Raw genomic sequence first — 56,201 nt, forward strand, 5'->3', positions numbered from 1 at the left:
CCGATGTTATCGACGCCACCGAGGTTATCGGCGCTGTAGAAACCAGCAAAGCCTCCCGAGGTAGCGCTCGACAGCAACTTCCAAGGGCCGAAGCCGGTGCTGTCATTCTGTCCGTCGAACCAGCCGCTGGCGACATAGGAGGGGTTGCCCGCGTTATCCGAGGCCGTTGTCTGGCCCAGAGATGCTGGCGCACAAGCGAGTGTCAGCAGTAGGCTTGCGGTGGTGTAGGTCATATTTCTCTTAGTCATGGTCTTTCTCCAACCATCAGGTCTATTCGCTTACAGATTTCTACCAGTAGCCGAGTGAAGGGTCTGCAGTGCCGAAGAAGGTAGATGCGAATCTGTCCTCATAAGCCTGTCCGAACATGAAGAGTCCGGCGTGACCATCGGCATAAATCATATTGTGAGCACGCTCTCCCGAGCTGTGCCACTGAACCTTGGGCGTGGCCTCATACGCTTCGTCTGGTAGCCAGTTCCAGTCGCCTGCCACGATCTTGGTGCTGAGGTTCCGGTCATACTCGTCGATGCGGCGTGGCAGTGCAGGTAGACTCGTGCCTTGGCCGTTGGGGTTCCAACCGATGTAGTCGACGCCGTAGAGCGATACTGGCTCACGACCCGGTAGGACTCGCTGCTGGGGTGAAACCTCGATGATGGCTCGGTAGCTGGTTCCGTAGGCCTCGAAGGTATTCTCAACAGGCTCAGCTGTGACATCAAACTCAGGGTCACCAACGTCAGCCGGACATTCCGAGCCCGCATTATCGCCAAGATAGCCGCTGTCGAGTAGCGGGCGCGGCGCAGTGATGGGATCAATCGACCCACCAACGTCCTGAAAATGCGGGGTCTGGCCGACTCCCCCGAAGAGAAGCGCCCAGTCGCGGACCGGCGGGAAATAGCCTTTATGGTCGACTGTGTAGGCGACGAGTGCTATGCCGAGTTGTCGTTGGTTGGATAGACAGGCGGCTGAACGAGCAGTGTTACGTGCCGCGCCGAGAGCGGGTAGAAGGATGCCAATAAGCAAGGCAATGATCGAGATCACCACGAGAAGTTCAATCAGTGTGAATCCAGAACGCTTAATCATGAGATCACCAGCTTCTTGTCTGATCGCTCGGAAACCGGTCCGGTGGACCATCCTCGGTGCAGTTTTCCACCTTCAACGGTTTGCCTGATCGGTGTGTGTTCAGGGTCATCAATGAGAGCCATGAGGCACTTAGCTGCAGCTCGTCCTTCTTCGATGACCGGAGCTGTCACGGTGGTGAGCGTCATGCCGGGGCCGATGCTCCGTGGTTGGCCGCCCATGGTCACGATTGAAATGTCTTTGGGGGCATCGATACCGTGGCTCGCAAAAGTACTATGCAGGCTGACGGCAAGATCGTCATACTCGGCAAAGAATGCTGTTGGGGCATCTGGGCTTTGCAGGAGCCTGAGCGGGCGGTCATCGACAGTTTCAGACGTGGGGCTCAAGATGATGTTTTGCCGGGAGCGAGGCAGGTCCGCCTGCTTCAGGAGGTCCCAGAAAGTCTGTCGACGCGCTTCCGAGATGACACGGTTGTCGCGGTTACCGACATAAGCGATCCGGCGGTGACCGAGTTCGATCAGGTGTCGCACGGCCAGCTCAATGGCAGCGGGATCCCAGGAGGAACATGAGATCTCATCGAGACCCTTGGGTGCGTCACCGAGAAAAACAAGAGGAACACCTCGCCTCACGACATCTCGGTAGCGATCCATACCGCCTCTTAGCGGATTGCAGAGAATGCCATCCACCCTACGTTCGACGAGCGAGCGGAGAAGGCGCGCCTCTAATTCGGCGTCGCCGTGGTGGCAGACGATCATGGGAACGGTCTCTGTCTGGCCCAGCTGCTCGGCGACTCCCTGCATGATGCGGTGTGCCCAGTCGTTGCGTAGGTGAGGAAAGACGACGCCGATCGCGTGAGTGCGTTTCTGGCGGAGTCCCCTGGCCAGAGCGTTGGGCGTGTAGTTCACATCGCGTGCAGCGGCGAGAACGCGCTCGACAGTCTCGACGGAAATCTTGCGCTCAGCAGCCTTGCCGTTGAGGACGAACGAGACCGTGGTCGGCGAGACACCGATGTGCTTTGCAAGAGCCGACAAAGTGCGGACAGGTCTGCGAGCGAGGTCAGGCGCAACGCGTTGACCAGGCGTGTTGGTGTTCTTGACGCGACTCACGGGATCAAGATCCTGAGAAACTGAACGAGAATGCCATGTTGTAACTAAAAGCATTTACTTGACATCTCTAATTTATATGCTAAATGCATTTAGTCAAGTGCTTCTTAATTTTGTTTTCTTCATCACGTATGTGTTCAAACGTAACAAGACCCGATAGGGCAATCCCATGAAAAATTCATTAAGTGTATTATCATCAATAATTTACACATTTCTTTTCCTATCCACAGTAGTGGGAGCTGACTCCTTGCCACTCGCTGTGACGGGTCATGGGCTGAGAATCAGCCTGTCAGAAGTGTCGCGAGAGCTCCCCGGTCATGTCCGGATCAGCATCGATCCCACGCGAAAGCAGCCAACACGGGTTGGTGAGGATGCCCGTGTCCGTCTCGGCGATGTCACTGTGGAGTATGACCCTGCTACGGGAATGCTGGCCCTCCGCCATGACCAGGGGCGCACGTGGAGCGGGAGTTTTGCCCCTCTGGAGCGGTATGGCCGTGCGGGTGTGGCAGGCGTGGAGATCGTCTGGAACGCCACGCCGAAGGAGGCGATATATGGTCTCGGCGAGCGTTTTGACTCCTTCAATCTCGCGGGGCGCAAGGTCGAGATGTGGCTCGTTGATGCACCTGGACAGGGCGGCGAGGGGAGTGAGACCTACTACGTCACACCTGTCGCTTACTCTTCGGCTGGTTACAGCCTGGTCGCGGATGACAACCCTGAGGGGGAGTTTGATCTGAACTCAGCTGGCGATGGGTTTCATCGCTATCGCCGAGCAGGCGAACGCGTTTCCTTCGTCATCGGATTCGGACCGGATATCCCGAGGCTGATCGCTGACCGTACTCGTCAAATCGGCGGACTCGAGCCGGTACCCGACTGGGCCTTTCAGCCTTGGATCAGCAAGAACAGTTACGAGACACAGGCCGAGGCGGAGGACGCAATGGAGGGGATGCGCGAGCGAGATCTACCTTTTGGTGTCATCGTCCTCGAAGCTTGGAAGGGACCGAGCGAGACAGGTGAATTTAACCGCTTCTCTCAAGAGCGCTGGCCTGATCCTGAGGGATTTCTTGAGCGATGCGTGCAAGATGGGGTGCGTGTGATCCTCTGGCAGGTGCCGATTCTTCATCCCTCCTCGCCCTGGTTCGCCGAGGCGGCTAAACGAAGTCTGCTGGTACGCGATCCAGCAGGCGATGTGAGTTTGCGCGAAGAATGGCTGGCTGGCTTCGGAAACATTGACTTTTACAAGCCGGAAGCCATCGCATTCTGGAAAGACATGCTAAGGCCGGTTGTTCGCATGGGGATCGCGGGCTTCAAGGCCGACGATGGGGAGGCCATCAAGCCGACCGACCTGCTCGGTCACGACGATATCCCGGGATGGCAAGCGCACAACGAGTGGGCCGCTCTGTACAACATCGCAACCTATGAGTTGTTCAAGGAAGAGGGCATTGATGGCATGCTCTGGGCCCGTAGCGGTAGCCTTGGCATTGAGAAAGCACCTGCGCTCTGGGCCGGCGATCAAGGCGCTGAGTGGAGTCAGATGCAAAGGCTCGTCACCGCCGGGCTATCCTCCTCGATCTCCGGTATGCCTTTCTGGGGACACGACATCGGCGGCTACTATGGTACAGCGACACCCGAGCTCTACATCCGCTGGCTGCAGTTTGGTGCGCTCAGCCCGTTTATGCAGTTCCATGGCATCGAGCCGCGCGAGCCTTGGCACTTTGGAGAGCATGCAGTTGAAGCCTATCGCCAGTTAGCGCATCTCCGTCTCAATCTACTGCCAAGTCTTCTTGATCTGGCCGATGAAGCAGCCCGCACTGGCGCACCATTGATGCGTCCGATGTTCTTCGCAGGCCTCGACGACCCGTCACCCGGTTTAGCAACCCAGTACCTACTGGGTGATGACATGCTGGTGGCACCGGTGATGCAGCCGGGCGCTACCAAGAGGTTCGTGGATTTCCCCCCTGGCAGATGGCTACACGCGAGTCAGCCACTTGTTTACACAGGCCCTGGTCGATTTAGTGTGCCCCTGCCTCTTGATCAACCGCCTCTATTCCTGCGCGACGGGGCCACGCTTCGTGTCCAACTGCGTGAAGATGCATTGCTGGGCGAGTGGGATGCTCAGGCACCCCAGCGTCACTGGCATGTGACGCCAGGAACGCTCTGGCGCAAGGCATCTTCATTGACTGACTTGCGTGTGCCAGCTGTAGGCAACATCACCGGACATCCTGTCACTCTCTCCTTCAAGACCGATACTGAGCTTGAGTCATTCCAAGTGCACTGGTCTCTCGCTGGCGAGAAAGGGCTCAGGCGTGAAGCATCAGTTCAGCGGACGGGTCAAGTCCTCACTGCTGACCTTACGCCTGATGATCTCAATGAGGTCATCGGTCGTCGGCAGGCGTACACCATCCACCAGCAGGGGCGTCTCTTGATATCGGGTGAGATTGACTGGCGGGAACTGGTGACCATCGAGGTCCGTGATCCTTATGGTGACGTTGTTACAGCGAGCCCTGCCACGGTCGAAGCGAATGTGACCAACCGTACACCCCATCCCGTAACCATAGAGTTGGGTCTGAACGGAGCTCCTGAGATCAAGATCCCGAATCCAAATCGCTTACTTCGGCTTGAGCCAGAAGAGGGCATAGAGCTCTCTTGGACCGTAGACGTTGCAGAGAAGGGGCAAGTCGTAGGCGACTCACGTGTGGAAATAACAGCGGCTATTGATGGTGTACAGGCTGCGCGAGCTGAGGCTGCCTTGGTCCGTGCCCCGAAATGGGTTGTGGCCGGTCCGTTCCCCGCTACCTCCAAGGAGTCAGCTTTCGCCGCTCCTTACCCACCGGAGTGGGTTAGCAGCCCTGATGCCAGGTTCACGGCCTTAGATCAGAGTGTTCGTTGGGAGGCATTCGACACCGAAGTACTCGCTAGAGACAACGCTATCGACTTCAATCAGCTGTTTGGTGAACAACATAATGCTGCTGCCTACGTCATGACCATGCTCGAAAGCAATACAGATCAACCCGCCGAGGTTCGTGTCGGCAGTGACGACACGCTGACACTATGGGTCAACGGTGAACTGCAGCACGCAGGAATCTATGACCGCCCAGCATTACCGGATCAGAACATCATCCCGATACAGCTCAAGCGTGGTAGCAATCATATTCTTGCCAAGGTTGCTCAGGGTCAGGGTGGCTGGGGTTTTGTGGCCCGCTTCACTGGCCCAGACGGTGGGGTGCTCACCGGAGTCGTTGATAGTCTGCACGAGCAGTCTTGGTACGCTGCTGACCGGCCAGCGTCTAGAGCAACAGCTATCTCAAGCCCTCGTTTGTCGTGGAGCGTTCTTGGACCCTTCCCGATTAACAGTATCCAAGATGTTCAAGGCGTACCTGAGATCGAAGCGCACATCCGGCGCGAAGGCAAGCTGCCAACAAGCCATCAGAGCAGACGACTCAGGCCAGCCCGAAGCGGTGACGAAGTCGGATACATAGACCTGACTGGTTTGAATCCAAACAGAGATCAACTCGCCTATGCCTCGACCTCGCTCGAAGTGGACAGTGATCAGACAATTGAAATCCGTGCCGGATCAGATGATGGTCTGGTGCTTTGGGTGAATGGCCGGGAGATATTACAGGCCGAGAGGCCACGCGCCCTCACTCCGGCAGAGGATCGAATCCGATTGGAACTCCCGGCGGGTGCTCATCACATCGTTGCCAGAATCAGTCAGGGCGGAGGCGACTGGGGTTTCTTAATCGAGGCTTGGGCAGTCGATGAACTGCCATTGATACCTCTGGGAAGCCATAGCGAATGATCCGCAAGTAACAAGCTAACTGGTCTTAACGCGTTCGATCTTCTTACCAGGACAAGAGGCAGTGCGACGACTACACCTCATTTCAATTTTTTTGCTGTCAGACGTCCCGATAGGGGTAGTTGGATCTTCTATGTCTGGTCTTGAAGATTCATGAGTACTAGCCAGTTATGACTTTGTCATAAAAGCTATTAGTAGATTCGACCTGCCCGCTATGCTTGGCGTTATATCCAACCATATCCTGCAGTCTGATGGTTGATTCGATTCGTTTTAGTCCACGTATAGACTTGTGTATTCCCCGCATGTGATCTCCATGCCTCACGACAGCTGATTTCTCCACATCGTGTAAGCCCTCCGGCCGGGCGGGTCGTGTGACCCGGCCGCAGGACTGGCCTGCTCGGGCCTCTTCTTCACACGGATTGCATTCACTAAACTGATAGGGGTAAGCATGACCTACTCGAACCAACTAACCGGGACGCCGATTGATCACCTGCTCTGCAGCTTGCTGAAAGACAGAGCACGCAGGGCTTTGGGCAAGAAGAAGCTGGGCCCAATTCAGGGAGGCGTGGAGAACGCTCCCCCCGACGTACTGCCCTCACACCCACGGGCAGGGGACACCCATGAACCTGACGGACGGTTCGCGGTCGAAGAGCTGCGAGGCTGGGTGCCCCTGGGCGAGCACATGGCCTGCGCGGTGTACAAGAGGGTCTGGCGCGGTGAGCACTACGTCCGCTGGCGCGTGTGGCATCGGCACCGGGGCTACGGGGAGTGGTACCCGGATAAGCGCAGGTTTGGAGTCTTCCGAAGCGAGTCAGTTGAAGCTTTAGCTGACACTTTAAGATCGGCGATTTAAGCATATGACAAAGGGCAATCCAATCGGTAGTAACCCGTCTGACCCAGATGAAGAATCATGGGAGAGGCACTACGAGAAACTGTACAAAGAGGAAGAGAAGAGGTGGAGGTTTTACGAAGCGATCGGAAAGATGAGAGAAGAGGGTTCTTCCTCAAAGGTTCCTCGTACCACAAGGTTATTCGGCAATAACTTCCTTGATCTAGCTGTGTACCTCGACAACTGGATTACAGACCCGTATTCAATGTCAATGGATGCATCAGCAGCACTTAACTACATCTTGCAAGATCTGGCGTGGCAAATTGCTATCGAGCTCAAGATTGTGGTTGGCGAAGGTGCAGCCGATGGTTTTAACCAACTCATATCTAGTCTCAAGCGACTGGCAGAGCGTCTAGATGAAAGTTGTATCAAACAGGATCACGATGGTATGCAGCGAGCTGAGTTTGTCTGGAGAGCTGAACAAGTTAATCAGCAGCTATACTACTTCGCCGAGCACTACGGTCATGACAATTCACCTAGTCCACTTCCTGATCTAGAGTGGCGATCCATGTCGTGGCTGAAGGAAAAGTGCCCCAATCTGAAGGAAGACACCCTTCGCAAAGCGACGTCAGCCGACCGAAAGAAGAAGCGAGTGAGAACCACCGTAACCGGTGGTGTCAAGCAATACCTTTTCAACGACATCTGTACCCATTACCGCGAACTGATCCCCGATGACCTTTTAGTTCCCGGAATCTCAGGGAGCCCGCTGGGAAGTGCCTCGGATTCTGCGGGATCCGAAGAAGATAATGACCATCTGCTGGCCTTTTAGCCCGTAGATTCGGGGCATGGAACCACACACGCCCGCACCTGACGGACCTTCCCCTTCCCTCCTCCTCAACGACCGCGAAGCCGCGAAATCTCTCTCGATCAGCACCCGCTACCTGTGGGAGTTGGCCAACCGCGGTGAGATCCCTTCAGTCAAGCTCGGCCGCCGCAGGCTGTACCCACGCGATGAGCTGAAAGCCTGGGTAGACAGGCGCTCCTCCGGCCCTAACAGCAGCTAGCCCTCTGCTCACAGGCAGATGGGGCTTACCGGCTGCGTCTGCCCTTGTCCCCTGAGTTCGGGGTTTAACCGGGATCCGAAGAGCGGCCGTGTGGCCTGCGCGGTGTCCTGCGGGAACTCTTGCAGGGGCATTAGGACTCGCATCATGAAGATTGATTTTAAGCCCTCATCCCATGGTAAACACCTGGTCACTGTCACAGTCGGTAACGATCTGATCCACGCCCACGCTCTCAAGCTGGCCGACGAGAAACAGCGTCAGCAGTTCGCCAAGCTGGCCCATCACGCAGACGAACGTATCGATCCCGATGACTTGTGCAGGCAGCTGATGAACGCCGCGGTCAATCCGCCCACCACGGATCCAGCGCCCGAGCAGGTCGAAGCGTCCTCTACAGAGGATGCTGAGAAGAGGCGCCTGCAACTGCTTGACGAGACACCGCAGCACATCAGGCTTGAAGCGGAGCAGATGCTGGCCTCTGCGAGCCTGCTGGATGAGGTCTGCGACGATGTGGAGCGGCTGGGTGTTGCGGGCGAGCGTGAGCTGATCCAGACGCTCTACCTCGTTGGCACAAGCCGTGTCCTAGAGCGTCCGATCAATGCCATCGTTCAGGGTCACAGTTCTGGGGGTAAGAGCCATGTGATTGCACACGTGACGAGGCTCATGCCGCCAGAAGAGACGATCCTTGCCACCTCAATGACGCCCCAGGCCTTGACCTACATGCCGCAGGGCTCACTCTGCCACCAGTTGATCGTTGCTGGAGAACGCAGCCGCGTTGAGAACGACGATACTGCTGAGGCGACCCGTGCGTTGCGGGAGATGCTCTCAGGCGGCTCCCTGAGCAAGCTGGTGACTATGAAAGGCCAGGACGGTCGTCTGCAGACTTCCCGGGTCGAGCAGGAAGGCCCCATCGCCTTTGTTGAGAGCACGACGCTTCAAGACGTCTTCGAGGAGGACGCCAATCGATGCTTGCTTCTTAGCATCGACGAGCGATCCGAGCAGACCCGCCGTGTGCTGATGGCTACAGCCAAAGGCGGCAATGTGGACCCCCGTCTCCTGGAAGCGATCACAGCTAAGCACCACACTGCCCAGCGGATGCTGCCGCGTGTCAGGGTCACCGTGCCCTACGCTCGGCGACTGGCTGAACTCTTCCCGGACAACCGCGTCGAGGCTCGACGGGCATTCCCGCACCTTCTGGGAGCCATCAAGGCCTGTGCACTGCTGCATCATCTTCAGAGGGAACAGAACGGAGGGGAGCTCATCGCGGCTCCTGAGGACTACGCCTTGGTTTACCGGCTGCTTCGCAAGCCGCTGACCCGGCTGATCGGCCAAGACCTCAGCGAAGGCGCGATCCGGTGCTTTGATCAGCTGTTCAACAAGTATGGCAACGATGCCTCATGGACCGTTCAGGATGGCATCAATCTGCTCGAACAGGGCGAGACCACAGTACGGGGCTATGTAAAAAGTCTCTCTCGGTCGGGTCTGGCGAGGATTGATCAGGCTGGCTACGGCAGCAGCCCGACGTACTACCGGCTGACCGGCAAAGGTGTGGACCTCAACGGCATCGACCTGCCGCCAGAGCTCTAGTTTTTTTCTCAAGCGGTCTGTCCCGCGGACGCGCGGGCTAGGTCTTATGCCATGCCTGTCAGACACTTACGCCCACACCCAGAGATCCGTGGACGAGCGCGGACAAACCTTCTCCGCAGCCGTCCGCGGATCCGGGAAGTGCGGACTCAAGGATTGAAACATGAACGACTTACGGCTTGTCCGCGTCTCCGCGCGGCAATCACACACGAATAAAAAAACCGCCATACACCTTGGCTGGTTAGTCCGAGCCCACGGGTTGCTTGAGGGTGTCGAGGAGGAGCCTAGGCGTGTGGCTCTTCGAGATGCCTTCGAGGAGAGGGCGGCCATCGCCTGCTTCGAGGGAGGGCTGAGCAGGGCGGAGGCCGAGAAGTTGGCCTTCGATGAGCTGGTGATGGAGCTTATGAAAAATGTTTGATCTTATTCATACAACAAGTATACTTGAAGCATGGCTAAGCAACTAAGTTTTTACGAACAGCTAAGGCGCGCTGTCGATGCCGATACCCGAAGCCGATATGCCCTTTGCAAAGCGACTGGTATTGCAGAGGCCAGTATGAGCAAGATGATGGCTGGGACCGGTGGACTGTCACGCGAAAACCTCGATCGACTTATCAATGAACTCGGCTTGGTGCTGGTGAAGCGCTCGGCCCTGAGAAAGAAAAGAGACTGACTATGGCAACGCTTTACACCGTGAAGAGGACAGGGGCCCGGAGCATCCAGTTCGCTGATGCCGAAGGGGTACGCAGGACGATCACGCTGGGGACTATCTCTGAAAAGCAGGCCTTAGGCCTCAAGCTGCTCGTCGAAGATCTGATCAACGCCAAGGCCAGCGGCGGCTCTCCTAAGCCTCTCACGCAGCGTCGGCTGGGGGAGTTGTCTCTCAAGCTCCGCAACCGCATCGCTGCCGTGGGGCTCTGTGAGCCGGTAGACACGGCCAAGCTGGGCGAGTTCATCCAGAACTACCGAGACGGTCGTGAAGATGTCTCGAAGGCGACACAGAACACTTACAAGCGGGCTGAGAAGCACCTGCTCGCCTTCTTCGGCTCCCAGCGTTCGCTGAGATCCATTACGCCTGCTGAGGCGGAGGCTTTCTCTATCGCCTTGCGGGTCAAGCAGAGGCTCGCTGAGAACACTGCGCGGCGGACGTGCGGAAGGGCCAAGCAGTTCTTTGCTGCGGCCAGGAAGCGCCGTCTGATCGATGACAACCCTTTCGAGGACCTGAAGTCCACGGTGCAGGGCAACCCTGAGCGGCAGTATTACATCAGCCGCGAGGTCGCCCAGAAGGTCCTGAATACGTGCCCAAGTGCTGAGTGGCGTCTGCTGTTCGCCCTGGGACGTTACGGGGGACTGAGAATCCCTTCAGAGATCCAGAGTCTTCGCTGGAGCGATGTTGACTGGGATCGTATGCGGATGCGGATCACCAGCCCCAAGACCCGCAATCAGGGTAAGGGAGCACGTGAGTTGCCGATCTTCCCCGAGCTTGAGGCGTGCCTGCGCGAGGCCTTTGAGGCGGCTTCTGAGGGATCTGAATTCCTCATCCCCACTTATGTTGGGACAAACAAGAACCCCGGCGTCCATCTGCGCCGGATCGTCCGCAAGGCTGGCTTAGCGCCCTGGCAAAAGCTGTGGCACAACCTGCGGAGTACTCGCCAGACCGAGCTCATGCAGGTTCACCCCGCACACGTTGTTGCCCACTGGCTGGGCAACACGGTGGCGGTGGCCGCCAAGCACTACGCTCAGGTCACAGATGAGCACTATGCCTCAGCAGTAAAGCGATGCAGCGCGCTGCAAAATCCCATGCAGCAGGTCACCGCAGAGTCTTGCAACACGTTGAACGCGGAGAGCCAAAACCGCTCTCACGATCCCCAAAACAAGGTTGTGCAAGCTGGTGCGGTCCAGTGCAGGAACCAAACAACCAGGCAAATGGGCCCGACAGGACTTGAACCTGTGACCTCACCGTTATCAGCGGTGTGCTCTACCAACTGAGCTACGAGCCCCCAACGCCTCCCGGCGTCGAACCGCAAATCATAACCACTCCCACAAAGCCCGGCAAGATGCTCACACGCCAGTCCGCCGTCTCAAAATACGCCTCAATCCGGAAAAACCCTCACCCAGTCCTCCGCCATATCCACCACCAGCCAGCCCGCCTGATCCGCCCGCTCCAGAGCCTTATCCAGACGCCCAACCGCCGATTCCCGATCGTATGCCCACTCACGCTCCGCATCCGTGTGATGAATGAGAACCCCCAGCCTCGGACCATCTCCCGCCGTCGTGTAGTCGAGCATCTGCAGGTCACCATCCGAGTTACCGAACGCCGCGACCGGTCGCCGCCCGATATGCCGGTGAATCCCCACCGGTTTGCCCGCCTTGTCATCAATGAAATCAATCTCCGCCTCACGACGAAGCACCGGCCCGCGATCCGTCATCTCATACACCGTCTTCACACTCGACCCCACCACCTGCTCAGGCGGGATCCCATACACCTCCTCGCTGAACACCCGAATCATGTCGATCCCACCACCCGACACAATGAAGGTCTTGTAGCCGCTCGCACGCAGATACGAAAGCAACTCGAGCATCGGCTGATAAACCATCTCCGTGTACCGCCGACCCGTCGTCGGATGTCGCGCCGTCTCGAGCCAGGCTCGCACCGTCGCCTCAAAAGCCTCGGTCGTCATCCCCGCATGGGTTGCCAGCACCACCTCCAGAATCGCATGCTCGCCCTGCTCCGCCAATGCATGCATATCGCCCGCAAGCACAGAACGATAGGGCTCCGTCGTACGCCATTCGGGATGCTCATCCGCCATCGCTCTAATCCGATCCACCGCAAACAGCAACTGGAAGTAGACCGGCTTCTCCGCCCACAAACACCCATCATTATCAAAGGTCGCGACCCGCTCGGCCACAGGCACAAAGTCAGGGCTCGATGGATCCGTTGTCCGCTCGACAAAATCAAGCAACGCATCCCGTGTCGCGCCATCACGCCACGAAGGCAAAGGCGAAGACGTCTCAATCGCCGTGCACCCCGACAACCCCAACAGCAAAACAACAGCAACCACCAGATTCCGCATAGCAAGCCCTTCCGACGCTAAACGCCGCCGTCACCATCCAATCCCGCGGCAGAGAATGCCACAACAGCAAACGCAAAAAACCCTCTGGGCGCCTCTCAGCGCGCAAAGGGTCATGAAATAGCTAAGACTCAGCGCCCGCGGGCAGCATTCTCAATCTGCTCCTGCACCTTCTCAAGGTTGAAGGACCCAGGCGTCTGGCTAGGCGGGTATGCCTGCAGCGTCTTGAAGAACTGGCCCGCAATCTGCTGCATCGGCACGATCACATAGGGCCGGTCCAGGAACCAATCGTGGTAGACGTTCGCATCGATCTGGGCCTTCTCGAACGGATCGCGCCGCAGATGGAACAGCAAGGGAACCCGCAACTCGGTAAACGGCTCCCGCCAGATCTGGAAAGCATCAGCCCGGTTCTCCAGAAATACACCCTTCCAGTCACCCAGCCGCATCGCGACGACCTGGGCATCGTCGTTAACGTAGAAAAACTCCTTGCGGGGCGATGCGCTGATGTTCTCGTGGAAAGTCTCGAAAGTACCGGCCGCTGCAAAGTACGCGTTCATGTCATAGCCATCGAGGTGCTGCCGGTATTCACGACCTATCGCCTCGTAGCCGTCCAGCAGGTCCTCCTTCAGGTCCGTCTTGCCCGCCGCCGCGGCAAACGTCACCATCCAGTCCTCATGGGCAACGATGCCATTGAGTGTCTCGCCCGCAGGCCAGACACCCGGCCAGCGAGCGAACGCCGGCACCCGGTAAGCACCCTCCCAGTTGCTGTTCTTCTCCTTCCGGAACGGCGTATAGCCGGCATCCGGCCAGGTGTTGAAGTGAGGACCATTGTCCGTCGAGTACATCACGATCGTGTTATCCGCGATACCCAGCTCGTCCAATAGATCAAGCAGCTGCCCAACGTGCCCGTCATGCTCGATCATGCCGTCGTGATACTCATCGCCATGCGGCGCAGACAGACCAATGGTCGCTTCCTTCAGATGCGTGCGAAAGTGCATCCGCGTGCCATTCCACCAGACAAAAAACGGCTCGCCGGACGCGACCGTCCGCTTGATGAAATCGATCGCCTCGGCCACGGTTTCGTCATCAATCACCTTCATCCGCTCGATCGTGAGTTGGCCCGTGTCCTCCACGGTGTGCCGACCGTTCGCCATCGTCGATCGGATCACGCCCCGGGGCCCGTAGGTCTCGAAGAAAGTCTTGCCGCTGGGCAGCACCATGTCCCCGGGGTAGTCACGGTTCTCCGGCTCTTCCGAAGCGTTCAGGTGGTAAAGCGGGCCAAAAAACACATCAAACCCATGATTCGTCGGCAGATGCTCATCGCGATCACCAAAGTGATTCTTGCCGAATTGCCCCGTCGTGTACCCCTGCTCCTTGAGAACAGCCGCGATCGTGATGTCCTGCTCCTGCCAACCCTCGGCCGCACCAGGAAGACCCACCTTCGTCATGCCCGTCCGCACAGGCACCGTCCCACCCAGAAACGCCGCACGCCCCGCCGTGCAACTCTGCTGAGCGTAATAGTCGGTGAACGACAAACCCTCCCGCGCGATCCGATCGATGTTGGGCGTGTGATAACCCATCATCCCCCGGTTGTTGTGGCTGATGTTCCACGTCCCGATGTCATCACCCCAGATCACCAGAATGTTCGGCTTCGCCGCAGAAGCAGCCGGCCTCGCGCCTCCATCCGAACCCTGCGGCTGCGCATGCGCACAACCCGTCACCAGACCAACCGCCATCAACATCATCACAAGCGCACGAGGGGCTCGCCACATATCAACCATCTCCTGATGAAAGAAAACCGACCCAAACAGCCCGCACAGCCTAAACCCCGCCAACAGCCCCAACAACCGTGACAGCGTTACATCGAGAAAATGAACAGATAACCCTTACCGATCGCGCAAATCTAAGCCAGCCCCCGAAACCACACACCGAAAACCCAGGTGACTCATCCCCGTGTCAGGCGGCGACGCCATCTTCGCACTCGGACGATAACTCTCGCAGTAACTCGCGTGACACAAAAACGACCCGCCCTTCTGAACCCGCGAATCCTCCGAATGAGGGTTCCGGGGATCCATCGTCGTCTCCGGACCCGTCGGGTCCGCGCAACAACCACCCGCCTCTAACGCAGCCAGCCGACGCTGATAAGCATCCGGCCGAAACTGATCCGATGTCCACTCCCACACATTCCCCGCCATGTCATACAACCCCAATTCGTTCGCCGGAAAACGCCCCACCGGCGCCGCACCCACAAACCCATCCTCCCCCGTGTTCCGATGCGGAAACGTCCCCTGCCAGATGTTCGCCATCTGCTCGCCGCCAGGCGACAACTCGCTGCCCCACACAAACCGCTGGCCATCGCTACCGAAACGCGCCGCACGCTCCCACTCCGCCTCCGTCGGCAAACGCTTGCCCGCCCACGCCGCGTAAGCCACCGCGTCATCCCACGACACATGCACCACCGGATAATCCTCACGACCCTCGATCGTGCTCCCCGGACCCTCCGGATGACGCCAGCTCGCCCCATGCGTCCACGTCCACCACTGCCAGTACGCATTCAGATCCACCGAACGATCAGGCGGCGTAAACACCAGCGACCCCGGCTCCAGCACCTCGTCCGAAGGCTTAGGCGTCCCCTCTGGCAGCTGCTTCTTTATCTCCTCCCAGTCCACCGGACGCTCCGCCGTCGTCACATAACCCGTCGCCTCAACAAACGCCGCAAACTGCGCATTCGTCACCTCCGTCCGATCGATCCAGAACCCGCTCACCTCCACCTCATGAGCCGGCCGCTCGTCATAACGACCCTCAGGCCCATCCCAGCCCATCGTGAATCGACCCCCAGGCACCCAAACCATCCCCTCCGGCGCCTCGACCCCCGCACCTGTATCCCCTGTATCAGCCACCGACGGTCTAGTCCACGCACCAACCAGCACCAGGCAAACCAACAGCGCCGACATCCAAATCCCGTGCCGACGTAATCGAAACAGACCCATCAACAACCTCCGTCCGTCCACAGAGCCCGACTCCCGCGCAATCTACTACATGAGCCCGACCGCGACGCGGCCGAGGCCACCACCAGACCCCGCTCACTCACCCCCATAAACCTCAGCCGTGTAGTTCGGCGACTCCCGCGTAATCATGATGTCGTGCGGGTGACTCTCCACCAGCGACGCCGATGACACCCGCACAAACCGACCCCGCTCCCGCAGATCCTCAATCGTCTGCGCCCCGCAATAACCCATCCCCGCCCGCAAACCGCCCACCAGCTGATACACAAAATCAGCCAGCGAACCACGATACGCCACACGACCCTCCACACCCTCAGGCACCAGCTTGTCACGCTGCTTCTGCCCGCCCTGCGAATAACGATCCGCCGAGCCCGCCATCATCGCGCCCTGCGAACCCATCCCCCGATACGTCTTGAACCGACGACCCATATGGATCACCAGCTCGCCAGGCGACTCATCCAGCCCCGCAAACAACGACCCCAGCATCACCGTCGATGCGCCCGCCGCAATCGCCTTCGTGATATCGCCCGAATGACGGATACCCCCATCCGCCACCACCGGCACACCCGCCGGCTCCGCCGCCTTGAGCGCCGAGAAAATCGCCGTCAGCTGCGGCATCCCCACACCCGTCACCACCCGCGTCGTGCAGATCGAGCCCGGCCCGATCCCCACCTTCACCGCATCCGCACCCGCCTCAATCAGGTCCGCCGCCCCCTCCGTCGTCGCCACATTCCCCGCGATCACCTCCACGTCATGCTTGGCCTTCACCGCACGCACCGTCTCCAGCACATTCCGCGAGTGCCCGTGCGCCGAATCCACCACCAGAAAATCCACCTCCGCCTCCAGCAGCGCCGCCGCACGATCCAGTTGATTCACACCCACCGCCGCACCCACCCGCAACCGACCCCGATCATCCCGACAGGCCATTGGGAACTGCTCCATCTTCGCGATATCACGCATCGTGATCAGACCCGTCAGGTGCATCCCCTCATCCACCAGCAGCAGCTTCTCCACCTTGTTCTGATTCAGGATCGCCTCCGCCTGCCCAAGCGTCGTCGAAGGCGGCGCCGTCACCAAACGCTCCGACGTCATCACCTCACGGATCGGCTTGTCCAGATCTGCCAGGAACATCATGTCCCGACGCGTCAAAATCCCCACCACCTGCCCCGTCGGCGTCCCGTCCGCCGTGATCGGCACCCCAGAAATGTGCTGCTCGTCCATCAGCCGACGAACCTCCGACGCCGGAGCCTCAGGCGGCAGCGTCACCGGGTCCGTAATCACCCCGTTCGCCGAACGCTTGACCTTCGTCACCTCCCGAACCTGATCCTCAACCGACAGATTCTTATGAATCACCCCGATCCCACCCGCCTGCGCCAGACCAATCGCCAACGCCGCCTCCGTCACCGTGTCCATCGGCGCCGAAATCAGCGGCACATTCAGCCGGATCTTCCGCGTCAAACGCGTCGCCGTATCCGTCTGCGCTGGCGTCACATCACTCCGCTGCGGAATCAGCAACAGATCGTCAAAAGTCAGCCCGTCAAAGAGAATCTTGTCTTCCATCGCCCACAGATACCCCCACCCAACCCCCAAGTCAAGACCACCCCCCACCCAACCCCCAAGTCAAGACCACCCCCCACCCACGCCCCGGCAACCCCCAAAAAACAGCGGGCCCGCCGAAGCGAGCCCGCTGAATCAAGTCTCAGTCAACCAATCAGCAAAGATCAGTTGTTGCCGTGGTCAGTGTAGGTGAAGTGGTCGTCATACACCATCGCAGCTTGGCCGCTGGTACCGTCCGGACCGGTGCCAGCCGACTGGGTGCCTTCGTTACCCACATCCGTGCCAGCAGCGGTTGGAGTCGGGGTCGAGCCAGTCGCGCCACCCACTTCCGAATCGGAGAACAGGTTGTCGACAGGCGTCTGCGTGCCGCTTTCCTCGATCACCATCGTCGTACCGTTCGACCACTTGGTACGAAGCACATGGTTGGTCTCAAACTGCACGTTGTTGTCGTTGTAACCAACCGAGCCACGCCAGTCACCCTCTTCGGTCGTGTGGATCGACTGCACCTGGCCGCCAGTACCACTCACGCCGGGATCGCTGTCGCTGTAGTGATTAGCACCGGTGTTCCGGTCGGAGATCACCGGAGCCTCGGTGTTGTAGGTGTCACGCCACTCGTTCGGCACGCGGCCAAACTTCGGCAGGTTGGCTGCCGCAGCCGTCTCACCTTCTGCATCGTCATCGTCGCTCTGCAGACGCAGCATCGCGTACGAGTAGTTGGCGTCGGTGATGTCATCAACCGCAGCCGTGCCCGTACCCAGCGCCTCGGTCCAGACCTGCTTGGTGTCCGCAGGACTGATCGCGATCTCACCGGTGAAGAAAGCACCCTGGAGCAGCTTGATGACACGCGTGCCCGGGTGACCACCCGACTCCGCATCATCGTTGACCGTCCACTGGTCTTCATCAGCCGGCTCAATCCGACCCCGTGTGTCCAGACCGGGGTACCGCTCATTATTACCCTGAGCAAAGGTCACCATCGCTTGGTGGATCGAACGAACGTTCGCGTTCGACTGCATCTGACGGGCCGTACGACGGGCAGCACCCAACGCCGGCAGCAGAATGCCGATCAGCAAGGCGATGATCGAAATCACCACCAGAAGCTCGATGAGCGTAAAACCCATCACCTTACGTTCCATAGCCTGTGACGTAGACATTCGAGTCTCCTAACGAAACAAAACCGAAAAACACGCTGGTCCGTCCCGAGCCGCGACCCGACCTGTCAGAGCCGCTCGGCAATCACCGGCGACCCAGGATCAGAGGGCATGGATAATGACGGGTGTCTGAAGCCTCAGCAAAGAGACAGAGTCCAGCAAACCGGCGACGAACCACTCGCCACCGAACACTAAATTGAACCCCCACAACAGGGCACTGTCAACCCAACCCAAACCCACAACCCCCACAAACCCCCCAAAACCGCCCTTCAAGGGCTCCAGATGCTCTGAAAACAAAGTTCATTCTCGGCCCTCGCCACCACGCACCCCTATCGCGAGTCACTCACCGCCAGCAGATCCTCAAGCGACTGATCGGCACTCGCATGGATCTGCCGATCAATCACCCCCTGAATCGCAGGGTCCCGGTGATGAAGCGGGCTCGCCTCATGCGCCAACGCCACCAGTTGATCCAGCCGCACCGACCCGGGCGGCCTCGCCAGCGACCAACCCGTCGTCGCAGCCTTCTTCCCCTCCACATGCTGGATGATCTCGTGCGCCTCCAGCCGGTCCAGCAGCGCATCCGCCGCATCCATCGAAATCCCCAGCTTCTGACTCACCGTCCCCGTCGAAACCACCCCGCCCGCCGTGAACGCCCGCGCCACCGCCAACGCCGCCGCGATCAACGCCGACCCCGTTAGCAACATCGGCTTCTGGTCATCCTGGTCAGGCGACGCTGGCAAACCCTCCGCCGGCATCGTCTGCAACGTGTAAGCCACCTCCAACCCAAACAGCACGATCAGCCACAGAATCCACAGATAAAACAACGACAACGGCAGCAACGCCAACGCCCCATACAAGGACGTCGCCCCCGCCTGCTGCACATACAGCCCATACAACTCACCCGCCGCCACCACACCGATCGCCGCTACCAGACCACCCACCGCCGCCCGACGCGTCGACACCCGGGTGTTAGGCAGCAGAACAAAAGCAAAACTCATCACCAGCCACGTCGTGACCAAAGGCGACAACAACACCATCGGACCCGCCAGCCACTGCGTCCATGAACCCGCCCCCACCACCTCAATAAAACGCTGCTGCATCACCTGACCCGCAAGAATCACCGCCGGCGCCATCGTGATCGTGAAGTAATAGAACACCATCCGCAGATACCACGGCCGATTCTCCTGAGCCTTGTAAACCCGATTGAAAGACCCCTCGATCGTCGCCAGCAAACCCGTCGCCCCGTAAATGAACACCAGCAGACCGATCACACCAATCCCCGACAGATTCACCGATTCCAGCGTGTCCAGAATCGCCTGCAGATTCTCAGATAGCGCCTCCCGAGCCCGCTCAAACTCCGCCTGACGACCCGCCTCCAGCAGGGCACTCTCCTCGTTCACATCCGGCATAAGCGGCTCCGCCAGACCCTCCAGAACCGTCGGCTCCGCACCCTCGCCATGCTGCTGTACCGCCCCCGATGGCGCCGGCGCCTCCAGCCACTCCAACGCCCAACTCACCGCCTGATCCTTGAACCGCGCCCGATCCGCCTCTCCCACCAGCGCCGAACTCACCACCAGCATCAGCACCAGCGTCGGCAGCAAACTGAAAAGCGTGTGGTACGTCAACGCCGCCGCCATCGTCCCCGCACGGTCACGACGTAGCTCCCGAGCACAGAAAACCGCGAACAGCAACATAAACCGAAGCGAACGCTGCGAAGCCGTCAGATCATCCTGCGGCCGATCAATAAACCCGTGAACGCGGCCCGTGAGTCTCTGAATCCAACCTGCCATAGCCCTGCCTCACTTGCCCCGGGTGCTCGGTAACACGTCCGTCCTCAAGGCGGATCGTAGCCGGAACCACCAAAAGGATGGCAACGGGCCAGCCGACGAAGCCCCAGCAACACACCTCGAACCGGCCCATGCTTCTGCACCGCATCCAGCATGTACTGACTGCACGTCGGATGAAACCGACAATGACCCCCCATCACCGGGCCAAGCGTCACCCGATAAAGCATCACCAAACCCACGATCAGATGCTCCAACACCGAAGACACAACGCCCAGGCACCACCGCATCACGACACCCCATCCCCATCCGCCTTCCCCGCCGCGCGCCGCTCCCGCTTCTGCCACTCCAGGTCAAGAGCCCCCGTCGCCGCCACAAGCAGCCGCTGATAATCCGCAAGCGCCAGAAACCGATGCGGCCGAACAATCACCACCAGGTCATACCCCTGCGGCCCATCCTGCCGCGTCGTCCGAAACGCCTCCCGCAGCAACCGCTTGATCCGGTTCCGCGCCACCGCCCGACCAACCTTCCGGCTCACCGTCAGACCCAGCCGCGATTCCGCCAACCCGTTCGGCCGCGCCAGCACCGTCAGCGGGCCAGCGTTCTTCCGCACCCGAGCCGCATGCACCGCACGAAACGCACCCGCCCCATGCAACCGATGACGGTGCCGAAAAACGAGCCGGGGTGTAGAGGATGCTGCAGCCGCCATCATGACAACCCACATCCTACGCCCCTCCCCGCCCCGCGAGCACGCCTCAGCCCCGCTCCGCCAGCGCCCGGTGGTACGTCCGCATCAGACGGGCCCGCGTGATCACCCCGATCACCTCCCCGTGATCGATCACCGCCAGCGACGCCACCTCGTGATCCGAAAACTTGTCCATCACCGAGTCCAGCGTCTCATCAAGCGTCGCCGTCGGCAGATCCGTACGCATCAGCTCCGCCACGATCATCAGCGGAATCGCCTCCCGCTCGATCAGCGACGTCCGCAGGTCATCGCCCACCACCATCCCCGCATAAGCCCCCTGAGACGTCCGCACCACAAAGTCCGATGCCTGATGCTCATTCGTCAGATCGACCAGCCGCTGAGCCGGATCGGCAGGCAGAATGTGCGCACAAGGCACCAGCGGAACATCACGCGCCGTCAGCCGCCGCAAAAGGGTCATGTCCGACCGCGTCCCCATCCGAACCCCACGCTTACGCAGCCAGGCGATGTAAATCGAGTCCGGCTGCAACAGCTGCGAACACGCCAGCGACAGAATCGACACAATCATGATCGGCAGAATCACCCGATAGTCCCGCGTCACCTCAAACACCAGCAGCGTCGCCGTCAGCGGTGCATGAATCACCGCCGCAATCATCCCCGCCATCCCCGCCAACGCATACGTCGCAGGCGTTGACCCCGGCAGCAAACCCACCAGATCCAGCACCAACGCAAAACCACCACCCAGCATCGCCCCCATGAACAGCGACGGCGCGATGATCCCCCCCGATCCGCCCGAACCGATCGTCAGCGCCGTACCAACCACCTTGAAAACAATCGCAACCAGCAAAGCCCACCACACCGCATGAATGACAGGACCCGACCCCTCCACACCACCCGTACCGTAAGACGCCGGATTCAGCAACGCCTCAATCACCGGATAGCCATTCCCGAAAAACACCGGATAGTCATAACCCACCACCGGATAACCAAACAGCTCCACATACACAATGCCCAGCACGCCAAGACTCAAACCCCCAAGCGCCGGCCGCAGCCACCGCGGTCCCGGGGCGCGTTGCCACACCAGGTCCGAACGACGCATCGTCATCGCAAATCCCACACCCAGCAGACCGCACACCACCCCCAGAACAATGTACGCCGGCAACTCCGTGATCAGAAAACGATACTCCGTTAAAGCAAACGGCAGATTGAACACCGCCCCCGTTTCACCCAGCACCGCCTGCGCTACCGCCGTACCGAACACCGACGCGATCACGATCGGCGTAAACGTCTTGAACGAAAAATCCCGCAGCATCACCTCAAGCACAAACAAAACCCCCGCAATCGGCGCATTGAAAATGCCCGCCGTACCCGCCGCCGCGCCGCAGCCAACCAGCGTCGACATGTGCTCCCGACCCACCCGCAAAAACTGACCCACCTGAGAACCCAGCACCGAACCGATCTGAATGATCGGCCCCTCCACACCCGCCGAACCCCCCGACGAAAGCGTGCTCGCCGACGTAAACGCCTTAAAGATCCCCATCTTCGCCGGCATCTTCCCCTGCTTCCGAGCCAGCGCCTCCATCACCTCGGGAACACCATGGCTCTGACCGATCCGGCCAATCACCTCCTGAAGCAAACCCACAATCAGACCGCCCAAAGCCGGCAGCAACAGCAGCACCAGCCAACCCCGACCCCCCTCAACCGCATGCGCCAGCCGATCAAACAGATCGTGCTTCGCCGCATGAACCAGCCAGTCAAAACCCACCGCCACCAGACCACCCAGCGTCCCCACGATCGCCGCCAACGGAATCAACAGCCAGTCCCGGTCAAAGCCGGCCGCTGTCAGATAACGCGTCAGTCTCGCTCGAAGGTGTCCGTCACTCACGCAGCCGAGTGTAACGCGTCACACAAAAACGATGCGACAAGACAGAACGCTAGTCGTGCTTCGGCCGACCCAGCCCGTAACCCATCGCCGCGCCCGCAACCCCAGCCGATGCAAAGTAGATCGGCAGCATCAACGCCAGCCCCGTCATCCGACCCGAAAACCAAGAGCTCTGCAGCATCTCATCCGACGTGAAGTTAAACGACGCCATCAGATACACCCCCAGACCCACCACCAGCGGGCTGATCAGCAAACCCCACGCCCGCGTCGACGGCACCGAAGCCCGCGCCACCCAGCCCCCAACCGCAAACCCGATCACCAACGCACCCACCACCTGACCCGGATCGGTCGACTTCGCCAGCAGGTTCGCCACCACCGCCCCAAGAATCGCCGTGATACCCAACGCCGCAAACGTCGCCGGTACCGACGTATGCCCCCGAGCCTGCTTGTCACGCAACCCCGCATGCAGAATCCCCGCCACCAGCAGCATGATCGACCACAAAAACGCCCACCCGATCATCTCAATCGCCAGATCGAGATAGACATGACGAAGCGTCTCCGATCGGAACAACAACCCGTCGATCGGACCCGCGTACCACGCCAGAATCGTCAGCGAAGCCGCCAACGTGAAAGCCCCCGTCGCCACACCCGACCACGCCGCCATCCCAACCCCCGCCACCACCGCCGGCAACGCCGCAAACCCCAAAGCCAACGCCGCCACCAGAATCGACGACCGCGCATCCATCACCGTCAGCCCTGTCCACCCGCCAGGCGGCATCGCCGGCCCGGCACCCCAGATCAGAATCAGGCTCGAAGCCACGACCAGCACCAGCATCGCAGCACGTTGGGGAACAGTAGGTAACACGCAGGAATTCCGAGGAAGCCAAAGGATTGGCGATGAGCAAACAGGGTTTCCGAGGGAAGGAGTGTGGGTGGTCAACGGCTCTCAGTGGCCCGCCAGAGTAAGGGCCCAACCGCCATCCAGCCAGTCTGAGCCCGATCAGCCCACCCAGCCGGCCAGATCGGCCGCCGCATAGCTCACAATCAGGTCCGCCCCCGCACGACGGATCGCGAACGCCGTTTCCAGATGGGCCTCCCGCCGATCCAGCAGCCCCTCCCGCGCCGCCGCCTCGACCATCGCATACTCACCCGACGTGTGATACGCAGCCACCGGCAGATCCGTATGCCCACGCACCGCCGCAACGATGTCCAGATACGTCGCCGCCGGCTTCACCATCACCAGGTCAGCTCCCTGCTCCAGATCCAGATCCAGCTCCGTCCGCCACTCCCGCGACCGACGCGGATCCATCTGATACCCCTTCCGATCACCAAACGCCATGTGCCCACCCCCCGCATCACGGAACGGCCCGTAGAAAGCCGAGGCGTACTTGATCGCATAACTCAGGATCCCCGTCTGCTCGAAACCCTCAGCGTCCAGCGCCGCCCGGATCGCACCCACCTGACCATCCATCATCCCCGACGGTGCCACCAGGTCCGCCCCCGCCCGTGCCTGCGCCACCGCCACCGCCCCAAGCCGCGCCAGCGTCGCATCATTATCCACCGACCGATCCCCGGCCAGCGGCCCACAATGCCCATGATCCGTGTACTCGCACAAACACAGATCAGGTATCAGAACCCCTGAGACCCCAGCCTCCCGAGCTTCGCGAACCAGCCGCAGCACAGGACTCTCCGGGTCGTGCGCATGGCTGCCAACACCATCCTTCCTGCCCGGCTCGGTCACCCCGAACAGCAGAAACGCCCCGATCCCCACATCACCCAGCCGCCGAATCGCGGCCAGCGCCTCCCCAACCGGCAGCTGCTCCGCCCCCGGCAGCGTCGGAATCGCCCGCCGCTCAGCCAGATCCGCCACAAAAAGCGGCGCAATCAGGTTCGACGGCCGCAAACCCACGTCCGCCACCAGCTCCCGCAGGCCCGGAGTCCGACGCAGCCGCCTCGGTCGATGAAAAGGATGTGACATACCGCCAGTTTACGCCGGATCAGCCAACCGTCCCGACAACAAGACCCACATCACACCAGACGCCAGAGCCTAAGACACCCCCACCAGCGCACCCTGGGTCACCTTCCGCTCCGAAGCCGTCAGATAGCACTGCGGGTCCATCCCCATGAAGTCACCCGTCGCCACCTCGGCACGCGTCCGCAGATTCCCATTGCACACGCCCAGGAACCGGCACTCCCGGCAACGATCCGGCAGCCCCGCCGGCCGCTTCCGAAGCGCCCGCAGCCGAGGCGACATCGGATCACCCCAGATCTCACCAAACGTCGCCTGACGAACATTCCCGCAAGGATGATGCCACGAGAACTGATCGATAAACACATCACCCGTCGGACCGATCGACGCGATGTGCGAGCCACTCTGATTCCCACCATTGCCCCGAAGCTTCGCCCACAACTCCTTCGCTCGCTCCGGCTCTTCCTTCTCGAGACGAAGCATCGCATACGCCTGATCGCAGTGGTTCCCCACCGTCAACACTTCGATCTCCTGACCCCTCGCATGCGAAGCCCGCGTCCAGCGAAACACCCGATCCACCACCTCACGCGTCTGCTCAGGCGACAAATCACAGTCACGAAGCGCCTTCCCACGACCCGCATAAGCCAGGTGATACACGCAGATCCGATTGATGCCCCGACGAGCACACAGATCCAGCAACGGCTCCAGCTCCGCCTCATTCAATGCATGAACCGTAAACCGCGCCCCCACCTTCAGACCCGCATCCTGACAACGACGAATCGCCGCCAGAGCCTTGTCGAAGGCACCCACCTTGCCACGCAGACGATCATGCGTCTCTCGCAAACCGTCCACCGAAATACCCACATACTTCAGGCCGGCCCGCTTCAGCCGCTGCGCCACATAATCATCGATCAGCATCCCGTTGGTCGACAGCGTGCAGCTGATACCCAGCGCCACCGCATGATCCACCAGCGCCAGCAGGTCCGGCCGCATCAACGGCTCACCACCCGACAGCAACAACCCCGGAACCCCAAACGCCCGCAGATTCTCAATCAGCGTGAACGCCTCAAGCGTCGACAACTCATCCGGCATCGGCTTCAAACCCGCCGCCGCATAGCAATGCTTGCACGTCAGATTGCACGCCCCCGTCACCGCCCAGGCCACCACCGGACGAGGCGCATCCGGATACAACTCCGCCTTCAACGGCTTGAGCAGACCGTCCCGCTCCGCCGCCTCCGGACGATGACCGTAACGCAGACGCTCGTTCCCACTCGACTGCCCACACAACACATTCGTCACACTAAACATGGTCTGCATCCTTACTCAATGACCTGACCGCCAGCGGCGGGACATACGCGCAGTCCGGCTCCGACGCCAACACATCGTGTGTCACCGCGTAAGCCCTCGAACGACTACCGCCGCAGACCCGCCGATACGGACACACCCCGCACTTGCCACGCAAGCGATCGGGGTCCTGCAAAGCCTGGAAGAGCTCGTGGTGCCTGTACACATCCACCACCGATGAATCCGGGAACCGACCGCAGTCGATCGGCAAAAAGCCGGAGGGATTGATCTCCCCGACATGACTGATAAACACCACACCCCGACCATCATTCACCCCCATCTTCATCCGCGCCGCAGACAGCATCGGATCCCCACTCCGCTCGATCACATACCGCCGGTAGAACGGCGCCTCCGTCGTCTTGATCAGATAGGGCTGCTGCCGACTCTGAACCATCAGCCGCTCGAACACCCGCTCGTAATCAGCAGGCGAAATCCGCGCCAGCAACCCACCCCGACCCGTCGGCACCAGGAAGAACACCGACCACCGCTTGATCCCCAGCGTCCCCAGCAGCTCCGCCATCGCATCCACCTGATCCACGTTGTCCCGTGTGATCGTCGTGTTCACCTGCGTCGGCAACCCCAGCTCCCGTGCATCCGCCAGAATCCGAAGCGCCCGCTCAAACGTGCTCGGCACCTGACGCAAGCGCCGATGCGTCGCCTCATCCACCCCATCCAGACTCACCGCCAACGCCGTCAGCCCCTCCTCCTGCAAACGCTCGATCCGCTCCCGCGTCACCCGTGGCGTCGTCGACAAAGCCACCGCCGGCCGCAACCCCAGCTCCGACGCACGAGCCACCAGCTCCGGCAAATCAGGCCGCCGCACCGGATCGCCCCCCGTCAGCACCACCTGCGGGCGATCCTCAAACCCCGCCAGATCCTCCAGCAGCGCTACCCCCTGAGCCGTCGTCAGCTCCGCAGGATCCCGATGCACCTGTGCACACGCCCGGCAGTGCCGGCACGCCAGATCACACGCCCGCGTCACCTCGTAAAACGCCACAACCGGGCTTCGGCACACGTCGTGCCGGGGAGCTTGAGGATGGAATGGAAGCACGATGCGTCTCCAAGAGATGCCAGGTGAGCCTGGGATCATAAGACCCCTTATTCTTTTAATATAGGCTTATCCGACGCCCCAGCCAAGCCCGGAACCGGGCAAGCCCCCAAAAAAACCAAAAATCGCGGGTTTCCCCCAGCTTTCCAACCAACCCAGCCACGACCACAGCTACCCCGGCCGCTCGCCCTCTACACCTGATTCAGACCCCCACAACCGCCGCCAGACCTAAGCCAGCAGATCCAGATTCGCCCCCACCCCGTCACCGCCCGTCGCCGCCGCCACGGCCTGCGTGCTCACCTCCGCCGCCTGCTCCAAGAGCGAAATCGCCGCCGCCCCCGCCTGCTTCTGCTGATCCAACGCCGCCCCTAACGCCTTCATCCCCACCTCCGCCTTCAACTGCGATGACGCCGCCGCGTTGCTAACGATCCCACCAATCTCACTCATCACTGTCTCCGTGCGTGAAGTCTCACCGACAACATCGGCCACATCCTCGAATCACTCCTCTTCCCGTCGCACCGACCGAGACCACCAGCCAACGTCCCCATAAAAAAGGCGGCACGGCCTCAAGCCGTGCCGCCTTCTGTATTCAGTTGGTTAATCCAGCGTCGACTTACTTCCGACGACGCAGCCCCATCGCCGCCAGACCGGCCAGGCCCAGAGCCGCCGTGCCGGGCTCGGGCACCACCGTCAGCGAGACGTTGTCGAAGCTCACGCCGCCACCACCCGAGCTCAGGTCCGAAGGACCACCCAGACGGATGATGTCAAAACCACCGGCCGGGTTCATCGTGATGCTCTCAACACGCGTCGCGTTGATGTTGCCGTCACCGTTCAGGTCCAGCGTGAACACCGCCTGAGTGTCCGAAATGTCCACCGAGAAGGTGTGCCAGCCAACCACCGGAGCGTTGGTCAGCGGAGCACCCGCGTCATCAACCATGTTCTCGAAGGCAAACCAGTTCGAGCCGCCGGCACCAAATAGCACCGTACGAATCGCGTAGTGGCTCGGGCTGTTGTACATGCCCATCTCGATGATGTTCGCACCAGCAGCCGTACGAAGACCAGCCGTCGTCCGCTTGTTGGCGCTCGTGCCATCGTCATAGATATCGGCCGTGAAACGCAGGATGTCCGTCGCCGTCGGCGTCACCGGGGCAAAACTCAGGCTGTTGGTGTTGTCGCCACTGAAACTGCCGCCCGTACCGGGGTGCGACATCGACTGACCGGGATTGCCAAAGCCGTTGTCCAACGTGCCCAGGCTCAGCGACCAGACGCCGCCCATGGCCGCCGTATCCGCATAAGACTCAAAATCCTCGCTCACGATCACGCTGGCCGAAGCCACACCCGTCATCGCCATCGCCGCAAAAGCACCCATCAGCATCGTCTTCTTCATCTTGTCTCTCCTACTGGAAACAGGAAACCCAAAATGCCAAAGCAGCCCGCACGCGCAGACCCTTGGCCGTCTTCAACACTACAGCATGCACCACCCGAGCCAGCCGTCCATCCGAATCCCGCCTCAACGGTGAATTAAATCTCTCGCCCGTCCGCCACCCCCCACCACAGACCGCGCTACTTATCCAAACCCCCATCCGCTCCCGCCGCCCCATCCTCACCGCCGTCGCCCTCCTCGTCGTCTAACTCGTCCTCATCATCATCCCCACCCATCGAGAACTTGCCCGCCTGACGACGCTTCAGCCGACGCTCCGCCCGCACCCGCGACCGCTCGTCCGGCCACGCAAACGCATCCAGGTCCTCCACGTCAGGCGACGCCGCCACCGCCATGTCATCAGCCATCGCCCGATGATCCTCCGAGGCCGGCCGCAGCAGCAGATCCCTCAGATCCTCGCCCTGCTCCACCAGCAACTCGCGCTGCCGCACCAACTCGAGCACCGCCAGGAACAGCCCCACCTGCTCCATCCGGTCAGCCCGCTCCGCGAAGATCTGCCGCAACCGAATCCCGCCCACACCGCCACGCTGTACCAGGTCCCGCATGTCCTCCATATGCAGCGACAAAGGCGTCTCATCACCGCCCACATCGTGAACCGCCGGACCACCGATCGATTCCAGCACCCGCTCATACGTCGCCGCCAGTGTCAGCGCGTCCGCCTCCTCCAGATCGATCTCGATCGGCTCGGCCTCCGCCTCATCCCGCTCCACCCGACGCGGCCGCCGAATCTGAACCCCAAACCGCTTCGACCACGCCTCCGCCCGCTCACCCAGCGCCGTCGCCGCATCCCGATACCGCTTGTAAGCCAGCAGCGCCCGAATCAGATCGGCACGCGGGTCTGCCGCCTCGCCCTCACCCTCATCGCCACCCTCCGCTTCCTCACCCGCCGGCACCAGCGACCGGCTCTTGAGCTCAATCAGCGTCGCCGCCACCACCAGAAACTCACCCGCCCGATCCACATCAATCCGATCCAGCCCCTCCAGCTGATCCAGATACTGCTCCGCCAGCCGCGACATCGAGATGTCATGCAGGTCCACCTCCTGCCGCTTCACCAGATGCAGCAGCAGATCCAGCGGCCCATGAAACGCCGACAGATCCACCCGATACCCCGCATTGATGTCAGGCGTCGTCCGCGTCGTCATCCCCCCATCCTACTAGCACCCCATCGATCGGGCTCCCGGACACCACTTTCACGGTCAGTTAGCAGCGTAACGTCGTCGGAGGAGCCCTAGTAACCACCTAGCCCAAAAAACCCTTGGCACGCCACCCCCAATCAGTATGCTTAGGTTGGCATTTCAAAGACAAGGGAGAAACCCTATGCCACGCCTCTCCGGGTGTATGTCCGCATGGCTCGTCAGTCTCGCAGTCACCACCTCAGCACAAGCCGCCTTTACGTTCACGATCGACTCGGACGATTTTGTCACCAACCAGGTTTACGGTGACGTCCTCATCTACCGGGTCGATATTGTGATCGACGAAGTCCTGCTGCCCGGACGCAGCTACCTCAATCCCACGCTCCAACGCGTCAGGTACTTCCTGCAAGGACGTGTGCACTCCGCGGACGACGAACCCTCGACCATCGAGCAGGAACTCTCCGGATCAGAGTTCTACGACATAGCCGGCGGGATCAACTTCGCCGTCAAAGCCGATGCCGAGTTGGAAGATGGGCTGCAGCTCAGCGAACTCGCGTCTCTCGACGGAAATCCTGAGGGCGCCCTTTTTTTTATGAATTACAACCGCTTGGCAGGCATCCTTTACGCGCCAGTTTTCTTGTTACGAGGTGATGGAGTCGGAAGATTCGCAGGTCATGGTCAGGAAGATAGGCCCGGCAGCGTCTACCGTAACGATCTGGTCTACAACCTCGAAGAAATCACCGTGGTCGTTCCCGAACCCACCACCGCCACCCTCCTCGCCTTGACCAGCCTCACGCTCGTCCGCAGATCAAGCTGAGTGCCATCCAAGCGCAATCCCGAAAAAGTAGATGCGCGGGGTCGCTATGATCTGCCCCCATGGGCCTTTTCACCGCCGCCATCTCCAAGCTCAAGTCCGCCCTCACGCGCACCCGTGAGGCCTCGACCAGCACGATCCGGTCCATCCTCATCGGCCAGCAGCTCTCGCCCGAGCTCATCACCCGCATCGAGCGCCTGCTCATCGAGGCCGACGTCGGCGTCAAGACCGCCGTCGAACTCCGCAAGGACCTGCAGGCCGCTTACGAACGCTCCGAAATGACCACCGGCGACGAGGCGCTCGCCTTCCTCAAGGACCAACTCACCGCCTACTTCCCCGCCGAAGATCGCGAGCTCAACCTCCAGCCGCCCGGCACCACGACCGTCATCCTCGTCGCCGGCGTCAACGGCGCCGGCAAGACCACGTCCATCGCCAAGCTCTGCCACCGGCTCCGCGAAGACGGCAGGTCCGTCGTCCTCGGCGCCTGCGATACCTTCCGCGCCGCCGCCGTCGATCAGCTCGAAACCTGGGCCGGCCGCTTAGGCGTCCAGGTCGTCAAAGGCCAGCAGGGGGGCGATCCCGCCGCGGTCGCCTTCGACGCCGCCCAGGCCGCCACCGCCCGAAACGCCGATGTGTTGATCCTCGACACCGCCGGCCGGCTCCAGACCCAGGAGCCGCTGATGCGGCAGCTCACCAAGATCCAGTCGGTCGTCCGTAAGCATCTCCCGGATGCACCCCACGAAGTGCTGCTCGTGATCGACGCCACCACCGGGCAGAACGGCGTCAATCAGGCCAAGGTCTTCTCCGACGCCATCAGCACCACCGGCATTTTTCTGACCAAGCTCGACGGCACCGCCCGGGGCGGGATCGTGATCGCGATCCGCGAGCAGCTCGGCCTGCCGGTCAAGCTCATCGGCACCGGCGAGACACCGCAGGACGTGGCCCCCTTCGAGCCCGAGGCCTTCGTCGAAGCCATGTTCGCCGAGTAGCCCGGCTACCTTTTCAGGGTTTCTGCCGGACGAAAGCGCTTACGTCACGGCATGACCCGTGCAGGCCTGACGTAATTGCTGTTCATTGGGTGTGATTGGTTATGTCTATTTGTCCGGCCGTCACTTAGGGGTTTACGTCAGGTGGGTAGAATCTGACGCAAAATGGCTAACTAGCCCTTGTCAGGGCGTTGGATCGTGGTGCGTTATCGGAGCGCATCATGTCTTTCCCTTGGTTGGACGCAAGGGCCAGCGCTCCAGGGATGGTGATGCTTACAAAAGGGAGAATGGCAGCCACGCGAGGTGGCGGCCGCCTGCACCCATCGGAGGAGGGGGGCAGGCGACCCGCGGCTTCGGGCTCCGACGACCTGCTTTGGCGGGTTGCCGCACGGCCTGATCGTCGCCCCCGCCACAACGGACCCTTGACGGGGTCCAAGCGGCGCTGCCGTGTCAGGAATCCCCGCGAAACGGATCGCTCGGGCTTGCCCGAGCCTTCCCGAGGCGGAGAGAACGCAGGGATTCCCGGAAAGGCCATCGGAGAGGGTGGCCTTTCTTTTTTTTTTTGCACCCAGCGGGGCTGAGGGGCTGTGGTGGGCGTTTCTGATGTTGTGAGATGGGGGCCGATCGGTCTTCGGCGGGATTCTCAGGCAGCGCGCACAGAGCGACAGGGTGATCTCATCGGTCTGAGCGCCGTGATGTCCAAAATCGATCGAATTGGGGTAATAACGAGACGGTTCTGGCTCGAAACGGACCAGAATTGATCGTTTACGGGCCGGTAAGGCCCAACGCGTCAGAGTCGAGCCAGAGCGTGACCGGGCCGTCGTTTTCGATCAAAACCCGCATATCTGCGCCGAATCGGCCGTTTTCGACGCGTCGGACGCCCAGCTCGCTCAGCAGCTCGCCAAACCGTGCGCACAGCGGTTCGGCGATCTCGGGCGGGCCGGCCCCGATGAAGCTCGGCCGCCTGCCCTTGCGTGCATCCCCAAAGAGGGTGAACTGCGAGACCACGAGCGCGCCGCCCTGCACGTCGAGCACTGAGCGGTCGAACCGGCCGGCGTCGTCGGGGAAGAGCCGGAGGTGGACGATCTTCTCGGCGAGTTTGCGGGCGATGGTTTCGTTGTCGTCGGGGCCGACGCCGACGAGCAGGACGTAGCCGCGGCCGATCTCGCCGAGGGTCTGGCCGTCGACGGTGACGGATCCCCGGGTGACGCGTTGCAGGAGTATCCGCACAGAGTGCCTCGCTTCACAGTTGCTTTCGCTGTTCTAAGACGACAGCGGTCGTTCGTCTTCACGACTCGGCATTATCCGGTAAAGCGTTGATCTGGGGTGGACTTTGGCGGTTGCGCGGGTATGTTTTGACGTGGCAAGCGAACCTGCTTGTCGGGCGGTTCCTTGCCCATTTTTACTTTTTACCACTTGACCGTTTCGGGAGATAAACCATGCTTTCTACTCGTGCTTCCTTGTCTTGTGCTCTGTTGGTTGGGTTGGTTGCCGTGGGTTCGGCTCAAGCCGCCACGATCACGACGATCACCGATCCTGCGGCTTCGGCGGTTTTCGCTGGGAGTTCTTCGTTCACCAAGCTGGCGGAGTCGCGGGTGCGCGGCATCACCAGCGGGACATGGGCATTCGCGACGGGTATCGAGGTCGGTCAGACGCCGACGGCGTCGAACTTTGCCCACTCGGGTCGTGTGAACAGCCTGCCGGATCCGATCCGGTTTACCTGGACGCTGGACGCGGGCGTCTCGACGCTCACGGTTTTCAGTGACGATCAGGGCACGGTGTTCGGGAACGTCCCCAGCTTCAACGTGCCTTCGAGCGCGGAGGCGACCGATCTGATCATCAGCCTGCGTGCCACCGACCGCGGCGGCAGCAATCCTGTGGATGCCGGTGTGCTGAAGATCGATGATCTGGTGGTAAATGGGGTTGACCTTGTCGATTCTTCCGACAACTTCGAAGCTTCGGACGGGTTCTTTCATCTGCATGTGTCGGACCTGTCGGGACCGCTGACAGTGGATGGTGTTTTGACGGGCGGGAACTTCGCTACCAACCGGCTGTCAGAGCGTCTGCGTTTCAACGCGAAGGCTTACAACGTGTTGCCTGGTGGCCCGCCCGTTGTGCCGACGCCGGCTGGTTTTGCAGCGGGTCTGCTGGGGCTCGGCGCTCTCGCGCTTCGTCGGGCTCAGTAAGCTCGGCGGTTTAGATAACAGCTCAACCCAAGCCCGGCTTTGTGGCCGGGCTTTTTTGCGCGCGGGTTGCCTGGTTCTCGCAGTTTGCCAAGGCGTTACAGGGGGGTTCGTGTGGCGGCGAGTCGGTGATTTTTTGTGGTCGGGCGGTGGCTTTGGGGCATGCTGAATTGGAGGCTTCTGTTGTCGGCGTGTGATCGCGGCTGTGTGGCCGGGTCGCTCGCTGGGACGTGAACAGGAGCAAGATGATGCGTGGACTACTCGCTGGATGCCTGGTTGCCGGGACGCTTGGCCTTGGGGCCGGCGTGGCTCAGGCGGGTCCGATCAGCACGTCGTTTGTGTCGGGCACGGGTGGCGGCGACCAGGTGGCGCATAGCCGTGTTCGCGGTTGGAGCACGGGCTGGGAGGCGGCGACCGGCGAAGAGGTGGGTGTGCCGGGTCATCCGAACAGCAGTTGGAACTGGACGCCTGCCAATCGGACGCAGTCGTTCGTGTGGGACTTCTCGGGCGGCGTATCGACGCTGACGATCAATGGGCGTTCGATGATTGAGAGCGCTTTGTTTAACGGTGTGACGGATCTCTACCTGCAATTGCGAGCGACGGATTATCGCGGGACGGCTGGTTACCTGGATGCGACGGACCTGGAGCTGACGACGGATGGTGAGACGACGGTGTTGCCTGATCTGTCGGCGGCGAGTGGGTGGTCGGGCTTGTTGAAGATTTCCGGCCTTGATGGGCTCGGGACGAGCTTCCGGCTGGAGGGTGTGCTCAGCGGCAACTTTGATGAGATCAAGGAAGAGCGGATCAAGATCGAGATGAAGGCGTATTACGACCCATCGGTGGATTCATCGGTGCCGTCGCCTGGGACGGCGGTGCTTGGCGGGGCTGGTGTTGGCTTCTTGCTCCTGCGGCGCGGTGTGTAGCCGTGTCGGTGTGATGTGAGCCTCTGGCGGTCTAACGGCTGCCCGGGGCTTTTGACGGGACGTTTGAGAAAGGTGCACGGCGTGTGTCGTGTGGTGCGTGTCCCGGGTTTGTTACAGGAGCTGGAGATGAAGACCTGGATGATGCTTGGAGCGTTGGTTGTGGCGTGTTCGATGGGTTCGGCCGTGCAGGCCTCGCCGTTGGATGCGCTCAAGATTCAGGGGATTTCGATTCCCAAGCCCAAGATGGTGGTTCCCGAGCCGGGTACGGCTGCCGTTCTTGCGGCTGGGGTGGGTGGTTTGATGCTTCGTCGTCGGGCGTGAGTCTGGCGAGATGAAGGCATCCTGAGCCCCCGGCCCCCCCCCGCATTGATGCGATGGGTGCCGGGGGGCTTTTGCGTGCGCGGGGTGTGGTCCGCCTGCGGCGGATCTCACTTCGTTCGACGGGTTACGAAGAGGCTTGCGAAGGCCAGCAGAGCGGCGGTGGTGGGTTCGGGGATGGGGCCTGTGAAGCCGAAGTTCTTTGCGAACATCGAGAGGTCGATGAGGTCGACGCTGTTGTCGCCATTGAAATCGCCATGGGCGCGGCTGGCGTTGGTTCTGCCGAAGTTGGCAGAGAGTGTCGAGAGGTCCATCATGTTGACGGCGTTGTCGAAGTTGGTGTCGCCATCGATCACGTGGATCGCGCGGAGGAGGGCGTTGGGGTCGATGTAGTCGCTGCCTGAATTGAAATCGGGTACCAGATCGAGCGTCAATGGCGTTACGTCTGCCAGGATGGCCTCGAGGGTGACGTCTCGCTGGGTGATCGTGAAGGCTTCACCGGGTAACAGGGTGATTTCTGTACCATCGACAGTGAGGTTAGTGAGAAAGAGGGTGTTGGTGCTGCCTGCGAAGGCGCGGAAGGCTCCGAGGAATTCTCCCCCAGCGAGTGTGAGGTTGCTGGATGAGAGTGAGTCGAAGTCGGGTTCGAAGGTTCCGCCCGCGAGGGTGACGTTGCTTCGGGCCTGGAAGCGTGTGCCGAAGTTGCCGCCTGTCACGAAGACTGTGCTATCACCTTCTGCGTTGAAGCCGCGGCCGAAGGTTCCGCCTGAGATGTGGACTTTGGCGTTGTCTGTCACTTCCTGACTGCTGCCGAAGATGCCATCGGTGATGGTGACTTCTGATGAGCCGTTGATGATCAGCTGGCTGTACTGTCCGCTGTGGATGGTGATGTCACTGTCGGTGATGTTTGATGCTGTTCTGGGGATAGGGGTGACTGTGACGTTGTTGAGTGTGGCGGTTGAGCGAACGAATTCGAAGCTGGAGCCGGTGACATCGGTGAGGTCTGCGTGGCTGTCTGTCAGTTGCAGAACGTTAATGGTTGCGCCGAGAGCGGTGATTTCTGCAGATGTGTGAGCGCGGAGGACATTTACGTAAGCGGCTTCTTCGATAATGACAGTTCCCGCACCTGCATGAAGTACGTTGACACGCACGGTCTCGTGGATGCTGGCTGCTGAGCCGTTCACTAGTATTCGATCCAGATTCCCACCAAGTATGTCGGCGGTGGCGTTGTCGTTGACTGTGATTGTATTGAGGTTGCCGCTGTGGACGGTGACTTCGCTGTCATCGAATAATTCGAGGTTTCCGGCTATCTCAACGTCCTTAAAGTTGATCGCGGTTCCTTCATAGGCCTTGATGCTGTGCAACTGGGCGAGGTCAATGGTGATGGTTGAACGGTAAGCCGTCATATTGGCAATGTCGCCACTCTCAACGTGAAGGTCGGCATCGATGAGGTGCATGCCATTGGGTATGATGGCATTTCCGGTAACTATCACACTTTCATGCGGACGGATTCCGCCGTAGTAGTTCTGGCCGTTCGTACCGGTGATGATTCTTCGTTCATCGCTGATTTGCGGGATGTTTGCGGGGACGAGGGTGAGGGCATCGGGGTAGCCACCGATTCGAATCACATTCCCGTCGGTTAGGGTCGCTGTCAAAACTTGGCCATGGTCAATCCTGCCGAAGCGATCTAGCTCGAGCGCGTGCAGTCCGGGAAACGGTTTTCCATCCAGGTAGAACTCTCCGCCATAGATTCGGACGTCGCTGCCTTGGCCGCCAAACAGCTGGTTTTCGACTGTGCCGGCGGTGATATGGACTTCGCTGCCGGCCTCGGCGGCGAAGGATCTACCCAGGTGTCCGCCATGCATGTTGAAGGTGCTGCCTTCCTCGGCCGCGAGTCCGGCGATATCCCCGCCTGACATGTTGATGGTGGATTGATCGGTCAGGATGACGGAGCCCACTGTACCGCCAGTGAGGTTGAGTGTGGTTCCCCTGTAGAGCCTTCTCAGGCCGCGCCCATTGCCTGCAGACATGTTGATGGTGGTATCAACGGCTTCGAAGCCACTTTCGATCTGTCCGCCTGACATGTTGATCTCGGCGTCGATGGCGGAGAAGTATTCGGGGAGGCTGCCGGTGTCGGACAGGTTGAGTGTCTGACCAGGCCGGAGTCCGCGGAGTTGGGTGGGGCCGCTATTAACGGTGATGGGGTTGGTGTCGATGGCGGGTAGGTTGGTGTTGATAAGATTGATGGCTGACCTTGCATCGACATAACTCGTCAGGGAATTTGCCACGATGGTGGGTGTGCCGTCTTCGAGTGTGAAGGTCAGGATCTGGTTGGGTTGGAGGTGATTGTCGGGGAGGCTGGTGATGGGTGTTCCATCCAAGCGGAAGTCGGTGCCTGTGATGTTGGTGGTGCTGTCGTCGTTGAGTCTCACACCGCCACCGAGGATGCCGCCTGAGAGATTAAGTCTGGCATTATGCTCTAGTGAGATGTAGCCGGTGTTTACTCCGGCATTCATGTTGATTGTGGCGTTGCCACCTGCGGATAGACGGCCTTCAACGGCCGCGCCATTGTTGATGAGTACGGATTGATTGGCCAGATAAAAAGCCGAATCATTGTTGTCAGCTAAGACGCCACCATTAAGCATGATCTGGCTGTTGCCGTAGGCCTTGTTGTCTTCCCGGATCGTGCCTGCGTTCAGAGTGAGCGTGGCGTTGTTCAGGGTTAGCTCAGAGCTGATCAGTCCGCCATTATTGGTAATGTGGGTGTTGTTTTCGGCGGTGAAACTACTGCGTATCAAACCGCCGGGGGTGATACTAATGATTGCATTGGTGACCGTGCTCTTATCTACGAAGTTCTGAGCATAGTTTGCAATGCTTAAGAAGGTTCCGCCATCGTTGATGTTGATGGTGGTGCTCTTGAGGTCAAAGCCGTTGAGGTCGGGGATGGTCTCGTTGAAGGGGGGTGGGGGCGGTCCTTGGTCTTTGAGGGGTCCGAGGACGCCGTTGTTGTTGACGTTGATGGTGAGGTCGGGTCCGAAGGTGAAGGTCTGTCCGTTGAGGGTTCCGGTGACGGTGGAGCCCGTGACGTCGTAGCTAATGTTGGTGTCGGCCTGGGTCAGGGACTGGCCGTCGTTGATGTCGATGGTGGTGTTGGCCTGGGCTGATAGTGAGAGAGCGAGCGCGGCGGTGAGGCAGCAAGCGGTGATGCGGGCGGACATTCTCGTGCCTCCGGGTTTGGGCAGATAGGCGAGTCTGAACTCTGATTATATTCGATGTCCGGCATGAGCATGAAGGCGATTCATTGATTTTGCTTGTTTTAACCGTATGGCAACCAAAAACCCCGGCGTTAAGCCGGGGTTGGGTGGGTTTGTATTGGTTTGGTCTGTCGTGATGGGTCAGACGCGGGCGAGGGGTTTTTCGCCTTGGTTGAGGACTGGGAGGGCGACGAGGGAGTTTTCGCGTCGGGACATGAGGGCGCCTTCTTTGGCGGGTGAGGCGTGTCCGGGTGAGCGGGTCATGGCGGAGGCGGGGTCGGCCTGGTGTTCGACTTCGTCGAAGGTGGTGTAGTTGAGGCCGAGGTCCTTGAGCATTTGTTGGTCTTGCTGGGGGGTGCGGCCGAAGGTGGTGAGGTAGTTGCCGATGAGGAAGGAGGAGCCGCCTGCGAAGAAGATCCAGGACTGGAGGTCGCGGAGGATTTTCTCGCGGCCGCCTGCGATTTTGAGTTCGCGGTCTGGGAGGATGAATCGGTAGACGGCGATGATGTGGAGGGCCTGCATGGGTTCGAGGGGTGTGACCTCGCCATACATGGGTGTGCCCTGGATGGCGTTGAGGAAGTTGATGGGGACGACGTCGGCTCCGAGGTCGCGGAGGGCGAGGGCCATGTCGACGCGGTCGTCCCAGTCTTCCCCCATGCCGAAGATCCCGCCTGAGCAGATGGAGAGTCCGGCGGCTTTGGCGTTTTTGATGGTCTGGACGCGGTCTTTGTAGGTGTGGGTGGAGACGATGTTGGCGAAGTGTCGGGCGGAGGTTTCGAGGTTGTGGTTGACGCGTTGGACGCCCATGTCTTTGAGGCGTTGGGCTTGTTCGGGGGTGAGTTCGCCGAGGGTGGCGCAGGGTCGGATCTTGCCTTGCTCGGCGGTTTTGCGGAAGAAGGGTTCGAGCCAGTCGAGTTCGCGGTCGGTGGGTCCGCGGCCGGAGTTGACGATGCCCATGGAGGAGGCGCCGTTGGCGAGAGCTTCGTCGGAGGCTTCGAGCATCTCCTCGACGGTCATTTTGTCGGGGGTGACGTGGGTTTTGTAGTGTTTGGACTGTGAGCAGTAGGAGCAGTCTTCGGAGCAGGCGCCGGTTTTGCCGGTGACGATGGAGCAGAACTTGACCTGCTTGCCGACGAACTTGATGCGGATCTTGTTGGCCCAGAAGAAGAGGTCGTAGAGGTCGTCGCCCTGGAGGGTGGTGAGGAAGGTGGCGTCTTCGCGGGAGATCGGGTTGCCGGCGAGGACGCTGGCGGCGATGTCGGCGAGTTTGTCGGTGGGGAGGGGGGTGTTGGGAGAGATCATGCTGGGTGTCCCGGCTGGGTGTTGGTGGAGTTGGAAAAGAAGGGGCGTTGCGAGCGTTTTAGCGTCGCTGGCCGCCTTGTTCGGACGGTGTGCTGAAGAGTTCGGTGAGGTTGAGGACCGCGGCGGGGATCATGCGGTTGCGGTTGACGTCGAGCCGGTAGACGAAGAGTCGTTCGGTTCGGTTGTCGAGGACGAAGAGGGACTCTTCGCCTGATCGGGTTTGTGCGGTCATGAGGGTGATGTCGTCGCGGTTGACGAGGAGGGCGGCGTCGGCGGTGTTGTCGAGGGCGGCGAGTCCTTCGCGGCCGTGGGTGAGCAGCAGGCCGGCGAGCACGAACGCGGAGGCGATGAGTGCGTAGCAGGCGAGTTGGGTGACGAGTTTGTGGGTGGGGTCGTGGGGGGTGGCCATGGCTGGCTCCGGCGTTGGATTGGTTTAGTAGCGTGAGCGTCGGTTGGTGGCGTTGTTGCCTTCGGCTTCGGTGAGGTCTCTGGTGAGGTCGCGTGAGGCGATGAACTCGAAGCGGTTGGTGGAGGCGTTGAAGAAGCCTGCGACGACTCTGGAGTTGGAGAGGTTGACGAGGTAGACGGCGGCTTGGCTGGATCGGCCGGTGACGTCGCCAGCGATCATGAGGTAGTTGCCTTTGGCCATGCCCTGGGCGAGGGCGGGCTGTGGCTGTGGGAGCATGGTGGTGAAGCCGAGTCCGAAGAGGAGCAGGGCGTTGACGATGAGCAGGGAGGCGAGGGTTTTTCGGCCCATGGTGTTCTCCGCGGGGGCTGTTGCGGCCGGTTGTTTGCGGGCGGTGGGATGGCGTCGGGGGTGGGGGCGGGTCAGTCCTGGTGGGTTCGCTTGGCACTCATGAAGCTGCCCCAGAGGATGAGGCCGAGCGCGATGATGGCGACGACGATGACGATCCACTCGGGGATGGCGGGGTCCTGGAGGTCGCTGACGCCTTGGGCGATCTGGAGGAAATTATTCATGCATCCACTATAAGGAGCGGGCAGGTTGTGAGCAACGATCAAGAGACTAAGTGGTACGAACGAGGTGCAAACGATGGCGTTATGGCTCTGGCTGGGCTTGGCTTATCTCTGCGGGTCGATTCCGTTTGGGTTGTTGATCGGGTGGTGGAAGGGGATAGATATCCGGGCGCATGGGAGCGGGAACATTGGGGCGACGAATGTGGGGCGTGTGCTGGGGCGTGGCTGGGGGTTGTTCTGCTTTGGGCTGGATCTGCTCAAAGGTTTGGGGCCGGTGCTGGCTTATGCGGTGTTGGAGGGGGGGCTGGTGGGTGAGGGGGTGTCGGGGTCGCTGGCGGGGTTGGGGGTGGCGGTGTGTGGGACGGCGGGGCATGTGCTGCCGGTGTGGCTGAAGTTCAAGGGGGGCAAGGGGGTGGCGACTGGGCTGGGGGTGATGCTGGGCTTGTGGCCGGTGGTGACGGGTCCGGCGGTGGTGGTGGGGTTGATCTGGTTGGGCGTGACGTGGTGGTGGGGGTATGTGAGCCTGGGGAGTGTGGTGGCGGCGGCGTTGCTGCCGGTGCTGGCATGTGTGAGTGCGGGGTTGCTGGGGGCGTCGGTGGATGAGGTGGTGGTGTTTGGGGCGGCGACGGGGCTATTGGCGGGGCTGGTGGTGGTGAAGCATCGGGCGAATCTGGCGCGGCTTCGGGCGGGGACGGAGTCGCGGGTGGGTTGGGGTCGGCGGGGGGCTCTCTGAGGTTGTTGGTTTTCTTTAGGATGGGGCTGCGGCGGGTATGGATGTGAGCTGTTGAGCCAAGTGGAGTTTTGCGATGTCTGATGTTGTGAAGCCGGTGGTTGTGATTGTTCGGGATGGTTGGGGTCGGAATCCGAATCCGGAGCATGATGCGTTTAATGCGGTGAAGCTGGCGGAGACCCCTAGGTGTGATGCGTTGTTGGAGCGGTATCCCTCGACGCTGATTCACACGAGTGGTGAGGATGTGGGGCTGCCTGAGGGGACGATGGGCAACAGCGAGGTGGGGCATCAGAACATCGGTGCGGGGCGGGTGGTGTATCAGGAGTCGGTGCGGATCACGAAGGCGATTCGGGATGGGTCGTTTTTTGAGAATGAGGTGCTGGTGGCGGCGGTGGAGCGGGCGAAGTCTTCGAATCGGTTTGTGCATGTGATGGGGATTGCTTCGGACGCGGGGGTGCATGGGTTGATGGATCACCTGTATGCGTGTCTGGAGCTGTGCGAGCGGCTGGGGCATGAGCGGGTGGCGCTGCATCTGTTTACGGATGGTCGGGATACCGGTCCGTTTACGGGCAAGGACTTTGTGGCTCAGATTGAGGCGAAGTGTCGTGAGTTGGGTGTGGGGCAGGTGGCGTCGATCTGCGGGCGGTATTACGCGATGGATCGGGACAATCGGTGGGAGCGGGTGGAGAAGGCGTATAGCTGTCTGACGGGGATTCGGGGTCGGAAGCATGAGCTGCCGGTGGCGGCTTCGGCGGCGGAGGCGATTCAGGGGTATTACGACGCGCCGACGAACGACTCGCAGCAGGGGGATGAGTTTATTGTGCCGACGATGATCGGGGCGTCGATTGATGAGGCGCTCGGGACGCGGATTTCGGCGGGTGATTCGGTGCTTTTTTACAACTACCGGGGTGATCGACCGCGGGAGTTGGTGAAGTCGTTTGTGATGACGGATGACGAGTGGGCGGCGGTGCCGGCGTCGCCTGATAGTGGGGAGCGGGGGTTTAATCGGGTGCGTCGGTTGGGGGTGGAGATGGTCACGATGACGGCGTACGAGCAGGGGTTGTCGGTGAAGGTGGCGTTTCCGAAGCCGCCAAAGATGGAGGATGTGGCGGGGGCTTATTTAGCGCGGATCGGGAAGACGCAGTTTCGTTGTGCGGAGACGGAGAAGTTTCCGCATGTGACGTTCTTTGCGAATGACTATCGGGAGGAGCCGTTCCCGGGTGAGGGCCGTGAGATGGCGCAGTCGCCTCAGGTGGCGACGTATGACCTGCAGCCGGAGATGAGTGCGGAGACGATTACGGAGATTGTGCTGAAGCGGGTGGCGGCGGCGGACTGCGAGGATTTCTTCCTAGTGAACTTTGCGAATGGCGACATGGTGGGGCACACGGGGAAGCTGGACGCGGCGATCAAGGCGGTGGAGACGGTGGATGGGTGTGTGGGGCGGATCGTGGAGGCTGTTTTGGCGAGGGGTGGGAAGCTGATTGTGACGGCGGACCATGGGAACGCGGAGCAGATGTTCGACCCTGAGACGGGTAGTGCGCATACGGCGCACACGCTTTACGACGTGGAGTGCATTGTGGTGGACCCGTCGCTGGATGCGGGCACGAAGCTGCGTGAGGGCGGGCGGCTAGCGGATGTGGTGCCGACAGCGTTTGGGTTGATGGGGGTTGAGAAGCCGGCGGCGATGACGGGGGAGAGTTTGGTGGGCTAGCAATTGCGAAGGTTATTCCAACCCTGTTTCATCATCTTCCTCCAAGGGGGCTTGGTAGAAGTTGAGGGTCATGCCGCCGTATTTGTGGGGGACGGGGCCGTCGAGGTTGGGGCGTTCGGCGGGGGTGGGGGCGTCGGAGGGGGTTCGGAGGTTGATGATGGCGCCGGGTTCGAGTTTGGGGGCGATGTGGTCGAGGAGTTGGTGGATACGGTCGACGGTGGGCGGGTCGTGGAGCATTTTGTAGGGGGGGTCGAGGAAGGCGATGGCCAGGGGTTCGGGGGGGAGCTGGTCGAGCCAGAGGGGGAGGAGGGCGCTGCCATGGATGACGGTGGCGCGGTCGGTGAGGCCGAGGGTTTGGAGGTTCTGTTTGAGGATGGCCTGGATGCGTCGGTCGGCTTCGACGAAGGTGCAGTGGGAGGCCCCGCGGGAGAGGGCTTCGATGCCGATGGAGCCGGTGCCGGCGAAGAGGTCGAGGACGGGTCCGAAGGGCTCTTCGGTGGTTTCGCCGAGGACGCCGAGGGAGTAGAGGCGTGAGAAGAGGGCCTGCTTGACGCGGTCGGTGATGGGGCGGGTGGTCTCGGCGTCGGGTGGTCCGAGGAGGCGGCGGTGGCGATGGGTTCCGGCGATGACGCGCATGTGGTGATCGTATCGTTTTGAGCGGTTCGACAAGGGATGCTGGGGCTGGTTATGTTGCGGGCGTGAAGCAAGCAACTCCCCTGTTAGCGGCGGCTGGTTCGGTCACGGTGGTTTCTGACGCGGTGTCTCGGAAGGCCGAGAAGCCGAAGAAGGGGGAGCGGAAGGCTTCTGAGAAGAAGAAGGGCCGGGGTGGCAAGAAGGGTAAGGGCAGCGGTGCGACGATCGCTGAGCAGGCGGACAAGTACGCGCTGTATCAGAAGGCGGTTCAGGAGCCGGAGCACGAGGTTGAGTTTTTTGAGCTGGCTTATCGGGAGGCGAACGGGCATCGGGAGCCGGTGGTGCTCCGGGAGGATTTCTGCGGGACGTTTGCGGTGTGTTGTGCGTGGGCGGCGTCGAAACTCGGTCGGCGGGCGCTGGGGGTAGATCTGGATCCGGAGCCGTTGGCGTGGGGGGCGGCGAACAACCTGAAGCCGTTGACGGACGAGCAGAAGAAGCGGGTTCGGATTCTCGAAGCGGATGTGCGGAAGGTGTGCTCGCCTAAGGCGGATGTGTTGGCGGCGCAGAACTTCTCGTTCTTTTTGTTCATGGAGCGGCGGGAGTTGCTGGGGTATTTCAAGGCGGCACGACGGAACCTGGCTCCGGGCGGGGTGATGGTGATGGACATGATGGGCGGGCCGGATTGTTTTCTGGAGGACCACAACGAGACGCGGAAGTGTGACGGGTTTTCGTATACGTGGCGGACGGAGAAGGTGAACCCGATCACGCAGATCAGCGAGCACAGCATCGGTTTCAAGTTCAAGGACGGGAGCCGGATGCGTGAGGCGTTTAGGTATCGGTGGCGGATGTACAGCATTCCGGAGATCAGGGATCTGCTGATGGAGGCGGGGTTTGCTCGGGTGGATGTTTACTGGGAGGGGGCGACGGAGGATGGGGATGGAGACGGGAACTGGCGGATCACGACGGAGGCGGAGATGGATCCTTCGTGGTTGTGTTACGTGGTTGCGCGTCGGGATCGCGAGGCGGTTAGCGGAGGTTCGGTCTGATGAAGTTGCAGGGCCCGCGAGGTACGCGAGATTTTTACCCGGACGCGATGGCGTGGCGTCGTCGGCTGGAGGATGCGTGGCGGGCGGTTTCGATTCGGCATGGATTTGAGGAGGTGGACGGGCCGATCTTTGAGACGCAGGAGCTTTACAAGATCAAGTCGGGGGATGGGATTCTGAGTGAGATTTTTCATGTGAAGCACCCGCAGGGAGACGCGGAGTTTGCGCTTCGTCCGGAGTTCACGCCGACGCTGGCGCGGATGGTGGCGGCGCGGGCGAACGGTTTGCCGAAGCCGATCAAGTGGTTTGCGACGCCTAATTTCTGTCGGGCGGAGCGTCCGCAGCGGGGGCGGCTGCGGGAGTTTCTGCAGTGGAATGCGGACATTCTGGGGGCTGAGGGTGCGGTGGCGGATGCGGAGTGCATTCTGGTGGCGGTGGATCTGCTGCGGGAACTGGGGCTGACGTCGCAGCACATCGTCGTGCGGATCAGTCACCGGGAGGTGGTGCGTCAGGTGCTGCTACGGTTGGGTGTGCCTGAGGGGAAGATGGTTTCGGCGTTTGAGTTGTTGGATCGTCGAGAGAAGCTGGAGCATGGTGATTTTGTGGCTCAGGCGGGGGCGTTGGGCTTGGATGAGATCCGGGTGGATCGGTTTCTCCAGATGAGTCGGCGGCGGTATCCGGTGGGTGAGATAGAGCACCTGGCGCGGTCGGTGGGGATGGAGAGCGGGTTTGAGAAGCTGCGTGAGCTGGAGGAGCAGCTGATTGCTTTTGGGCTGGCGGACTGGTGCGCTTATGACCTTGGGATCGTGCGGGGGTTGGCTTACTACACGGGTACGGTGTTTGAGTTGCACGAGGCATCGGGAATGGAGCGAGCGGTGGCGGGTGGGGGTCGGTATGACAAGCTGATTGAGCTGTTCGGCGGGCCGTCGATGCCGGCGGTGGGTTTCGGGATGGGGGATGTGGTGCTGACGAATGTGTTGCAGGACAAGGGGTTGATTCCGGAGGAGGTGACGCCTCGGCCGGACGTGTTTGTGCTGGGCGGCGAGGGGGTGTCGACGGCGCGGGTGCGTGAGGTGGTGGCGGGGCTGCGGTTGGAGGGGGTGCACGCGCGGTTCAGCTACAAGTCGACGACGAACGTGGGCAAGCTGATGAAGGATGCGAATCAGTCACGGGCGCGGTATGCGTTGATCCTGAGCGGGTCGGGTGGGGAACTGAAGGATCTGGACAGCGGGGATCAGGAGAGCGTAGAGATCGCTGGGCTGGCGGAGCGGATGCTGGCCGAGAGCGAGTGAGACTCTTAGCCGGTGCTTAGTTGGCAGCTTCGATGGCGAGGACTTTTTCGAGTCTTCGCTGGTGTCTTTCTTCGCCGGTGAACTTGGCGTTGGCGAAGGCGGCGGCGATTTCGCGGGCGGGTTCGACGCCGATGATGCGTGCTCCGAGGCAGAGGACGTTGAGGTCGTCGTGTTCGACGCCCTGGTGTGCGGAGTAGATGTCGTGACAGACGGCGGCGCGGACGCCTTTCATCTTGGAGGCGGCGATGGAGGCTCCGACGCCTGAGCCGCAGACGAGGACGCCACGGTCGGCCTGTTTGTGCTGGATGGCGTTGCCGACGTAGCGGGCGAAGTCGGGGTAGTCGTCGTGGGGGTCGTGCTCGTGGGCGCCGAGGTCGAGGACTTCGTGGCCGAGGTCGGTGAGGACCTTGGCGATGTCGGCTTTGAGGGGGAGTCCGGCGTGGTCGGCGGCGATGGCGATTTTCATGGTCGGGCTCGTCGGGAGGAGGGGGTCAGGCGGGGAGTTTACCCGGATGGATGCGGGGTGTGCCTTGCGTTAGTTGGTGTCGACGATCTGCTGGGCCGCGGCCTGGAGGCGTTCGGCGGCGAGGGGGGTGCCGATGTCGTTCTTGCCGAAGCCGGGGGCGGCGCCTTGTTTGATGGCTTCTTCCTGGGCGTCTTCGAAGTTGGATATGAGGAGGCAGGGGCCGGCTTCGGGGCGTTTGGCGATGGCGGCGATGAGGTCGATGCCTGAGCCGGCGGCGAAGTGGCCGTCGAGGACGCGGTTGACGAGGAGGATGGTTTGGGGGCTGAGGCGGGGTGTGAGTTCGTCGTCGGTGTTGACTGTGGTGATGGTGGCGTCGGGGAGGGCGGCCTGGGCCTGGCGTTGGAGGGAGCCGGAATCGAAGCCGCAGTGGCCGACTAGGAGGACGGTGGGTGTGGGGGTGGTCATGGTGCGGGGTGTCCTGAGGGATTATTTCCGTGTCATAACGTTAGCTTATTCATGATGTTATATCGTTGGTGAGATTTTTGTGCTCGCTGGGAAATAGGTTGCGGGCCAGGACCGTTTTATCTTTGAGACGGCGATTTTGCTGGCTCTGACAAGTTTGTCCCTTCTCCTATGTGCCCGTGGTCGTTCTTGCGTCACGGGCATTTTTATGCGCGGGCTTTTCTGTGGTTGGTTCAGGGGTGGAGCCAGGTGGCGGTGTGTTCGTGGGTTTGGGGCTCGAAGCGGTAGCTGGCGCGGACGTGGCCTTTGGCGGCGAGGTGGAGGATGTCGAGGCTGGTGGCGGTGAGGCAGATGGCGGCGAAGTTGGTGCGGCCTGGCTGGGCCTGGCCTTCGGTGGGGATGGTGTCGCGGAGGTCTTCGGGGAGGTTGGGGCTGGGGGCGTCGGCGAAGTTGGAGGGGGGGTGGGGGGCGAGGTAGCAGCGTTTGCTGGAGAGGCTGGAGGCGGCCCACTGCTCGTCGGCGAGGGTGTCGTCGGTGTGGAGGGTGGCGCGGCCGGCGAGGCGGAGCTGGATGCGTTCGGCGGGGTCGTAGGCGAGCCAGCAGGCATTGGGATTGTGTCGGATGTGTTGGGTTTTGGGGGAGCGGGTGTCGGTGTGGTGGATGAGTCGGAGGGGCTGGGTTTCGACGCGGCGCAGGACGACGGTGCGGGCGTGGGGTTGGTTTGCGCTATCGACGGTGGCGATGGTGCCGAGGTGGAAGGGGTGTTTGGCGGTGGTGGTAGCGTGTCTGAGGCGCTGGATCGCGTCTTCGAGGAGGGCGTCGAGGTTGTGGAGGTCGGGTCTTTCGGGCATGCCGAAAGGTTAGCTGCTGGCGGGGGGCTCGGTGTGGTGGGCTTCGCTGGTGGTGGCGGCGAGGGCCTGGCGGGCTTTGCGTGCGGCGATGAAGCTGCGGATGCCGACGATCATGAGGAGGAGGCAGGGGACGCCCATGCTGAGCTGAACGATGATGGCTTTGGGTCGTTCGGCGTCGCCGGCGAGGAGGTCGGGGAGTTTGGGGAGGCCCATGCCGAGTCCGCCGAGGGTGCCGAGGAGGGCGAAGAGCATGGCGGCGTGCATGGCGTGCTTTCGCCAGGGCTCGTTCATGCCGGCGAGTCCGGCGAGGAGGATGGGGGCACCGATGAAGGCGGGGATGAGGGCCGTGATGCTGGGTCCGGAGGATTCGGTTTCGGTGGTGGCGTCGGCTGGGGCCAGTTCGGCGGCTTCGGCGGGGATTTCTGTTTGGGGGATGGTGGCGTCGGGGGTTTGTTCGGCGGTGGGGGTGGTCGGTTGGGACTGGTAGCCGCCTGCGGTGGCGTAGGCGACGACGCCGATGACGATGAGGATGACGCCGATGAGTATGGTGAACTGGGGCATGTTCGCGGTCTCTCGTTTGTTGATGTTGGGTTTCGTTTGCAGGGTAGCGGGGTCGGGGTCTGGTGGCTGTTGTGGTGGGGTGGTTTATGGCGTCTTTGGAGAGAGGATGGGGATTTTTTCCAACTCGGCGATGTAGTGAGCGGGGAGTTTGTGGAAGCGGGCGCCGCGGAGGATGCCGTCGAGGTATTGGCGGGAGGGGGGTGTGGGGCCGTTGGGGTCGGGCTCGGCGATGTAGGTGAGGACGCGTAGGGTGGGGCCGGATTCGATCTCGATGGGGCGTTCTTCTCGGCGATAGCTGCCTTCGGCGATGTCTTCGTAGATGTCGAGGGTGTCGATGTGGTCCTGGGTGAGTTGGTAGAGGACGCCATGGACGTGGTGGTTTGGGTGGGGTTCGATGGAGGCAACCCCGCCGGCCCAGCTCTCGCAGGCTCTGGGGAAGCAGAGGCGGTGGTTGGCGAGTCGGGCGCGGGCGTGGACCTGGAATCCTGGGCAGCGGTCGTCCATCTGCTGGGGGTCGAGGTTAGAGCCGTAGGCGAAGTAGAGCATGGCTTGTTGGTGGTCAGGGGCGGTTCGCGGGAATGGGAAGGGGGTTTGGGGGGTTGTGTGTTAAGCTTTGGTGAGGGGTTTTGTGGGTCTCAGGCTGGTGGGCATGATATGCCGAATAGAACTACAAGTCGTGAGGTTATCGGGCCTGAAGAGCCTGTCGAGACGGCGATGAAGAAGCTGCGTTACAAGTCGGTTTTTGTCAGCGACGTGCATCTGGGCACGAATGGCTGTCATGCGAAGGAGCTATCGCGGCTGCTGAAGCGGGTGGAGTGCGAGAAGCTGTTTCTGGTGGGGGACATCATCGACATGTGGCGGCTGAAGCAGCGGTGGTACTGGCCGGCGGAGCACAACGATGTGATCCGAAGGTTGCTGAAGCTGGCGCGGAAGACGGAGGTGATTTTCGTCCCGGGGAATCATGATGATGCGGCGCGGCAGTATTGCGGGCTGGAGTTTGGGGGTGTGCGGGTGGAGCAGGATTTTGTTCACGAGACGGCGGCGGGGGAGCGGCTGCTGATCGTGCATGGGGACGAGTTCGACATGGTGGTGAAGCACTCGCCCTGGCTGGCGCAGTTCGGGGCGTGGGCGTATGGGTGGCTGACGTCGGTCAACACGGTTTACAATGCGATTCGTCGGCGGCTGGGTCTGCAGTACTGGTCGCTGGCTGCGTTTGTGAAGTCGAAGGTGAAGGGGGCTTGTACGTTCATCAGCAGTTTTGAGAAGACGCTGGCGCGGGCGGCGGCGGCGCGGGGTGTGGATGGTGTGGTGTGCGGGCACATTCACAAGGCGGAGGTTCGTGAGGTGGAGGGGGTGAACTACTACAACTGCGGGGACTGGGTGGAGAGCTGCACGCTTCTGGTGGAGCATGAGGATGGGCGGATGGAGCTGGTGGATGGGTTGAGGCTTCTCAATGAGCTGCTGCAGCGGCGGTTGAAGAAGGAGACGGCGGACAGTGTGGATGTGGAGACGGTGCTGAAGCCGAGCGAGGGGTCGCTGGAGCCGTTCATGCCTTCCTCGTGGGCGGCGAGGCATGAGTTGTCGGAGGAGGAGGAGCCGGAGCGGGTGGGGTGAGGTTTTAGTGAAGCCGCGGTGGCGTCCGCGGTTCGCGTGGTGGAGGTTTTCGTACTTTTGGGGTGGTTTTTGGTGGTAGCAAGTTGATGGTGTTTTGGGTGGTGGCCGGGGCCGCGTCGCGGCCCGGCTCATGGGTTTCAGGTCCAGCCGGGCCAAGGGGTTTCGTTGCGGGTGTAGCGGCCGTTTTCGAAGGGGTCGAAGAAGTGGTTGATGAGTTCGTGTTGGATGGGTTGGTTGTTGGTGTCGGGTAGGAGGCTGGACTGTGCTGCGTAGGTGTTGATTTCTGAGCCGTCGACGAGGATGTGGTACCAGGGCTGGTCGCGGTCGGGCTGGGTTTGGTTGTTTTCGTACCAGAGGTCGTTGGCTTTGCATTGGAGGTCGAAGTCGACGACGACGCCTCGGTAGCCGTAGTTGCGGTGGCGGACGAGTTGTCCGGGGGCGAAGTGGGGGATCTCGATGGGGAGGTAGTCGGGGATGTTGATTTTGTCGTGGTGGCTCATGGCGGCGGTTACTCGGCTTCGGTGGTTGGCGAGGCGGCCTGGCTGCTGGTTGTACGGGTGAGTCCGTTGTCGGGTTCGGGGAGGATGGGGTCGTAGAGGTATTCGGGGGGGAAGGATCGGTTGTCGGGTGTGGTCGTGTCGGTGGTTGGGTCGTCGTTGTTGTTCGGGTAGCGGGTTCGGATGTCGAAGATGAGGTCGGTGTTGGTACGGGTGATGGCTCGGACGCGTGCGGAGCGGTCGATGAGGTTGTCGATGCGTCGGGCGGGGTCCCAGAAGGAGCGTCCTTGGCGGTCGATCCAGGTCCAGCCTGAGGGGAGGCGGACGCGGGCCCAACTGGTTTCGAAGGGTTCGGCGTCGATGAGTTGGGGCGGGATGATCCAGCGGCCGGAGCGGTCGATGAAGCCGACGGCGCCGCGGGTGTCGACCATGGCGGTGTTGGTTTCGGGCTCGAAGTCGTGGGCGAGTTGATAGGCGGGTTGGATGCGCCAGTCGGCTTGCTGGTTGATGTAGCCCCAGAGGTTGTTCTGCTGGGCGGGGGCGAGGTTGGCGGAGAAGTCGCCAGCGTTCTGGAAGCGTGGGGTGATGGCCCAGCGGAAGGAGGGGTTGAGGTAGCCCCAGCCTTCCTGGGTGCGTGCTCGGAGGAGGTTGTCGGAGAAGTCGCCTAGTTCGAGGATGGTGTGATCGCGGTCGATCCAGAGGGTTCGTCCGGAGCGGTCGATGACGGCCCAGCGGGCGTTGTCTTTGGGGTTGTCGGGATTGGGGCCGGGCAGGAGGACGGCGGCTTTGTTGTCGGCGAAGGCTCTGGCTTTGAGATAGCTGGGCGGGATGAGGACACGTCCGGAGCGATCGATGTAGCCGACGCGGTCGTTGACGAGGATGGTGGCTGCGTTTTCGGAGAAGCGTCCGGCGGCGTCGAGTTCGGGCTGGAGGATCCAGCGGCCGTTTTTGTCGATGAAGCCCCACTTGCCGTTGACGGCGACGCGGGCACGGCCGTTGGCGAAGCGGTCGGCGGCGTCGAAGAGGGGTTCGATCTGGATTTCGGCGGCGCGGTTGAGGTAGGCGGTTTTGCCGTTGATACCTACGCGGGCGAGGCCTTCGTAGAAGTTATCGGCCCAGTCGAAGGCGGGTGGGATGGCGATCTCGCCGAGGGAGGTGGCGTAGCCGGCTCGGTTGAAGGCAATGATGGGGTAGACGGGTTTGTCGCGTTGTGGGCCGGTGTAGGTGAGATCGGTGTCCTGGGCGTTGGCGAGCCAGCGTGGTGTCCAGGGTTCGGCAGGTGGGGTGATGGCGGAGGTGGTGGCGATGAGGGTGAGGGTGACGGCCAGGAGCAGGCTAGCCTGCCTGTGTGTTAAGCGGCTTGGCTGGTGGGCGTTGGCTGGCATGCCTGATGGTAGACGCGGGGTTGTGATGGGTTGGGTTTGTAGGGTTTGTACGTAGTCGGGGTTCTCGTCTTTGGGTGAATGGGTAGAGGACATCAAGGTCTGGGTACGCGCGGACGACATTCATTCAAGTGGGCACTAGCGTGATGGGCCGTCGAGGCCGGAAGTGGCCTTCGCGGGCCGGCGCCTCTCACTTGAAGGTTTGCCATGGCTTCTATGCGGAATCCTGACCCAACAATGGCGGCGACGACGCTTGATGTCGATGCGCCGCTTCTGGGGGCGGCGGTGTTGCATGCCGTGGAGGCTTGTGGGCTCGGGCGGGTACTGGTGGATGCGTCGGGGCGGGTGCTTTCTGTGAATCATGTGGCCAAGGCGTTGCTCGGGGAGCGGCTGACGGTGGGGTGCGTGCTGGGTGATCTATTTGACGCGGGGAGTGGGCGTTCGATGGCGGGTTGGTTTGAGCGTCCTGCGGTTTCGAGCGTGCTGGCTTTGCAGGCTGGGGTGGCGGGTGACGCGGAGCGGGTGCTGGGTCTGACGCTGCTGCCTTGCAGTGGGGCATGTCTTGGTGACGAGCGTCCGCCTGCTGCGGTGGTGCTGCTTCAGCCGGCGTCTTCGTGCGTGCATGAGGATGTGCTGGGGGTGGGTGATCGGCTGGCGCTGGCGGCTCAGGCGGCGCACGAGGGTTTGTGGGACTGGGATCTGCTGACGGATCATCTTTCGGTGTCGCCTCGGTGGTGTGAGCTGCTGGGGTTGGGGCCGGATGCACGGATCACGAAGCCGGAAGACTGGCTGTCGCGGATTTCGTCGTCGGATCTGAGTCAGTTCCAGGCAGACCTGACAGTGGCGTTGTCGGGTGGTGACCCTGAGATTGTTCGGGAGTTGCAGATAAGGACGGTGGGTGGTGAGAAACGGTGGATGCGTGTGCGGGGGCTGGTGGAGCGGGATGCTTCGGGTGAAGCGATTCGGATTGCGGGGTCGATGTCGGACATCGATCAGCGTAAGCAGATCGAGAAGTCGCTGGCTGAGGTGTCGACGCGTGACCGGCTGACGGGTCTGGCGAGTCGGACGCAGTTTCTGAATCAGGTGGAGCAGGCGCTGCATCGTTCGAAGCGGATTTCCAATTACAGCTTTGCGGTGTTGTGTCTGGATATCGATCACTTCAAGATCGTGAATGACAGCTTGGGGCATGGTTCGGGTGATCGGCTGCTCAAGGAGATCGGGGCTCGGTTTGAGCCGGCGCTGCGGACGATTGATGTGGTCTCGCGGCTGGGCGGGGATGAGTTCGCGGTGCTGCTGGATGGGTTGGATGCGCCTGGTTCTGCGGTGGAGGTGGCTCGTCGGTTGCAGAAGGTGATCGCTGAGCCGATCGAGGTGGATGGCCATGCGATCCGGCTGACGGCGAGTATCGGGGTGGTGACGTCGAACGAGCAGAGCGAGAGTTCGGAGGCGATGCTGCGTGATGCGGACATCGCGATGAACGAGGCGAAGGCGGGCGGCAAGGCTCAGGCGGTGGTGTTTCAGGGATCGATGCATGAGGAGGCCGTTGATCGGCTGGTGCTGGAGCGGGAGCTGCGGTCGTCGCTGGAGCGGGATGGTTTTGAGTTGGCTTATCAGCCGATCGTGTCGCTGAGTGAGAAGTGCGTGGTGGGTTTTGAGGCGCTGCTGCGTTGGGATTGTCCGGGTCGGGGGCTGATTGGGCCGGATCGATTCATCCCGCTTGCGGAGGAGACGGGGCTGATTGTTCCGCTGGGACGGTGGGTGCTGGAGGAGGCGTGTCGTCGGTTGCGTAGCTGGATGGATGCGGGGCTGCCGTTTGGTCGGTCGCTGCGGATGAATGTGAATGTGTCCAGGCGGCAGCTGGCCAAGCCGGACTTTGTGCCGATGGTGGCGGAGCTTTTGGAGCGGTATCGGTTGCCGGCGAGTTGTCTCGAGTTGGAGGTGACCGAGTCGGTGATCATGGAGCAGCAGGATCTGGTGCTTCGGAGTCTGGAGGGGATTCGTGATCTGGGGGTGTTGTTGGCGATCGATGATTTCGGGACGGGGTATTCGTCGCTGAGTTGTCTGCACGAGTATCCGTTTGATGTGCTGAAGATCGACAAATCTTTCATCCAGAACATGCAGGCGAAAATGGAGTTGGGGGCGGTGATTCAGGCGATTGTGACGCTGGCGCACACGCTGGGGATCGAGGTGGTGGCGGAGGGGATTGAGACGGACGGGGAGTTGGCTGCGTTGCAGGCGCACGAGTGTGATCTGGGGCAGGGATACTTCTTTGCGAAGCCGCTGAAGCCAGACGATGCGATTGCGTTCGTGGCGTGTTTTGGGAGTGATGAGAGCTTGAAGGCTTCGGCGTAGATCCGATCAGGCCAGGAGGTCGATGGGGGTGCGGGTTGGTTCGGGGGTGCTCGTAAAGCTCTGAGGGGTGGGTGATGCGGAAGCCTGTGTGGGGGTGTCGGTGGTTGATTCGTCTTCGGGTTGGGTTTGCTCGGCGGCTTCGGCGGCGCGTTGCTGGTTGAGTTGCTGGCGGGCTTCGGCGGCGGTCTGAGCGGCCTGTGCGGCGACCTTGCGGTCCTGGCCGGAGGGTTCGGCGGGTGCGAGTGCGGCTCGGCGGACGACGGCCATCTTGCGGATGGTGGCTTCGGGGTCGTTGGCGACGGGTGAGGCGTCGATGCCGACGGAGCCGCCTACGGCGTAGCGTTTGCCGTCGGGCCCGGTCTGGTAGCTGTAGGTGGGTCCGGAGGTGGCGTACTGGCCGGCGGCGTTTTTGTGGGCCTGTTCGTGGGCGCGGACTTCGCGGTCGCGCTGCTGGAGTTGCTGGACCTGTTCCTGCTCTGCTTCGGTGAGGGGTTCGCCATCGGTTCCGCGGGCGGAGGCGTCGGTGTTCTGGTCGGGGTCTTCGGTTGATTGATTCTGGTTTTGTGGCTGCTCAGCGGCGGCGGCGGGCGAGATTTCGGCGGTGTCGGGCTGTTGTGAGGAGCCGGCGGGGCTCTCGGCGTCGATGGGTTGGGTGGTGTTGCGGTTGCGTGTGGCGTCCGGCGCTCGCTGGTTGTCGAGCGGCGGGGCCTGCGGGAGCAGGGCGATCTGGCTATCGGGGATAGAGATGGGTCCCACCGGATGGGGATCGGCGGATCGGCGGTGGATGTTGAGTGGCGGGTCCGATCATGTTCTGGGGTGTTGCGCTGGTCTAGGATGTGTGGGCTCTTGAAAGGTTGTGTTATGCGTTGTTGGGTGCTGCTGTCCGGTTTGCTGCTGTTGGTGGGTTGCGGGAATCCGGTTTCTCTTCGGACGGTTGATTTTGTGGACACCGAGCAGCGGCTGTGGCGGACCTCGGCGACGGCGGGTGAGGCGAGCGAGCGGACGCTAATGATCCTGCGGCGGTTTGATCTGGAGGGGGTTTACCGGGCGTCGCCCGAGGAGGCGTTGCTGGCGTTGGAGGAGAAGTGCAAGGGTCAGGAGACGCCTTATGACGTGATCTGGGCGTTTGCTGATCTGGCGATTGGCCGCGGGGTGGAACTCGAGGGGCGTGATCCTGAGCGGGCGGCGGCGTGGTATCTGGCGGCGGCTGGGGCGTCTTACGACGCGTTGTTCCGTCATGATGTGGGTGTGGATCAGGCGTTCGATCTTCATTACGCGCAGATTCGCAGGATTTACAACCAGGCGGTGTCGCAGTACGTGGTGCTGTTGCAGCGTGAGGGTGGGGTGGGTTTGGTTGCGCATCGGCGGCGGCTCTCGAATCATGCGGTTGATGTGGAGATTGGCGAGCCGCCTGAGGCGTGGCCGGCTGACTTTTTTGAGTTGATGGTTCCGGCTTACGCGTTGGATGTGAAGGGGATGCGGAGTCGGCATCTGGTGTCTGGTTTTGGTGCGGCGATGACGGGGTTGCGTGAGTCGCCGGTGAAGGGGCCACTTGATGGGTTTTACCCTCCTGAGGGCAAGATTCAGCCGGTAACGGCGGTGATTCATTTTGGTGCGTTTGGCCCGCGTGCGGATGATGATGATTTGTGGGAGCGGGATGCTCGGCTGGTTTTTTATTGCCCGCGCAGGACGCCACGGATTGCGATTGACTGGATGGAGGTTCCGTTGGAGGCGGATTTCACGGCGCCTTACGGGATGCTTCTGGAGCGTGCGGACCTTCGTCGCTGGAGCCGGATTGGGTTGCTGAATGTGGAGCGGGCGGTGGAGCGTTCTGGGGTTTACATGCTTGAGCCGTACGATCCGGAGAAGATTCCGATCCTGATGGTTCACGGTCTGATGTCGTCGCCTTTGGCGTGGCTCGAGCTGACGAATGAGTTGCAGGGTGATCCGGAGATACGGTCGCGTTATCAGGTGTGGCATTATCTGTATCCGACGGGTTTGCCGTATTTGTATTCGGGGAGTCGGATGAAGCGTGCGATTGATGATCTGTTTCAGGCGGTTGATCCTGAGGATGATGATCCGGCGACGCAGGGTCTGGTGGTGATTGCGCACTCGATGGGTGGGTTGTTGACGCGGACGGCGGTGTCGGAGTCGGGGACGGTGTTGTGGGACCGGATGTTCACTGAGCCGCCTCATGAGCTGGCGGGTACGCCTAATCAGATTTACGAGGCGTTGGATGTGCTGATGTTCGAGCCGGAGCCTTACATCGATCGGGTGATTTTCATTGCGACGCCTCATCGCGGGAGTGATACGGCCCATCACTGGTATT

Annotated in this window: 53 protein-coding genes, 1 tRNA gene and 1 pseudogene (2 of these 55 cut by a window edge); 19 read left to right on the forward strand and 36 right to left on the reverse strand. The window is 61.3% G+C overall.

Features of this window, described 5'->3' with window-relative positions; translation table 11 throughout:
* The 3 genes in view from ACQZAB_RS07390 to ACQZAB_RS07400 are tightly spaced (at most 40 nt apart) and all read right to left on the reverse strand, a layout consistent with a single transcriptional unit that may run on beyond the window.
* Positions 1 to 248 carry the start of a hypothetical protein gene (locus ACQZAB_RS07390; protein ID WP_428388479.1) on the reverse strand. 1,738 nt of this gene lie to the left of the window's left edge, so 248 of the gene's 1,986 nt are visible here — the first part of the coding sequence; the start codon lies at positions 246 to 248; the stop codon falls past the left edge of the window.
* A 40-nt stretch (positions 249 to 288) separates the two neighbouring features.
* Positions 289 to 1,077 carry a type II secretion system protein gene (locus ACQZAB_RS07395; RefSeq protein ID WP_428388481.1) on the reverse strand — a complete coding sequence of 263 codons (789 nt, stop codon included), beginning with the start codon at positions 1,075 to 1,077 and terminating at the stop codon, positions 289 to 291.
* Positions 1,074 to 2,180: a LacI family DNA-binding transcriptional regulator gene (locus ACQZAB_RS07400; RefSeq protein WP_428388482.1), complete on the reverse strand. Its 1,107-nt coding sequence runs from the start codon at positions 2,178 to 2,180 to the stop codon at positions 1,074 to 1,076. Before ACQZAB_RS07400 ends, ACQZAB_RS07395 begins: the two co-directional genes overlap by 4 nt.
* A gap of 166 nt (positions 2,181 to 2,346) precedes the next feature.
* On the opposite strand from ACQZAB_RS07400, the gene ACQZAB_RS07405 reads away from it, so the two are divergent.
* The 6 genes from ACQZAB_RS07405 (at position 2,347) to ACQZAB_RS07430 (ending at position 10,111) form a co-directional block, all read left to right on the forward strand.
* Positions 2,347 to 5,973 carry a TIM-barrel domain-containing protein gene (locus ACQZAB_RS07405; protein WP_428388484.1) on the forward strand — a complete coding sequence of 1,209 codons (3,627 nt, stop codon included), beginning with the start codon at positions 2,347 to 2,349 and terminating at the stop codon, positions 5,971 to 5,973.
* Between the two features lie 854 nt (positions 5,974 to 6,827).
* Positions 6,828 to 7,628, forward strand: coding sequence for a hypothetical protein (locus ACQZAB_RS07410; RefSeq protein ID WP_428388485.1), 801 nt, complete (start codon positions 6,828 to 6,830; stop codon positions 7,626 to 7,628).
* A gap of 16 nt (positions 7,629 to 7,644) precedes the next feature.
* The gene (locus ACQZAB_RS07415; RefSeq protein ID WP_428388487.1) at positions 7,645 to 7,863 is read left to right on the forward strand and encodes a helix-turn-helix domain-containing protein; all 219 of its coding nucleotides are present in this window, start codon (positions 7,645 to 7,647) and stop codon (positions 7,861 to 7,863) included.
* 144 nt (positions 7,864 to 8,007) lie between these two features.
* The gene (locus ACQZAB_RS07420) at positions 8,008 to 9,444 is read left to right on the forward strand and encodes a hypothetical protein (RefSeq protein WP_428388489.1); all 1,437 of its coding nucleotides are present in this window, start codon (positions 8,008 to 8,010) and stop codon (positions 9,442 to 9,444) included.
* A 160-nt stretch (positions 9,445 to 9,604) separates the two neighbouring features.
* A complete protein-coding gene (locus tag ACQZAB_RS07425) occupies positions 9,605 to 9,859 on the forward strand; it encodes a hypothetical protein (RefSeq protein ID WP_428388491.1) in 255 nt (84 codons plus the stop codon).
* 30 nt (positions 9,860 to 9,889) lie between these two features.
* Positions 9,890 to 10,111 (forward strand): helix-turn-helix domain-containing protein, encoded by a 222-nt coding sequence (locus tag ACQZAB_RS07430; protein ID WP_428388493.1) that lies wholly within the window; start codon positions 9,890 to 9,892, stop codon positions 10,109 to 10,111.
* A gap of 113 nt (positions 10,112 to 10,224) precedes the next feature.
* Here the strand turns inward: ACQZAB_RS07430 and ACQZAB_RS07435 are convergent, their stop codons facing one another.
* Positions 10,225 to 10,467: a hypothetical protein gene (locus ACQZAB_RS07435; protein ID WP_428388495.1), complete on the reverse strand. Its 243-nt coding sequence runs from the start codon at positions 10,465 to 10,467 to the stop codon at positions 10,225 to 10,227.
* Here ACQZAB_RS07435 and ACQZAB_RS07440 point away from each other — a divergent pair.
* Positions 10,393 to 11,184, forward strand: a pseudogene (locus tag ACQZAB_RS07440) (tyrosine-type recombinase/integrase); the annotation flags it as partial. The gene ACQZAB_RS07435 and the pseudogene ACQZAB_RS07440 overlap by 75 nt on opposite strands.
* A gap of 181 nt (positions 11,185 to 11,365) precedes the next feature.
* On the opposite strand, the gene ACQZAB_RS07445 reads toward ACQZAB_RS07440, so the two are convergent.
* The 17 genes from ACQZAB_RS07445 to ACQZAB_RS07525 all read right to left on the reverse strand — a co-directional run bounded on the left by ACQZAB_RS07445 (position 11,366) and on the right by ACQZAB_RS07525 (position 29,532).
* Positions 11,366 to 11,438, reverse strand: a tRNA-Ile gene (locus ACQZAB_RS07445).
* Between the two features lie 93 nt (positions 11,439 to 11,531).
* Positions 11,532 to 12,512 carry an HAD family hydrolase gene (locus ACQZAB_RS07450; protein ID WP_428388497.1) on the reverse strand — a complete coding sequence of 327 codons (981 nt, stop codon included), beginning with the start codon at positions 12,510 to 12,512 and terminating at the stop codon, positions 11,532 to 11,534.
* 128 nt (positions 12,513 to 12,640) lie between these two features.
* A complete protein-coding gene (locus tag ACQZAB_RS07455) occupies positions 12,641 to 14,281 on the reverse strand; it encodes an arylsulfatase (protein WP_428388499.1) in 1,641 nt (546 codons plus the stop codon).
* 114 nt (positions 14,282 to 14,395) lie between these two features.
* Complete coding sequence (locus ACQZAB_RS07460; protein WP_428388501.1) at positions 14,396 to 15,409, reverse strand: formylglycine-generating enzyme family protein; 1,014 nt, start codon at positions 15,407 to 15,409, stop codon at positions 14,396 to 14,398.
* A 183-nt stretch (positions 15,410 to 15,592) separates the two neighbouring features.
* The gene (guaB, locus tag ACQZAB_RS07465) at positions 15,593 to 17,074 is read right to left on the reverse strand and encodes an IMP dehydrogenase (RefSeq protein WP_428388503.1); all 1,482 of its coding nucleotides are present in this window, start codon (positions 17,072 to 17,074) and stop codon (positions 15,593 to 15,595) included.
* A gap of 161 nt (positions 17,075 to 17,235) precedes the next feature.
* Positions 17,236 to 18,222, reverse strand: coding sequence for a type II secretion system protein (locus tag ACQZAB_RS07470; protein ID WP_428388506.1), 987 nt, complete (start codon positions 18,220 to 18,222; stop codon positions 17,236 to 17,238).
* Between the two features lie 326 nt (positions 18,223 to 18,548).
* The gene (locus tag ACQZAB_RS07475) at positions 18,549 to 20,009 is read right to left on the reverse strand and encodes a YihY/virulence factor BrkB family protein (RefSeq protein WP_428388508.1); all 1,461 of its coding nucleotides are present in this window, start codon (positions 20,007 to 20,009) and stop codon (positions 18,549 to 18,551) included.
* A gap of 44 nt (positions 20,010 to 20,053) precedes the next feature.
* The gene (gene yidD, locus ACQZAB_RS07480; protein WP_428388511.1) at positions 20,054 to 20,293 is read right to left on the reverse strand and encodes a membrane protein insertion efficiency factor YidD; all 240 of its coding nucleotides are present in this window, start codon (positions 20,291 to 20,293) and stop codon (positions 20,054 to 20,056) included.
* The gene (gene rnpA / locus ACQZAB_RS07485; RefSeq protein WP_428388513.1) at positions 20,293 to 20,712 is read right to left on the reverse strand and encodes a ribonuclease P protein component; all 420 of its coding nucleotides are present in this window, start codon (positions 20,710 to 20,712) and stop codon (positions 20,293 to 20,295) included. The genes yidD and rnpA overlap by 1 nt, the downstream gene beginning before the upstream one ends.
* Positions 20,713 to 20,758: 46 nt before the next feature.
* The gene (locus tag ACQZAB_RS07490; protein WP_428388515.1) at positions 20,759 to 22,591 is read right to left on the reverse strand and encodes a chloride channel protein; all 1,833 of its coding nucleotides are present in this window, start codon (positions 22,589 to 22,591) and stop codon (positions 20,759 to 20,761) included.
* A gap of 49 nt (positions 22,592 to 22,640) precedes the next feature.
* On the reverse strand, positions 22,641 to 23,423 hold the full coding sequence (locus ACQZAB_RS07495; RefSeq protein WP_428388517.1) for a hypothetical protein: 783 nt from the start codon (positions 23,421 to 23,423) through the stop codon (positions 22,641 to 22,643).
* A gap of 165 nt (positions 23,424 to 23,588) precedes the next feature.
* Positions 23,589 to 24,566, reverse strand: a complete 978-nt coding sequence (gene hemB, locus ACQZAB_RS07500) for a porphobilinogen synthase (RefSeq protein ID WP_428388519.1) — start codon at positions 24,564 to 24,566, stop codon at positions 23,589 to 23,591.
* 69 nt (positions 24,567 to 24,635) lie between these two features.
* Positions 24,636 to 25,865 carry a radical SAM protein gene (locus ACQZAB_RS07505; protein ID WP_428388521.1) on the reverse strand — a complete coding sequence of 410 codons (1,230 nt, stop codon included), beginning with the start codon at positions 25,863 to 25,865 and terminating at the stop codon, positions 24,636 to 24,638.
* Complete coding sequence (locus ACQZAB_RS07510) at positions 25,858 to 26,898, reverse strand: radical SAM protein (protein WP_428388523.1); 1,041 nt, start codon at positions 26,896 to 26,898, stop codon at positions 25,858 to 25,860. Before ACQZAB_RS07510 ends, ACQZAB_RS07505 begins: the two co-directional genes overlap by 8 nt.
* Before the next feature lie 279 nt (positions 26,899 to 27,177).
* A complete protein-coding gene (locus ACQZAB_RS07515; RefSeq protein ID WP_428388525.1) occupies positions 27,178 to 27,396 on the reverse strand; it encodes a hypothetical protein in 219 nt (72 codons plus the stop codon).
* A gap of 166 nt (positions 27,397 to 27,562) precedes the next feature.
* Positions 27,563 to 28,336, reverse strand: coding sequence for a PEP-CTERM sorting domain-containing protein (locus ACQZAB_RS07520; RefSeq protein WP_428388527.1), 774 nt, complete (start codon positions 28,334 to 28,336; stop codon positions 27,563 to 27,565).
* Between the two features lie 176 nt (positions 28,337 to 28,512).
* Positions 28,513 to 29,532: a segregation and condensation protein A gene (locus tag ACQZAB_RS07525; protein ID WP_428388529.1), complete on the reverse strand. Its 1,020-nt coding sequence runs from the start codon at positions 29,530 to 29,532 to the stop codon at positions 28,513 to 28,515.
* A 175-nt stretch (positions 29,533 to 29,707) separates the two neighbouring features.
* Between ACQZAB_RS07525 and ACQZAB_RS07530 the strand changes: the two genes are divergently transcribed.
* Both ACQZAB_RS07530 and ftsY read left to right on the forward strand, forming a co-directional pair.
* Entirely contained in the window at positions 29,708 to 30,340 is a 633-nt protein-coding gene (locus ACQZAB_RS07530; protein WP_428388531.1) for a hypothetical protein, read from the forward strand.
* Between the two features lie 59 nt (positions 30,341 to 30,399).
* Complete coding sequence (gene ftsY / locus ACQZAB_RS07535; RefSeq protein ID WP_428388533.1) at positions 30,400 to 31,326, forward strand: signal recognition particle-docking protein FtsY; 927 nt, start codon at positions 30,400 to 30,402, stop codon at positions 31,324 to 31,326.
* 762 nt (positions 31,327 to 32,088) lie between these two features.
* On the opposite strand, the gene dtd is transcribed toward ftsY, so the two are convergent.
* On the reverse strand, positions 32,089 to 32,553 hold the full coding sequence (gene dtd, locus ACQZAB_RS07540) for a D-aminoacyl-tRNA deacylase (protein WP_428388536.1): 465 nt from the start codon (positions 32,551 to 32,553) through the stop codon (positions 32,089 to 32,091).
* A 209-nt stretch (positions 32,554 to 32,762) separates the two neighbouring features.
* Here dtd and ACQZAB_RS07545 point away from each other — a divergent pair, with 209 nt between their 5' ends.
* The 3 genes from ACQZAB_RS07545 to ACQZAB_RS07555 all read left to right on the forward strand — a co-directional run bounded on the left by ACQZAB_RS07545 (position 32,763) and on the right by ACQZAB_RS07555 (position 34,750).
* Positions 32,763 to 33,509 (forward strand): hypothetical protein, encoded by a 747-nt coding sequence (locus tag ACQZAB_RS07545; protein ID WP_428388538.1) that lies wholly within the window; start codon positions 32,763 to 32,765, stop codon positions 33,507 to 33,509.
* A gap of 245 nt (positions 33,510 to 33,754) precedes the next feature.
* On the forward strand, positions 33,755 to 34,429 hold the full coding sequence (locus ACQZAB_RS07550) for a hypothetical protein (RefSeq protein ID WP_428388540.1): 675 nt from the start codon (positions 33,755 to 33,757) through the stop codon (positions 34,427 to 34,429).
* A 126-nt stretch (positions 34,430 to 34,555) separates the two neighbouring features.
* Positions 34,556 to 34,750, forward strand: coding sequence for a PEP-CTERM sorting domain-containing protein (locus ACQZAB_RS07555; RefSeq protein ID WP_428388542.1), 195 nt, complete (start codon positions 34,556 to 34,558; stop codon positions 34,748 to 34,750).
* Between the two features lie 107 nt (positions 34,751 to 34,857).
* Here the strand turns inward: ACQZAB_RS07555 and ACQZAB_RS07560 are convergent, their stop codons facing one another.
* From ACQZAB_RS07560 to ACQZAB_RS07580, 5 genes are all read right to left on the reverse strand, one after another.
* Entirely contained in the window at positions 34,858 to 37,965 is a 3,108-nt protein-coding gene (locus ACQZAB_RS07560; RefSeq protein WP_428388544.1) for a dockerin type I domain-containing protein, read from the reverse strand.
* A 177-nt stretch (positions 37,966 to 38,142) separates the two neighbouring features.
* On the reverse strand, positions 38,143 to 39,303 hold the full coding sequence (gene bioB, locus ACQZAB_RS07565) for a biotin synthase BioB (RefSeq protein WP_428388546.1): 1,161 nt from the start codon (positions 39,301 to 39,303) through the stop codon (positions 38,143 to 38,145).
* 58 nt (positions 39,304 to 39,361) lie between these two features.
* The gene (locus ACQZAB_RS07570) at positions 39,362 to 39,712 is read right to left on the reverse strand and encodes a hypothetical protein (protein WP_428388548.1); all 351 of its coding nucleotides are present in this window, start codon (positions 39,710 to 39,712) and stop codon (positions 39,362 to 39,364) included.
* A 24-nt stretch (positions 39,713 to 39,736) separates the two neighbouring features.
* Positions 39,737 to 40,060, reverse strand: a complete 324-nt coding sequence (locus tag ACQZAB_RS07575) for a hypothetical protein (protein ID WP_428388550.1) — start codon at positions 40,058 to 40,060, stop codon at positions 39,737 to 39,739.
* 71 nt (positions 40,061 to 40,131) lie between these two features.
* Positions 40,132 to 40,281 carry a hypothetical protein gene (locus ACQZAB_RS07580; RefSeq protein ID WP_428388553.1) on the reverse strand — a complete coding sequence of 50 codons (150 nt, stop codon included), beginning with the start codon at positions 40,279 to 40,281 and terminating at the stop codon, positions 40,132 to 40,134.
* A 73-nt stretch (positions 40,282 to 40,354) separates the two neighbouring features.
* Between ACQZAB_RS07580 and ACQZAB_RS07585 the strand changes: the two genes are divergently transcribed.
* Together ACQZAB_RS07585 and gpmI are read left to right on the forward strand one after the other, a co-directional pair.
* Positions 40,355 to 41,011 carry a glycerol-3-phosphate acyltransferase gene (locus ACQZAB_RS07585; protein WP_428388555.1) on the forward strand — a complete coding sequence of 219 codons (657 nt, stop codon included), beginning with the start codon at positions 40,355 to 40,357 and terminating at the stop codon, positions 41,009 to 41,011.
* A 73-nt stretch (positions 41,012 to 41,084) separates the two neighbouring features.
* On the forward strand, positions 41,085 to 42,719 hold the full coding sequence (gpmI, locus tag ACQZAB_RS07590) for a 2,3-bisphosphoglycerate-independent phosphoglycerate mutase (RefSeq protein WP_428388557.1): 1,635 nt from the start codon (positions 41,085 to 41,087) through the stop codon (positions 42,717 to 42,719).
* A gap of 12 nt (positions 42,720 to 42,731) precedes the next feature.
* On the opposite strand, the gene ACQZAB_RS07595 is transcribed toward gpmI, so the two are convergent.
* Positions 42,732 to 43,355, reverse strand: coding sequence for an RsmD family RNA methyltransferase (locus ACQZAB_RS07595; RefSeq protein WP_428388559.1), 624 nt, complete (start codon positions 43,353 to 43,355; stop codon positions 42,732 to 42,734).
* Between the two features lie 62 nt (positions 43,356 to 43,417).
* On the opposite strand from ACQZAB_RS07595, the gene ACQZAB_RS07600 reads away from it, so the two are divergent.
* A complete protein-coding gene (locus ACQZAB_RS07600; RefSeq protein WP_428388561.1) occupies positions 43,418 to 44,398 on the forward strand; it encodes an SAM-dependent methyltransferase in 981 nt (326 codons plus the stop codon).
* Positions 44,398 to 45,687, forward strand: coding sequence for a histidine--tRNA ligase (locus tag ACQZAB_RS07605; RefSeq protein WP_428388563.1), 1,290 nt, complete (start codon positions 44,398 to 44,400; stop codon positions 45,685 to 45,687). The genes ACQZAB_RS07600 and ACQZAB_RS07605 overlap by 1 nt, the downstream gene beginning before the upstream one ends.
* 16 nt (positions 45,688 to 45,703) lie before the next feature.
* On the opposite strand, the gene rpiB is transcribed toward ACQZAB_RS07605, so the two are convergent.
* The 5 genes from rpiB to ACQZAB_RS07630 form a co-directional block, all read right to left on the reverse strand.
* On the reverse strand, positions 45,704 to 46,153 hold the full coding sequence (gene rpiB / locus ACQZAB_RS07610; RefSeq protein ID WP_428388565.1) for a ribose 5-phosphate isomerase B: 450 nt from the start codon (positions 46,151 to 46,153) through the stop codon (positions 45,704 to 45,706).
* Positions 46,154 to 46,222: 69 nt separating this feature from the next.
* Entirely contained in the window at positions 46,223 to 46,618 is a 396-nt protein-coding gene (locus tag ACQZAB_RS07615) for a hypothetical protein (protein WP_428388567.1), read from the reverse strand.
* Between the two features lie 230 nt (positions 46,619 to 46,848).
* The gene (locus ACQZAB_RS07620; RefSeq protein WP_428388569.1) at positions 46,849 to 47,466 is read right to left on the reverse strand and encodes a pyridoxamine 5'-phosphate oxidase family protein; all 618 of its coding nucleotides are present in this window, start codon (positions 47,464 to 47,466) and stop codon (positions 46,849 to 46,851) included.
* Between the two features lie 9 nt (positions 47,467 to 47,475).
* Positions 47,476 to 48,027: a hypothetical protein gene (locus tag ACQZAB_RS07625; RefSeq protein WP_428388571.1), complete on the reverse strand. Its 552-nt coding sequence runs from the start codon at positions 48,025 to 48,027 to the stop codon at positions 47,476 to 47,478.
* Positions 48,028 to 48,111: 84 nt separating this feature from the next.
* Positions 48,112 to 48,573: a gamma-glutamylcyclotransferase family protein gene (locus ACQZAB_RS07630; protein WP_428388573.1), complete on the reverse strand. Its 462-nt coding sequence runs from the start codon at positions 48,571 to 48,573 to the stop codon at positions 48,112 to 48,114.
* 168 nt (positions 48,574 to 48,741) lie between these two features.
* Between ACQZAB_RS07630 and ACQZAB_RS07635 the strand changes: the two genes are divergently transcribed.
* Entirely contained in the window at positions 48,742 to 49,641 is a 900-nt protein-coding gene (locus ACQZAB_RS07635) for a UDP-2,3-diacylglucosamine diphosphatase (RefSeq protein ID WP_428388575.1), read from the forward strand.
* A 137-nt stretch (positions 49,642 to 49,778) separates the two neighbouring features.
* On the opposite strand, the gene hspQ is transcribed toward ACQZAB_RS07635, so the two are convergent.
* Together hspQ and ACQZAB_RS07645 are read right to left on the reverse strand one after the other, a co-directional pair.
* Positions 49,779 to 50,141 carry a heat shock protein HspQ gene (gene hspQ / locus ACQZAB_RS07640; protein ID WP_428388577.1) on the reverse strand — a complete coding sequence of 121 codons (363 nt, stop codon included), beginning with the start codon at positions 50,139 to 50,141 and terminating at the stop codon, positions 49,779 to 49,781.
* Positions 50,142 to 50,149: 8 nt separating this feature from the next.
* Positions 50,150 to 51,523: a WG repeat-containing protein gene (locus ACQZAB_RS07645; protein ID WP_428388579.1), complete on the reverse strand. Its 1,374-nt coding sequence runs from the start codon at positions 51,521 to 51,523 to the stop codon at positions 50,150 to 50,152.
* 204 nt (positions 51,524 to 51,727) lie between these two features.
* Between ACQZAB_RS07645 and ACQZAB_RS07650 the strand changes: the two genes are divergently transcribed.
* Positions 51,728 to 53,872, forward strand: a complete 2,145-nt coding sequence (locus ACQZAB_RS07650) for a putative bifunctional diguanylate cyclase/phosphodiesterase (protein WP_428388581.1) — start codon at positions 51,728 to 51,730, stop codon at positions 53,870 to 53,872.
* Between the two features lie 6 nt (positions 53,873 to 53,878).
* Here the strand turns inward: ACQZAB_RS07650 and ACQZAB_RS07655 are convergent, their stop codons facing one another.
* Positions 53,879 to 54,628 (reverse strand): putative metalloprotease CJM1_0395 family protein, encoded by a 750-nt coding sequence (locus ACQZAB_RS07655; RefSeq protein WP_428388583.1) that lies wholly within the window; start codon positions 54,626 to 54,628, stop codon positions 53,879 to 53,881.
* Positions 54,629 to 54,733: 105 nt separating this feature from the next.
* Here ACQZAB_RS07655 and ACQZAB_RS07660 point away from each other — a divergent pair, with 105 nt between their 5' ends.
* Positions 54,734 to 56,201, forward strand: partial view of an esterase/lipase family protein gene (locus tag ACQZAB_RS07660; RefSeq protein WP_428388585.1) — the 5' portion only. The gene runs 419 nt beyond the window's last position; the window shows 1,468 of its 1,887 coding nt (coding positions 1-1,468); its start codon is at positions 54,734 to 54,736; its stop codon lies beyond the right edge, outside the window.

This window comes from Mucisphaera sp., assembly GCF_965279675.1.
Classification (GTDB): Bacteria; Planctomycetota; Phycisphaerae; order Phycisphaerales; family Phycisphaeraceae; genus Mucisphaera.

Coding starts and splice junctions, on each gene's coding strand:
- ACQZAB_RS07470 (WP_428388506.1), bottom strand. CDS start 18,222: ATGTCTACGTCACAGGCTATGGAACGTAAGGTGATGGGTTTTACGCTC.
- ACQZAB_RS07515 (WP_428388525.1), bottom strand. CDS start 27,396: ATGAGTGAGATTGGTGGGATCGTTAGCAACGCGGCGGCGTCATCGCAG.
- ACQZAB_RS07545 (WP_428388538.1), top strand. CDS start 32,763: ATGCTTTCTACTCGTGCTTCCTTGTCTTGTGCTCTGTTGGTTGGGTTG.
- ACQZAB_RS07420 (WP_428388489.1), top strand. CDS start 8,008: ATGAAGATTGATTTTAAGCCCTCATCCCATGGTAAACACCTGGTCACT.
- ACQZAB_RS07475 (WP_428388508.1), bottom strand. CDS start 20,009: ATGGCAGGTTGGATTCAGAGACTCACGGGCCGCGTTCACGGGTTTATT.
- ACQZAB_RS07560 (WP_428388544.1), bottom strand. CDS start 37,965: ATGTCCGCCCGCATCACCGCTTGCTGCCTCACCGCCGCGCTCGCTCTC.
- guaB (WP_428388503.1), bottom strand. CDS start 17,074: ATGGAAGACAAGATTCTCTTTGACGGGCTGACTTTTGACGATCTGTTG.
- ACQZAB_RS07555 (WP_428388542.1), top strand. CDS start 34,556: ATGAAGACCTGGATGATGCTTGGAGCGTTGGTTGTGGCGTGTTCGATG.
- rpiB (WP_428388565.1), bottom strand. CDS start 46,153: ATGAAAATCGCCATCGCCGCCGACCACGCCGGACTCCCCCTCAAAGCC.
- ACQZAB_RS07635 (WP_428388575.1), top strand. CDS start 48,742: ATGAAGAAGCTGCGTTACAAGTCGGTTTTTGTCAGCGACGTGCATCTG.
- ACQZAB_RS07615 (WP_428388567.1), bottom strand. CDS start 46,618: ATGACCACCCCCACACCCACCGTCCTCCTAGTCGGCCACTGCGGCTTC.
- ACQZAB_RS07395 (WP_428388481.1), bottom strand. CDS start 1,077: ATGATTAAGCGTTCTGGATTCACACTGATTGAACTTCTCGTGGTGATC.
- ACQZAB_RS07630 (WP_428388573.1), bottom strand. CDS start 48,573: ATGCTCTACTTCGCCTACGGCTCTAACCTCGACCCCCAGCAGATGGAC.
- ACQZAB_RS07625 (WP_428388571.1), bottom strand. CDS start 48,027: ATGCCCCAGTTCACCATACTCATCGGCGTCATCCTCATCGTCATCGGC.
- ACQZAB_RS07585 (WP_428388555.1), top strand. CDS start 40,355: ATGGCGTTATGGCTCTGGCTGGGCTTGGCTTATCTCTGCGGGTCGATT.
- bioB (WP_428388546.1), bottom strand. CDS start 39,303: ATGATCTCTCCCAACACCCCCCTCCCCACCGACAAACTCGCCGACATC.
- ACQZAB_RS07645 (WP_428388579.1), bottom strand. CDS start 51,523: ATGCCAGCCAACGCCCACCAGCCAAGCCGCTTAACACACAGGCAGGCT.
- ftsY (WP_428388533.1), top strand. CDS start 30,400: ATGGGCCTTTTCACCGCCGCCATCTCCAAGCTCAAGTCCGCCCTCACG.
- ACQZAB_RS07410 (WP_428388485.1), top strand. CDS start 6,828: ATGACAAAGGGCAATCCAATCGGTAGTAACCCGTCTGACCCAGATGAA.
- ACQZAB_RS07550 (WP_428388540.1), top strand. CDS start 33,755: ATGCGTGGACTACTCGCTGGATGCCTGGTTGCCGGGACGCTTGGCCTT.
- ACQZAB_RS07450 (WP_428388497.1), bottom strand. CDS start 12,512: ATGCGGAATCTGGTGGTTGCTGTTGTTTTGCTGTTGGGGTTGTCGGGG.
- ACQZAB_RS07605 (WP_428388563.1), top strand. CDS start 44,398: ATGAAGTTGCAGGGCCCGCGAGGTACGCGAGATTTTTACCCGGACGCG.
- ACQZAB_RS07570 (WP_428388548.1), bottom strand. CDS start 39,712: ATGGCCACCCCCCACGACCCCACCCACAAACTCGTCACCCAACTCGCC.
- gpmI (WP_428388557.1), top strand. CDS start 41,085: ATGTCTGATGTTGTGAAGCCGGTGGTTGTGATTGTTCGGGATGGTTGG.
- ACQZAB_RS07520 (WP_428388527.1), bottom strand. CDS start 28,336: ATGAAGAAGACGATGCTGATGGGTGCTTTTGCGGCGATGGCGATGACG.
- ACQZAB_RS07575 (WP_428388550.1), bottom strand. CDS start 40,060: ATGGGCCGAAAAACCCTCGCCTCCCTGCTCATCGTCAACGCCCTGCTC.
- ACQZAB_RS07405 (WP_428388484.1), top strand. CDS start 2,347: ATGAAAAATTCATTAAGTGTATTATCATCAATAATTTACACATTTCTT.
- ACQZAB_RS07455 (WP_428388499.1), bottom strand. CDS start 14,281: ATGTGGCGAGCCCCTCGTGCGCTTGTGATGATGTTGATGGCGGTTGGT.
- hemB (WP_428388519.1), bottom strand. CDS start 24,566: ATGTCACATCCTTTTCATCGACCGAGGCGGCTGCGTCGGACTCCGGGC.
- hspQ (WP_428388577.1), bottom strand. CDS start 50,141: ATGAGCCACCACGACAAAATCAACATCCCCGACTACCTCCCCATCGAG.
- yidD (WP_428388511.1), bottom strand. CDS start 20,293: ATGCGGTGGTGCCTGGGCGTTGTGTCTTCGGTGTTGGAGCATCTGATC.
- ACQZAB_RS07595 (WP_428388559.1), bottom strand. CDS start 43,355: ATGCGCGTCATCGCCGGAACCCATCGCCACCGCCGCCTCCTCGGACCA.
- rnpA (WP_428388513.1), bottom strand. CDS start 20,712: ATGGCGGCTGCAGCATCCTCTACACCCCGGCTCGTTTTTCGGCACCGT.
- ACQZAB_RS07430 (WP_428388493.1), top strand. CDS start 9,890: ATGGCTAAGCAACTAAGTTTTTACGAACAGCTAAGGCGCGCTGTCGAT.
- ACQZAB_RS07425 (WP_428388491.1), top strand. CDS start 9,605: ATGAACGACTTACGGCTTGTCCGCGTCTCCGCGCGGCAATCACACACG.
- ACQZAB_RS07530 (WP_428388531.1), top strand. CDS start 29,708: ATGCCACGCCTCTCCGGGTGTATGTCCGCATGGCTCGTCAGTCTCGCA.
- ACQZAB_RS07505 (WP_428388521.1), bottom strand. CDS start 25,865: ATGTTTAGTGTGACGAATGTGTTGTGTGGGCAGTCGAGTGGGAACGAG.
- ACQZAB_RS07415 (WP_428388487.1), top strand. CDS start 7,645: ATGGAACCACACACGCCCGCACCTGACGGACCTTCCCCTTCCCTCCTC.
- ACQZAB_RS07495 (WP_428388517.1), bottom strand. CDS start 23,423: ATGCTGGTGCTGGTCGTGGCTTCGAGCCTGATTCTGATCTGGGGTGCC.
- ACQZAB_RS07650 (WP_428388581.1), top strand. CDS start 51,728: ATGGCTTCTATGCGGAATCCTGACCCAACAATGGCGGCGACGACGCTT.
- ACQZAB_RS07525 (WP_428388529.1), bottom strand. CDS start 29,532: ATGACGACGCGGACGACGCCTGACATCAATGCGGGGTATCGGGTGGAT.
- ACQZAB_RS07620 (WP_428388569.1), bottom strand. CDS start 47,466: ATGCCCGAAAGACCCGACCTCCACAACCTCGACGCCCTCCTCGAAGAC.
- ACQZAB_RS07580 (WP_428388553.1), bottom strand. CDS start 40,281: ATGAATAATTTCCTCCAGATCGCCCAAGGCGTCAGCGACCTCCAGGAC.